The sequence below is a fragment of the Streptococcus sp. STR1/CE/0325 genome (assembly GCF_055386095.1).
This window is the reverse complement of the sequence record NZ_AP045018.1, coordinates 619,215-675,398: the sequence shown is the minus strand read 5'-3', so window position 1 is coordinate 675,398 and position 56,184 is coordinate 619,215. Positions and strand designations below refer to the sequence as shown.

General features: G+C 44.3%; 60 protein-coding genes and 2 pseudogenes (2 of these 62 running past the window's edge). 13 read left to right on the top strand and 49 right to left on the bottom strand.

The features are described 5' to 3' along the window. Both ACZ49W_RS03345 and ACZ49W_RS03340 read left to right on the top strand, forming a co-directional pair. On the top strand, nt 1-1,289 hold the 3' portion of the coding sequence (locus tag ACZ49W_RS03345) for an alanine/glycine:cation symporter family protein (protein WP_464813921.1). The gene continues 37 nt to the left of window position 1, outside the view; the window shows 1,289 of its 1,326 coding nt (coding positions 38-1,326); the start codon falls outside the window, past its left edge; the stop codon is at nt 1,287-1,289. Nucleotides 1,290-1,421: 132 nt separating this feature from the next. After that, nucleotides 1,422-2,618, top strand: coding sequence for a cation diffusion facilitator family transporter (locus tag ACZ49W_RS03340; RefSeq protein WP_464813920.1), 1,197 nt, complete (start codon nt 1,422-1,424; stop codon nt 2,616-2,618). Nucleotides 2,619-2,673: 55 nt separating this feature from the next. On the opposite strand, the gene ACZ49W_RS03335 is transcribed toward ACZ49W_RS03340, so the two are convergent. From ACZ49W_RS03335 to ACZ49W_RS03325, 3 genes are read right to left on the bottom strand one after another with little or no spacing between them, the layout of a single operon-like run. Further along, nucleotides 2,674-3,525 carry an amino acid ABC transporter substrate-binding protein gene (locus ACZ49W_RS03335; protein WP_464813919.1) on the bottom strand — a complete coding sequence of 284 codons (852 nt, stop codon included), beginning with the start codon at nt 3,523-3,525 and terminating at the stop codon, nt 2,674-2,676. An 8-nt stretch (nt 3,526-3,533) separates the two neighbouring features. Beyond that, nucleotides 3,534-4,163: an amino acid ABC transporter ATP-binding protein gene (locus ACZ49W_RS03330; protein ID WP_464813918.1), complete on the bottom strand. Its 630-nt coding sequence runs from the start codon at nt 4,161-4,163 to the stop codon at nt 3,534-3,536. Between the two features lie 14 nt (nt 4,164-4,177). After that, nucleotides 4,178-4,819, bottom strand: coding sequence for an amino acid ABC transporter permease (locus ACZ49W_RS03325; RefSeq protein WP_464813917.1), 642 nt, complete (start codon nt 4,817-4,819; stop codon nt 4,178-4,180). 435 nt (nt 4,820-5,254) lie between these two features. Here ACZ49W_RS03325 and ACZ49W_RS03320 point away from each other — a divergent pair, with 435 nt between their 5' ends. Together ACZ49W_RS03320 and ACZ49W_RS03315 are read left to right on the top strand one after the other, a co-directional pair. After that, nucleotides 5,255-6,373 carry a PTS sugar transporter subunit IIC gene (locus ACZ49W_RS03320; protein WP_464813916.1) on the top strand — a complete coding sequence of 373 codons (1,119 nt, stop codon included), beginning with the start codon at nt 5,255-5,257 and terminating at the stop codon, nt 6,371-6,373. Between the two features lie 15 nt (nt 6,374-6,388). Beyond that, nucleotides 6,389-7,429, top strand: a complete 1,041-nt coding sequence (locus tag ACZ49W_RS03315) for a branched-chain amino acid aminotransferase (RefSeq protein WP_464813915.1) — start codon at nt 6,389-6,391, stop codon at nt 7,427-7,429. A 40-nt stretch (nt 7,430-7,469) separates the two neighbouring features. On the opposite strand, the gene ACZ49W_RS03310 is transcribed toward ACZ49W_RS03315, so the two are convergent. From ACZ49W_RS03310 to ccpA, 7 genes are all read right to left on the bottom strand, one after another. After that, nucleotides 7,470-8,822 carry a DUF1266 domain-containing protein gene (locus tag ACZ49W_RS03310; protein ID WP_464813914.1) on the bottom strand — a complete coding sequence of 451 codons (1,353 nt, stop codon included), beginning with the start codon at nt 8,820-8,822 and terminating at the stop codon, nt 7,470-7,472. A 191-nt stretch (nt 8,823-9,013) separates the two neighbouring features. Continuing rightward, nucleotides 9,014-10,753, bottom strand: a complete 1,740-nt coding sequence (locus ACZ49W_RS03305; RefSeq protein ID WP_464813913.1) for an ABC transporter ATP-binding protein — start codon at nt 10,751-10,753, stop codon at nt 9,014-9,016. Further along, entirely contained in the window at nt 10,753-12,489 is a 1,737-nt protein-coding gene (locus ACZ49W_RS03300; RefSeq protein ID WP_464813912.1) for an ABC transporter ATP-binding protein, read from the bottom strand. Before ACZ49W_RS03300 ends, ACZ49W_RS03305 begins: the two co-directional genes overlap by 1 nt. A gap of 138 nt (nt 12,490-12,627) precedes the next feature. Then, on the bottom strand, nt 12,628-13,107 hold the full coding sequence (locus tag ACZ49W_RS03295) for a VanZ family protein (RefSeq protein WP_464813911.1): 480 nt from the start codon (nt 13,105-13,107) through the stop codon (nt 12,628-12,630). Then, the gene (locus ACZ49W_RS03290) at nt 13,104-13,610 is read right to left on the bottom strand and encodes a YutD family protein (RefSeq protein WP_464813910.1); all 507 of its coding nucleotides are present in this window, start codon (nt 13,608-13,610) and stop codon (nt 13,104-13,106) included. The genes ACZ49W_RS03295 and ACZ49W_RS03290 overlap by 4 nt, the downstream gene beginning before the upstream one ends. A gap of 8 nt (nt 13,611-13,618) precedes the next feature. Further along, nucleotides 13,619-14,632 carry an LTA glycolipid anchor biosynthesis glycosyltransferase, IagA/BgsA family gene (locus tag ACZ49W_RS03285; protein WP_464813909.1) on the bottom strand — a complete coding sequence of 338 codons (1,014 nt, stop codon included), beginning with the start codon at nt 14,630-14,632 and terminating at the stop codon, nt 13,619-13,621. A gap of 123 nt (nt 14,633-14,755) precedes the next feature. After that, nucleotides 14,756-15,760: a catabolite control protein A gene (gene ccpA / locus ACZ49W_RS03280; protein WP_464813908.1), complete on the bottom strand. Its 1,005-nt coding sequence runs from the start codon at nt 15,758-15,760 to the stop codon at nt 14,756-14,758. A 256-nt stretch (nt 15,761-16,016) separates the two neighbouring features. Between ccpA and ACZ49W_RS03275 the strand changes: the two genes are divergently transcribed. Beyond that, nucleotides 16,017-17,096: a M24 family metallopeptidase gene (locus ACZ49W_RS03275; RefSeq protein ID WP_464813907.1), complete on the top strand. Its 1,080-nt coding sequence runs from the start codon at nt 16,017-16,019 to the stop codon at nt 17,094-17,096. 63 nt (nt 17,097-17,159) lie between these two features. Here the strand turns inward: ACZ49W_RS03275 and smpB are convergent, their stop codons facing one another. The 20 genes from smpB to ACZ49W_RS03175 form a co-directional block, all read right to left on the bottom strand. After that, the gene (gene smpB, locus ACZ49W_RS03270; protein ID WP_464813906.1) at nt 17,160-17,627 is read right to left on the bottom strand and encodes an SsrA-binding protein SmpB; all 468 of its coding nucleotides are present in this window, start codon (nt 17,625-17,627) and stop codon (nt 17,160-17,162) included. Continuing rightward, complete coding sequence (gene rnr / locus ACZ49W_RS03265) at nt 17,590-19,851, bottom strand: ribonuclease R (RefSeq protein WP_464813905.1); 2,262 nt, start codon at nt 19,849-19,851, stop codon at nt 17,590-17,592. The genes smpB and rnr overlap by 38 nt, the downstream gene beginning before the upstream one ends. A gap of 89 nt (nt 19,852-19,940) precedes the next feature. After that, on the bottom strand, nt 19,941-20,177 hold the full coding sequence (gene secG / locus ACZ49W_RS03260; protein WP_464813904.1) for a preprotein translocase subunit SecG: 237 nt from the start codon (nt 20,175-20,177) through the stop codon (nt 19,941-19,943). 46 nt (nt 20,178-20,223) lie between these two features. After that, nucleotides 20,224-20,370 (bottom strand): 50S ribosomal protein L33, encoded by a 147-nt coding sequence (gene rpmG, locus ACZ49W_RS03255; RefSeq protein ID WP_464813903.1) that lies wholly within the window; start codon nt 20,368-20,370, stop codon nt 20,224-20,226. A gap of 27 nt (nt 20,371-20,397) precedes the next feature. Then, entirely contained in the window at nt 20,398-20,991 is a 594-nt protein-coding gene (coaE, locus tag ACZ49W_RS03250) for a dephospho-CoA kinase (RefSeq protein WP_464813902.1), read from the bottom strand. Then, nucleotides 20,991-21,815: a DNA-formamidopyrimidine glycosylase gene (mutM, locus tag ACZ49W_RS03245; RefSeq protein ID WP_464813901.1), complete on the bottom strand. Its 825-nt coding sequence runs from the start codon at nt 21,813-21,815 to the stop codon at nt 20,991-20,993. Before mutM ends, coaE begins: the two co-directional genes overlap by 1 nt. Further along, on the bottom strand, nt 21,815-22,714 hold the full coding sequence (gene era, locus ACZ49W_RS03240; RefSeq protein ID WP_464813900.1) for a GTPase Era: 900 nt from the start codon (nt 22,712-22,714) through the stop codon (nt 21,815-21,817). Before era ends, mutM begins: the two co-directional genes overlap by 1 nt. Nucleotides 22,715-22,744: 30 nt before the next feature. Continuing rightward, nucleotides 22,745-23,149: a diacylglycerol kinase family protein gene (locus ACZ49W_RS03235; protein WP_464813899.1), complete on the bottom strand. Its 405-nt coding sequence runs from the start codon at nt 23,147-23,149 to the stop codon at nt 22,745-22,747. After that, entirely contained in the window at nt 23,130-23,627 is a 498-nt protein-coding gene (gene ybeY / locus ACZ49W_RS03230) for an rRNA maturation RNase YbeY (protein WP_464813898.1), read from the bottom strand. Before ybeY ends, ACZ49W_RS03235 begins: the two co-directional genes overlap by 20 nt. A 122-nt stretch (nt 23,628-23,749) precedes the next feature. Beyond that, nucleotides 23,750-24,865, bottom strand: a complete 1,116-nt coding sequence (locus ACZ49W_RS03225; RefSeq protein WP_464813897.1) for a vitamin B12 independent methionine synthase — start codon at nt 24,863-24,865, stop codon at nt 23,750-23,752. 146 nt (nt 24,866-25,011) lie between these two features. Beyond that, on the bottom strand, nt 25,012-25,971 hold the full coding sequence (locus ACZ49W_RS03220; protein ID WP_464813896.1) for a PhoH family protein: 960 nt from the start codon (nt 25,969-25,971) through the stop codon (nt 25,012-25,014). 110 nt (nt 25,972-26,081) lie between these two features. After that, entirely contained in the window at nt 26,082-26,297 is a 216-nt protein-coding gene (locus tag ACZ49W_RS03215; RefSeq protein ID WP_464813895.1) for a YozE family protein, read from the bottom strand. Then, the gene (gene msrA / locus ACZ49W_RS03210; protein WP_464813894.1) at nt 26,294-26,803 is read right to left on the bottom strand and encodes a peptide-methionine (S)-S-oxide reductase MsrA; all 510 of its coding nucleotides are present in this window, start codon (nt 26,801-26,803) and stop codon (nt 26,294-26,296) included. The genes ACZ49W_RS03215 and msrA overlap by 4 nt, the downstream gene beginning before the upstream one ends. A 96-nt stretch (nt 26,804-26,899) precedes the next feature. Then, complete coding sequence (locus ACZ49W_RS03205) at nt 26,900-27,739, bottom strand: alpha/beta fold hydrolase (RefSeq protein WP_464813893.1); 840 nt, start codon at nt 27,737-27,739, stop codon at nt 26,900-26,902. A 17-nt stretch (nt 27,740-27,756) separates the two neighbouring features. Next, nucleotides 27,757-28,755, bottom strand: a complete 999-nt coding sequence (locus ACZ49W_RS03200; protein WP_464813892.1) for an NADP-dependent oxidoreductase — start codon at nt 28,753-28,755, stop codon at nt 27,757-27,759. A gap of 73 nt (nt 28,756-28,828) precedes the next feature. Next, nucleotides 28,829-29,260, bottom strand: coding sequence for an Rrf2 family transcriptional regulator (locus tag ACZ49W_RS03195; RefSeq protein ID WP_464813891.1), 432 nt, complete (start codon nt 29,258-29,260; stop codon nt 28,829-28,831). Between the two features lie 142 nt (nt 29,261-29,402). Beyond that, a complete protein-coding gene (locus ACZ49W_RS03190) occupies nt 29,403-30,398 on the bottom strand; it encodes an alpha/beta hydrolase (protein ID WP_464813890.1) in 996 nt (331 codons plus the stop codon). A 12-nt stretch (nt 30,399-30,410) separates the two neighbouring features. Then, the gene (locus ACZ49W_RS03185) at nt 30,411-31,262 is read right to left on the bottom strand and encodes an alpha/beta hydrolase family protein (RefSeq protein ID WP_464813889.1); all 852 of its coding nucleotides are present in this window, start codon (nt 31,260-31,262) and stop codon (nt 30,411-30,413) included. Next, nucleotides 31,259-31,849 (bottom strand): flavodoxin family protein, encoded by a 591-nt coding sequence (locus ACZ49W_RS03180; RefSeq protein ID WP_464813888.1) that lies wholly within the window; start codon nt 31,847-31,849, stop codon nt 31,259-31,261. Before ACZ49W_RS03180 ends, ACZ49W_RS03185 begins: the two co-directional genes overlap by 4 nt. A gap of 140 nt (nt 31,850-31,989) precedes the next feature. Beyond that, nucleotides 31,990-32,580 carry a recombinase family protein gene (locus ACZ49W_RS03175; RefSeq protein WP_464813887.1) on the bottom strand — a complete coding sequence of 197 codons (591 nt, stop codon included), beginning with the start codon at nt 32,578-32,580 and terminating at the stop codon, nt 31,990-31,992. Between the two features lie 208 nt (nt 32,581-32,788). On the opposite strand from ACZ49W_RS03175, the gene ACZ49W_RS03170 reads away from it, so the two are divergent. Further along, nucleotides 32,789-33,181 (top strand): MerR family transcriptional regulator, encoded by a 393-nt coding sequence (locus ACZ49W_RS03170; protein WP_464813886.1) that lies wholly within the window; start codon nt 32,789-32,791, stop codon nt 33,179-33,181. A 26-nt stretch (nt 33,182-33,207) separates the two neighbouring features. Here ACZ49W_RS03170 and ACZ49W_RS03165 read toward each other — a convergent pair whose 3' ends face one another. From ACZ49W_RS03165 to ACZ49W_RS03105, 13 genes are all read right to left on the bottom strand, one after another. After that, entirely contained in the window at nt 33,208-34,065 is an 858-nt protein-coding gene (locus ACZ49W_RS03165) for a hypothetical protein (protein ID WP_464813885.1), read from the bottom strand. 79 nt (nt 34,066-34,144) lie between these two features. Continuing rightward, nucleotides 34,145-35,260 (bottom strand): low temperature requirement protein A, encoded by a 1,116-nt coding sequence (locus ACZ49W_RS03160; RefSeq protein ID WP_464813884.1) that lies wholly within the window; start codon nt 35,258-35,260, stop codon nt 34,145-34,147. A 419-nt stretch (nt 35,261-35,679) separates the two neighbouring features. Next, a complete protein-coding gene (locus tag ACZ49W_RS03155; RefSeq protein WP_464814946.1) occupies nt 35,680-36,675 on the bottom strand; it encodes a YdcF family protein in 996 nt (331 codons plus the stop codon). A gap of 19 nt (nt 36,676-36,694) precedes the next feature. Then, complete coding sequence (locus ACZ49W_RS03150; protein ID WP_464813883.1) at nt 36,695-37,558, bottom strand: CvfB family protein; 864 nt, start codon at nt 37,556-37,558, stop codon at nt 36,695-36,697. Nucleotides 37,559-37,624: 66 nt separating this feature from the next. Continuing rightward, nucleotides 37,625-38,179: a ribosome recycling factor gene (gene frr, locus ACZ49W_RS03145; protein ID WP_464813882.1), complete on the bottom strand. Its 555-nt coding sequence runs from the start codon at nt 38,177-38,179 to the stop codon at nt 37,625-37,627. A 14-nt stretch (nt 38,180-38,193) separates the two neighbouring features. Continuing rightward, nucleotides 38,194-38,922 carry a UMP kinase gene (gene pyrH / locus ACZ49W_RS03140; RefSeq protein WP_464813881.1) on the bottom strand — a complete coding sequence of 243 codons (729 nt, stop codon included), beginning with the start codon at nt 38,920-38,922 and terminating at the stop codon, nt 38,194-38,196. 201 nt (nt 38,923-39,123) lie between these two features. Beyond that, nucleotides 39,124-39,591 carry a DUF1643 domain-containing protein gene (locus ACZ49W_RS03135; protein WP_464813880.1) on the bottom strand — a complete coding sequence of 156 codons (468 nt, stop codon included), beginning with the start codon at nt 39,589-39,591 and terminating at the stop codon, nt 39,124-39,126. Nucleotides 39,592-39,784: 193 nt separating this feature from the next. After that, nucleotides 39,785-40,645 carry an aldo/keto reductase gene (locus tag ACZ49W_RS03130; protein ID WP_464813879.1) on the bottom strand — a complete coding sequence of 287 codons (861 nt, stop codon included), beginning with the start codon at nt 40,643-40,645 and terminating at the stop codon, nt 39,785-39,787. 172 nt (nt 40,646-40,817) lie between these two features. Beyond that, nucleotides 40,818-41,867, bottom strand: coding sequence for a zinc-dependent alcohol dehydrogenase family protein (locus ACZ49W_RS03125; RefSeq protein ID WP_464813878.1), 1,050 nt, complete (start codon nt 41,865-41,867; stop codon nt 40,818-40,820). Nucleotides 41,868-41,884: 17 nt separating this feature from the next. Beyond that, nucleotides 41,885-42,508 (bottom strand): endonuclease III, encoded by a 624-nt coding sequence (gene nth, locus ACZ49W_RS03120; protein ID WP_464813877.1) that lies wholly within the window; start codon nt 42,506-42,508, stop codon nt 41,885-41,887. Then, nucleotides 42,495-42,674 carry a hypothetical protein gene (locus ACZ49W_RS03115; RefSeq protein WP_464813876.1) on the bottom strand — a complete coding sequence of 60 codons (180 nt, stop codon included), beginning with the start codon at nt 42,672-42,674 and terminating at the stop codon, nt 42,495-42,497. The genes nth and ACZ49W_RS03115 overlap by 14 nt, the downstream gene beginning before the upstream one ends. A 9-nt stretch (nt 42,675-42,683) precedes the next feature. After that, a complete protein-coding gene (gene obgE / locus ACZ49W_RS03110) occupies nt 42,684-43,994 on the bottom strand; it encodes a GTPase ObgE (RefSeq protein WP_464813875.1) in 1,311 nt (436 codons plus the stop codon). 75 nt (nt 43,995-44,069) lie between these two features. Further along, a complete protein-coding gene (locus tag ACZ49W_RS03105) occupies nt 44,070-44,201 on the bottom strand; it encodes a DUF4044 domain-containing protein (protein ID WP_464813874.1) in 132 nt (43 codons plus the stop codon). 158 nt (nt 44,202-44,359) lie between these two features. Between ACZ49W_RS03105 and ACZ49W_RS03100 the strand changes: the two genes are divergently transcribed. Continuing rightward, nucleotides 44,360-45,601 carry an aminopeptidase gene (locus ACZ49W_RS03100; RefSeq protein ID WP_464813873.1) on the top strand — a complete coding sequence of 414 codons (1,242 nt, stop codon included), beginning with the start codon at nt 44,360-44,362 and terminating at the stop codon, nt 45,599-45,601. Nucleotides 45,602-45,615: 14 nt separating this feature from the next. Further along, complete coding sequence (locus tag ACZ49W_RS03095; protein ID WP_464813872.1) at nt 45,616-45,846, top strand: GlsB/YeaQ/YmgE family stress response membrane protein; 231 nt, start codon at nt 45,616-45,618, stop codon at nt 45,844-45,846. A 44-nt stretch (nt 45,847-45,890) separates the two neighbouring features. Here the strand turns inward: ACZ49W_RS03095 and ACZ49W_RS03090 are convergent. Together ACZ49W_RS03090 and ACZ49W_RS03085 are read right to left on the bottom strand one after the other, a co-directional pair. After that, a pseudogene (locus tag ACZ49W_RS03090) lies at nt 45,891-46,762 on the bottom strand (LysR family transcriptional regulator). A gap of 101 nt (nt 46,763-46,863) precedes the next feature. Then, nucleotides 46,864-47,214, bottom strand: a complete 351-nt coding sequence (locus ACZ49W_RS03085; RefSeq protein WP_464813871.1) for a helix-turn-helix domain-containing protein — start codon at nt 47,212-47,214, stop codon at nt 46,864-46,866. A 117-nt stretch (nt 47,215-47,331) separates the two neighbouring features. Here ACZ49W_RS03085 and ACZ49W_RS03080 point away from each other — a divergent pair, with 117 nt between their 5' ends. Continuing rightward, nucleotides 47,332-48,954, top strand: coding sequence for a malolactic enzyme (locus tag ACZ49W_RS03080; RefSeq protein WP_464813870.1), 1,623 nt, complete (start codon nt 47,332-47,334; stop codon nt 48,952-48,954). Between the two features lie 10 nt (nt 48,955-48,964). Continuing rightward, a complete protein-coding gene (locus ACZ49W_RS03075) occupies nt 48,965-49,903 on the top strand; it encodes an AEC family transporter (RefSeq protein ID WP_464813869.1) in 939 nt (312 codons plus the stop codon). Between the two features lie 18 nt (nt 49,904-49,921). Here ACZ49W_RS03075 and ACZ49W_RS03070 read toward each other — a convergent pair whose 3' ends face one another. The 4 genes from ACZ49W_RS03070 to ACZ49W_RS03055 all read right to left on the bottom strand — a co-directional run bounded on the left by ACZ49W_RS03070 (nt 49,922) and on the right by ACZ49W_RS03055 (nt 52,258). Beyond that, on the bottom strand, nt 49,922-50,809 hold the full coding sequence (locus ACZ49W_RS03070; protein WP_464813868.1) for an IS3 family transposase: 888 nt from the start codon (nt 50,807-50,809) through the stop codon (nt 49,922-49,924). Then, nucleotides 50,806-51,126 (bottom strand): transposase, encoded by a 321-nt coding sequence (locus tag ACZ49W_RS03065; protein WP_464813867.1) that lies wholly within the window; start codon nt 51,124-51,126, stop codon nt 50,806-50,808. Before ACZ49W_RS03065 ends, ACZ49W_RS03070 begins: the two co-directional genes overlap by 4 nt. Before the next feature lie 126 nt (nt 51,127-51,252). Continuing rightward, nucleotides 51,253-51,939, bottom strand: coding sequence for a type 1 glutamine amidotransferase domain-containing protein (locus tag ACZ49W_RS03060; protein ID WP_464813866.1), 687 nt, complete (start codon nt 51,937-51,939; stop codon nt 51,253-51,255). Beyond that, nucleotides 51,914-52,258, bottom strand: a complete 345-nt coding sequence (locus tag ACZ49W_RS03055; RefSeq protein WP_464813865.1) for an ArsR/SmtB family transcription factor — start codon at nt 52,256-52,258, stop codon at nt 51,914-51,916. The genes ACZ49W_RS03060 and ACZ49W_RS03055 overlap by 26 nt, the downstream gene beginning before the upstream one ends. A gap of 330 nt (nt 52,259-52,588) precedes the next feature. Between ACZ49W_RS03055 and ACZ49W_RS03050 the strand changes: the two genes are divergently transcribed. From ACZ49W_RS03050 to ACZ49W_RS03040, 3 genes and pseudogenes are all read left to right on the top strand, one after another. After that, nucleotides 52,589-54,958, top strand: coding sequence for a bifunctional 2',3'-cyclic-nucleotide 2'-phosphodiesterase/3'-nucleotidase (locus ACZ49W_RS03050; protein WP_464813864.1), 2,370 nt, complete (start codon nt 52,589-52,591; stop codon nt 54,956-54,958). Between the two features lie 80 nt (nt 54,959-55,038). Further along, nucleotides 55,039-56,007 (top strand): S66 family peptidase, encoded by a 969-nt coding sequence (locus ACZ49W_RS03045; RefSeq protein ID WP_464813863.1) that lies wholly within the window; start codon nt 55,039-55,041, stop codon nt 56,005-56,007. 44 nt (nt 56,008-56,051) lie between these two features. Then, nucleotides 56,052-56,184 (top strand): annotated as a pseudogene (locus ACZ49W_RS03040) (SDR family NAD(P)-dependent oxidoreductase) (it continues 352 nt past the right edge of the window).

Genomic DNA, 56,184 nt, shown 5'->3' with positions numbered 1-56,184 from the left:
GGGGAGCTCCCCTCTTAATCTTACTGGTCGGCACAGGCATCTACCTGACCTGTCGCTTAGGCGCTTTGCAAATCACCAAGCTCCCCAAGGCTTTTCGCCTTATCTTTAGCGAAGATCAAGGCGAGGGCGATATTTCTAGCTTTGGCGCTCTTGCGACTGCCCTTGCTGCGACTGTCGGGACAGGTAATATCGTCGGAGTTGCTACTGCCATCACCTCTGGGGGACCGGGTGCTCTCTTTTGGATGTGGATGGCTGCCTTTTTTGGGATGGCGACCAAGTACGCCGAAGGGCTCCTCGCCATCAAGTACCGCACCAAGGATGAAAACGGCGAGGTGTCTGGCGGTCCTATGTACTACATCCTGCACGGGATGGGGAAAAAATGGAAGCCGCTAGCACAATTTTTCGCCCTAGCTGGGGTCTTGGTGGCGCTACTTGGGATTGGAACCTTTACGCAGGTCAATGCCATCACTTCCTCACTTGAAAATAGCTTTGGTTTTGCGCCTTCGCTCACCAGTATCGTTTTAGCTATTCTCACAACGCTCATCATCTTCGGGGGAATTCAATCTATCTCAAAGGTGTCAGAAAAAGTCGTGCCGTTCATGGCGTTGCTCTATATCGGGGCATCTTGTTGGATCCTTTTCGTCCACCGAGAGGCGCTGTTACCAACACTTGGCTTGGTCTTTCAGTCTGCTTTTACCAAAACAGCAGCAGTCGGAGGTTTTCTAGGAGCGACTCTCAAAGAAACCATTCAAAGAGGGATTGCTAGAGGAGTCTTTTCAAATGAATCAGGGCTTGGCTCTGCTCCTATTGCCGCAGCTGCAGCAAAGACTAAGGAGCCAGTCGAGCAGGGCTTGATTTCGATGACGGGGACCTTTATTGACACCATCATTATCTGCACCATGACGGGGCTAACCATTCTCGTGACAGGCGAGTGGACGACAACACTCAGCGGTGCTCCGCTCACGCAGGCGGCTTTTTCATCCATTTTTGGACCTATGGGAAGTTTCTTGCTCACATTTTGCTTAATGCTCTTTGCCTTTACCACCATTTTAGGCTGGAGTTATTACGGAGAGCGCTGCTTTGAGTTTTTGTTTGGCACCAAGGGGATTAAGGCCTATCGCATGATCTTTGTCCTGATGGTAGCCTTGGGGGGCTTTTTACAACTGGATTTGGTCTGGATTTTAGCAGACATTGTCAATGGACTGATGGCTCTGCCAAATCTCATCGCCCTACTGGCTCTTTCTCCTGTCATTATCCAAGAAACCAAGAGGTATTTTTCAAATAAATAAGAGAGCTGGGAAACATCGAAGTCTGTGAAATGACTGATTTTTCCCACTCTCTTTTTATCTGTGTGCTTGAGCGCTATTTTCTAAAAAAAGCAATTATGGTATAATAAGGTTTACTGTTAAAAAGGAGACAACATGACACAAGAAACGTCACAAGACCGTCTAAAGTTAGCACAAAGAGGACCAATCATCAGTATCAGCGTCTATCTCATCCTAGCCTTGATAAAGTTACTCGCTGGACATGCCTTTCACTCAGCTGCCTTGGTCGCAGACGGGGTTAATAATGTCTCAGATATTATCGGCAATGCCACGATTTTAATCGGTATTTATCTGGCTAAAAAACCAGCTGATGCCGACCATAAGTTTGGGCATTGGAAGATTGAGGATTTGGCGAGTCTCATCACCTCCTTTATCATGTTTACCGTGGGTTTTCAGCTCTTGATTGATACCACAAGGCAGCTCTTTGAGAGTAAAACCAGTCCGATCGATCCTCTTGCCATGTGGGTGGGGCTGGGATCCGCTCTTGCTATGTTTTTACTCTACCTCTACAATCGCCATCTGGCAAGGCGCACCCGCTCTTTTGCCCTAGTCGCTGCCTCAAAGGACAATCTCTCTGACGCTTTGACCTCTCTTGGAACAGTGATGGCGGTTTTGGCTAGCTGGTTGCATTTCCCCATTATTGACCGTTTGACGGCATTTGTCATTACTGCTTTTATCCTCAAGGCTGCCTATGATGTCTTTATCACCAGTAGCTTTAGCTTATCAGATGGTTTTGATGACAAGGCGTTGCGTACCTATGAGGAAGCTATCTTGACCATTCCAAAGGTCATAGCCGTCAAATCCCAGCGCGGGCGCTCTTATGGGAGCAATGTTTTCTTGGACGTGGTGCTTGAGATGCACCCAGACCTATCCGTCTATGAAAGCCACGCCATCACCGAACAGGTCGAACAGTTGCTTCGAGATGATTTTGGCGTTTATGACATCGATATTCACGTCGAGCCTGCCCAAATCCCAGAAGATGAAATCCTCGCCAATATCGAGAAAAAACTCTATGCCTATGAGCTAGACTTTCTCACCAAGGAAGGTGACTATGAAAAGCGTCTCAGCGATAGCTTTTATCTGGTCAACGAAACCGGTCAGCTCGTCAAAACGAAACGTATGCTGGAAAATCCCACTATCTATCCCAAAAAACTATCCCACTTTAGGCTGACGAGCATCAGCCAAAAAACCAAGATGCTGACCTATCAAGTGGACGGCAGGGAGCACATCAGTCTATGGCGACGTCACGAAAATTGGCGCATGCTCTACCATCAGATCACCCCTAAAATGTAACACAAAACCTCTAGGACAAAATCCTAGAGGCTTTTTTCGATGGTCGAGATAAGCGCTACTCTCCCTTGACTTGGGGTGTTGCCACATCTTCACCAAACCATTTTTGAGAAATCCTTTGAAACTCTCCCTTGGCGTAGAGCTCTTTTAGGGCTTGGTTAATCTTTTGGACCAAGGTCTGGTCGGTTTTTCTAGCCCCAACAGCAAAACTTTCCATACCGTACGGGCTAGACAGCAAGCGGTATTGTGAGAGGACGCCTTCTTGATTGAGGTAATAGTCGGCATAGACCTTATCCATCAAAAGGGCATCAATCCTACCATATTTGACATCGATCAAGCCTTCTGTAAAGGTGCCATACTGGATGGCATCCTTGTCCTTGACCTTGTCTTTTAGACGCTTTGGCTGACTGAGAAAATCACCGTAACCAGATGAGCCACTCTGCACGCCTAGGGTCTTTCCGGTCATGTCGGCTAGGGTCTTAATCCCAGCGGATTTTTTGGTGACCAAGACCTGCTCATTTTTCATATAAGGCAGGGTAAAGCGTACCTTTTGGGCACGTTCTGGTGTTTCTGAATAGCCGTTCCAGATGAGGTCAATCTTGCCTTGCTCAAGCTCAGTTTCCTTTAAATCCCAGTTAATGGGCTGCCAGTCCACGGTGATGCCATAAGTGGCAAAGACACGATTGGCAAGGTCAATATCAAAGCCTGTATTCTTACCCTTGTCATCCTCAAATCCCATGGGAACAAAGGTATTGTCAAATCCAATCACGATGCGCTTTTCCTTGACATAAGTCTGCCACAAATCTTGATTGAGATGGCTTCTTTTCGGCAGGCTTTGCTCTTTTTTGCCACAAGCCGCTAAAATAAAACAGACCAAACAAAGTGTAAAACAGGTGACGAGTTTTTTCATAGGTCACCTCATTTCGGTTGGATTTCGATGAGTTCATCTGCCACACGTTCTGCAAAATCAAGGTCGTGGGTGATGATCAGCTGGGTCATGCCTGAGGCTTTGTTTTGCAGGATAAGCTTTTCGACTTCTTGGCGCAATTCTGGATCAAGCGCTGAGGTCGGCTCATCATAGCCGATGATTTCTGGATCAATCATCATGGCACGCGCTAGAGCAACCCGTTGTTTTTGCCCACCAGACAGGGCATAAGGATAGAGATGACTGTGCTCTCCTAAGCCAAGACGGCTAAGGAGCTGCAATGCTTTTTCCTTTGCCTCCTGCTCTTTCATGCTTTTTGTTTTGATAGGAGAAAGCGTTAAATTCTCTAAGACACTCAAGTGTGGAAAGAGCTGAAAGTCTTGAAAAACAAAGCCAAGGAGCTGCTCTTTTGCCAGATAGTCCAGTCCCACTTCCTTGCCCTTATAGAAAATCTGCCCCGAATCAATGCTCTCAAGACCAGCTAGCATCCTAAGCAGAGTGGTCTTTCCCCCACCAGACTGCCCGACAATAGCTAGGGTCTTTCCTTCTTGAATGTTTAGATGAAAATCCTCAAAAATTTGCTTGTCAAAAAAGCGTTTGGATAAATGCCTGATTTCTAACATCTCTTTTCACCTCCTTACCTGTAATTTGAAAAACGTTTTTCCACCTGTTTGGATAAGAGGGTCAAGCCTCCAATCATCAAAAGGTAAAACCCGCCTGCAATAAACATGGGAAGAAGACTAGCATCACGATTAGCAGCCGTGCGACTGGCTAGAAGCAAATCCCCAATTCCCAAAGTGTAAACCAAGGACGAATCCTTGACCAAGGTCATGATTTCGTTAAAGACACTAGGCAGGACAATCTTTACCACCTGAGGTAAAATGATATAGCGAATGGTCTGAAACGGGGTAAAGTTGAGCACCTTGGCTGCTTCGTACTGCCCTTTTGGAATGGTCTCAATTCCCCCACGGAAAATCTCAGCAAAATAAGCCGCATAATTGAGCGTAAAAGCGACAATAGCAGCTGGAAAACGCTCCAAGACGATTCCGACATTGGGCAAGATATAGTAAATAAAAATCAACTGGAGCAATAAAGGTGTCCCCCTCATCACCCAGATATAAAGCGTCAAAAACCATTTGAGAGGCTTAAACGGCAGGCGCATCAGAAACGCCAAGGCTGCTCCCAAGGGAATGGACAAGACCAAGACCCAAGCAAAGACCTCCAAAGTCACCCAGGCTCCTTTTAAAAGATTGGGTAAAATATCGAGTAAGTAGGTCATACTTTCCTCCTTTATGAAAGATTAATCCCTTTCATTGTACCATATTTCACGCATTTTCAGGAAAAAAAGATAGATTTTGACGCAAAGCGTAAGATTTCAAAAAGAAAAAAATATCTTTTTTTTCAAAAAAGTATTGCCATATCGACAAAGCTGTGTTACACTAGGAGCAAGTATTTGATAACACACAAGATTAAGAAAGGAGCTGCTCTCATGATGAATGTGGTTTTAGCTGTCATTATTTTGCTCATCGTAACATCCGTTCATATCGAGAGTAGATCATGACGCTTTTTTCTTTACCTTCGTTTAGAAAACTCGCCATCTACCCTCGAATAAAGGGTGGGGCGAGTTTTTTGTTTTACCAGATACCAAATTTATTTCCTGCGCAGTCTTTGCTCTTATGGCACAAGGCTATGCGACCATAGAAAGGGTGTTTTCATGACAAAAAAACCTGCATCACTCACATTAGGGACGTTCTGCAGTCGGGTTCTAAATGGAACGGCGATTGCTGTTTTGGTGGGGCTCTTGCCAAATGCCATTTTATCTGTGATCCTCACTGCTCCTTTTTTGAGTCATCTTCCCTTCATTGCCACTTGGCAGTCCGCAAATGTCCTCTTTCAATCCTTGGTTCCTGCTCTTATGGGAGCCTTGATTGCAACAGAGTTTGGCTTTAAGGGGATCAAGCTAGGATTTGTAGCTGCTGCAACGGCCGTCGGATCTGGCGTCACGGCAAAATCTTTGGTGGCTAGCAACCTTTTGACCCAGCTAAAGGCAGCAAATAGTAGTCCCGACATCTTAAAAGCAGCTACAACACTGTCCACCAGCTATGTTACAGCTGGGACAGGCGACATCATCAACGCCATGTTGGTAGCAAGTCTCTCAGTAGCTGTCCTACTTCTCTTAGGAGATCGCTTAGGATCACTGAGCATCATCTTGCTTCCCATCATGGGAGCTTTGGTGGCTGCCGTTGGACTCTTGATCCTGCCTTATACCAAGTCCATTACGACGGAAATTGGGGTGATGATCCAGCACTTTACCGACCTGCAACCCTATGTCATGAGCCTACTCATCTGCATTTCCTTTGCCATTTTGATTGTCTCACCGATTTCAACAGTGGCTATCGGGCTTGCCATTGGTCTTAATGGTCTAGCAGCTGGGGCTTCTGCCATGGGAGTGGCTGCAACCACCATGGTGCTCGTCGTTCACTCCTTTAGTGTCAATAAACCAGGTGTCACTTTGGCACTCGCCCTTGGTTCGATGAAGATGATGATGCCAAATGTCTTTAGACACCCAATTGTTTATATCAATATCGTCACCACTGCTGCCCTTTGTTCCCTCTTGGTGCCACTCTTTCACATCACAGGAACACCAGCTAGTGCCGGTTTTGGCTTAGTGGGACTGACTGGACTCTTTGCTTCTATCACAGGTGGTTTGTCGCCCCTCTTAGCTCTTGTGGCTTGGATTGCCCTTCCACTTGTGGTGGCTTGTCTCACGCGCTTTGTCTATGTCAGCGTGTTAAAACTTTATAAATCTGACGTCTTTCGCTTCACTGCTTAGTGCAGTCTTTGTTACATGAAAAGGAGATCTCACATGACTGTTCAATTAGATTGGAATAACCTTGGATTTGCTTATCGTAAATTGCCTTATCGCTATATCGCTCGTTACAAGGACGGAGCTTGGCAGACGGGTGGCTTGAGTGAAGAGTCAACCCTTGATATCGGCGAATGCTCGCCTTGTCTGCACTATGGTCAACAGGCCTTTGAAGGACTCAAGGCTTACCGAACCAAGGATGGGCATATCCAACTCTTTCGCCCAGATCAAAATGCAGCTCGCTTGCAACGTTCAGCAGAACGCCTTCTCATGCCAGCTGTTCCGACAGACCTCTTCCTTCATGCGGTCAAGTCCGTTGTTAGGGCTAACAGCGATTACGTCCCACCTTACGGGACAGGGGCTACCCTTTATCTACGTCCTTTGTTGATTGGAGTTGGAGACATCATCGGTGTTAAACCGGCTGAAGAATACCTCTTTGTCGTTTTTGCCATGCCAGTTGGTAACTACTTCAAAGGAGGATTGACCCCAACTAACTTCCTCGTTTCTGAACATTATGACCGCGCTGCCCCTTATGGAACAGGAGCAGCAAAAGTCGGCGGAAACTACGCTGCCAGCTACCTGCCTGGTAAGCTCGCCAAGGAACGCGAATTTTCAGACGTTATCTACCTTGATCCAGCTACCCATACTAAGATTGAAGAAGTGGGCGCCGCTAACTTCTTTGGGATTACCAAGGACAATACCTTTGTCACCCCTCTTAGTCCTTCTATTCTACCGTCTATCACCAAATACTCCCTCCTTTATCTAGCGAAACACCGCCTCGGTATGGAAGCTATCGAAGGGGAGGTGCCTATCGCAGAGCTGGACCGTTTTGCAGAGGCAGGAGCTTGTGGCACGGCTGCTGTCATCTCTCCGATTGGTGGGATTCAGTACAAGGACAAGTTTCACGTCTTTTATAGCGAAACCGAAGTCGGACCAGTCACCAGACGACTCTATGACGAACTCACCGGTATTCAGTTTGGCGATGTGGAAGCGCCAGAGGGCTGGATTTATCCCGTGGATTGAGATACAGAAAAAGAGAAAATCCTGTGATTTTCTCTTTTTATTATCGTCCATTCTTTTCCATGAAGACTTGAATACGCTCTGGTATGCCTAAAAGAAAGGCAAGCATTTTGTCTGACCATTCCTTTTCAATGGCTTGACGTTGGGATGGCTCTAGTGACTTAATGATGTGTTTATCCAAATGAATGTCATCAAGGGCTGGATTGGTGTTCATCATGGTTTTGCCATTGACTTTAATTTGACAGATATTGTAGGTTAAATTGAAATCGATGTGAAACTCAACGTCCTCCCAAGCAATCTCCGTAAAGCTGACTTTCCCAAACAAATTGCGCTTGACCAGATAAACGCCGTCTTCGCCAAATAGCATGCCCACCTTGAGCAATTTAACAAACATGGCAAAGATATTTTTAGAGTGGAGGGCGCTGAATTTGGGGTATTGTTTCCAAAAGGAAAGGGCGGATACAAAGCCGAGGCATTCTTTTGGAAGGAGAACATCAGATTGTTCTTCGTTTGCCGTTTGTGAAATCAGCCACTCCAAATTGTTTTCTGAGAGTGGTTTCCAAAAGACCTCTTCTGCTAAATCGCATAAATAGCGGTATTTAGCTAGATCAATGGTTTTAACATCAAAGGCTTCTGCTTCCATTAAGGCTAGCAAATCAGCAGATGGATAGTGATATCCTGGAATGTTCTCGCTAGATGTCATGTTCTCCTGCTCTTCCTTGACAGAAGAGCGGGTTTCTCCATCTAAGAATTGGTCAAATAAAGCCGTTAGCTCATGAAGCGAATGCGGCCAAAAATCACCATAAGCATACACATTGACAGGCGCGATGCAAAAGCCATAGATATTGGCTAAAAAATCATTTGCCGTCACGATGGTTGGCGCTTCTGAGACATTTTGCAGTAATTTTCCCAAGGCACATGAGGCTAGATACTGTTCCCAAGACGCATAACTCTTTTGAATACGTTGTGTCTCTTGGTTAAACATCTGGGTAAACTCTTCCTCGCTAATCAGTCGTCCGGAGTGGGCCTTCACTAAAATATCAATAATGCGACAATCATCAAAGCCTTGAAGATCCTTTCCTGCACTTAACTGCTGCAAGGAACGTAAGAAAATTTGCATGTCTTGATCTGAAACAAAATCAATCGCTGCATCCACGTCCTCTATGCTATGGTAGTAGCCATTTTTTAAGTCTGAAAGCTCTGTTAATAGGCTTTCTTCATCAAAAATACCATAATTTTCAGATAGTCCATAACGGAGCAAGCCACGCATCATGCGGTTCATGCCAGAGATGGTGGTGTCTAGTAAGTCCTTTTCGATAAACTGCTCGCTCATCCTGCTTGCGATATAGGGCTGATAACTGTAAGGGCTGCGTAATAGGGCGTATTTTGATTTCATAGGCTTTCTTGTATGGTCATCGTGACGTCCGACCATACCTTCCTTTTTCTTTCTTGTCACCTCTTATACTACTACATGAGCGTCCTATTTGCAAGTTATTTTGCGAAATTTCCGAACGATTTTGATGTGATGACCTAGAGAGGTTTAGATAAGGAAAATCCCGACCGGATAGCTATCTGGTCGGGGATTTTCTAGGCTTCTAACTGTTCACGTTGCAACTCGTACAAACGATAGTAAGCGCCTTTTTGGGCAATCAATTCTTCGTGACTGCCACTTTCGATGATTTTGCCCTTATCCAAAACATAGATGCGGTCAGCATCTTGAATGGTAGAAAGGCGGTGGGCAACGGCAATGGTTGTGCGATTTTGCCGCATCTTTTTAAGAGAAGCCTGCACCACTTCTTCTGTCTTGGTGTCAATGCTAGCTGTTGCCTCATCTAAGATCAAAATCTTAGGTTTTCTGGCAATGGTTCTGGCAAAGGTGATCAACTGACGCTCGCCGCTGGACAAACGAGCCCCTTTTTCTCCAATCGACTCTTCATAACCCTTGGGCAATTTTTCAATGAAATCAGCTGCATCGACAAACTCTGCTGCTACTTTTATTTCCTCAAGCGAAAGGTCTTGATGCAGGCTAATATTTTGGGCAATGGTCCCGTGATAGAGAAAGGGTTCTTGCAAAATCAAGCCCATGGCCCGTCTCAAAGCCTTCTCGCTGTACATTCGGATGTCCTTGCCATCAATCAAAACCTGACCCGACGAAAATTCATAAAAGCGCATGAGCACATTGATAATCGAGGATTTTCCAGAACCCGTCGCACCAACAAAGGCAATGGTTTCGCCTTGGTTGACCTCGAAAGACACCTTGTCTAAAATCAGGTGCTTGCCATCATAAGAAAAGGAAACGTCCTTAAAGGTAATCTTGCCTTCTTCAACGCTCGTGTACGCACCTGTTTGCTTGATTGTTGCATCTGCTTCATCCATCATATCAAAGACCCGCTTGGCTGAAACCATAGAGGTTTGCAAGGTGGAAAAATTTTGTGTCACTTCAATCAAAGGGTCAAACAAACGATTGACATACTGGATGAAGGCGTACATGAGACCAGTGCTCAACGCAAGACTAGGTGCTGTTAAGCCAAAGTAAGTCATCAAAACAGCATAAGCAAGGAGTTTTAAAAGAGACATAGCTGGCCTTAAAAAGAGACTATCCAGAGCCATAGAGCGATTAGCATAACGCACATGCTCTTGATTCAGAGCTTGAAAATCCGCTTCAAGACGCTTTTCTTGCCCAAAAATCTGAATAATCCGCATGCCGATAATGCCTTCTGACAGACGGCTATTGATGTCGGCTAAGAGGCTTCTCGTTTTTTCAACCACTCGCGTTGAGAGTCTGCGATAGCCATAGACCAAGAGAAAAATCAAGGGCAAAAACAAAGAAACCAGACCTGTCAAACGGCTATTGAGAGTCACCATAGTATAAAAAGTGACCAGAAAAATAAAAATAGCCGAAAATAAACTCGCTAATAAACCAGAGAACATCTCGCTGATGGTCTCGGTATCATTGGTCAAACGAGAGATAATCTCGCCTTGCGGTGTTTGGTCAAAATACCGCATGTTCTTTTTTGCCATACTTGTAAAAGCATCTCGTCTAATATCGCGTACCACGCTAAAAGATACCTTGGCAAAATAGAGATTACCAAAATAAGATAAAAAGGTCTGAAGTAGATAAGCGCTATAATAGCCTATTAAAATCCAGCCCATCATCTGCCCCTTACCATTTAGAAAATGATCGATAAAATAAGAAGCAATCAAGGGAATACCACTTTGAACCATTGTTGAAAGCAGCAGCAAGGTCAAAGCCAAGCAGGCTAGCCAGCCATAAGGTTTGAGATAAGTGAGTAAGCGGCGCAGAACCTTATTTTCTTTTTCTTTCATCAGCTTTCCTCTCCTTCCTTATTTAACTGCTGGGCTTCGTAGGCGGCGTGATACCAGCCATTTTGTGCAAGGAGCTCGTCATGTGTCCCTTTTTCTAGCACATGTCCTTCTTCTAAAACGACGATAATATCCGCATGCCTAATCGCACTCAAGCGGTGCGAAGCCATAATCGTGGTTTTGCCTTTTCTGATGTCTCTTAGATGAGTGATAATAGCATGCTCGGTTTTTGCATCCACAGCAGAAAGGGCATCATCCAATAACAAAATCTCTGGTTCGAGTAATAAAGCACGGCTAAGGGCGAGCCGTTGTTTCTGACCGCCTGATAAGGCAAGCCCTTTTTCACCGATGAGGGTGTCGTACCCATCTGGGAGATGGTTCACATCTTGGTCAAAGCTGGCTAGATGCGTGACTCTTTTTACCTCATCAAGAGAAGCATCTGGCTTACCAAAGCGGATATTATCCAAAAGAGAGCCGGCAAAGAGGACTTGTTCTTGCGGGACATAGCCCATCAAGTGCCGCAGACTCGCCAAATCATAGTCACACAGCGAATGATGCGACAGGCGAATTTCCCCTTGGGTCACGTCATATTCTCGCAACAAAAGCCGAAGCAACGTGGACTTCCCACTGCCTTTTGGTCCGACTAAGGCCAGGGTCTTTCCTTCCTCTAAGGTCAGAAACACATCTTCCAAAACCGTCTGCTCATCATAGGCAAAGCGGTCAATCGCCATCTCGATTGGACCATTTTTAGCCCTTAAAGCCCCTTTGGGGGAGGTGATTTCTGGCTGAATCTCTAACAGCTCGGTCAAGCGGTCATAAGAAACACTGCCGCGTTGCAAGAGATTAAACAAAAATCCCATGGCCATCAAGGGCCAGACCAACATATCCAGATAAGTCATGAAGGTCACAAGATTTCCCACACTCAGCTGACCTTGCCCAATCAAGTGACTGCCCACCAACAAGGACAAAAGATAAGATGCCCCCACAAATAAAAGGACCAGAGGGTTAAAGAGGACATCATAGCGCATCACTGCCATATTTTTCAAGAAGGCTTGGTTGTTGATGCCTACAAAATCGGCAATGAGAGCATCCTCTTCTCCGACAGACTTGGTAACCTTGATCCCTGCCACACTTTCTTGCACTTGATTGTTCAGATCTGAGAAAGCCTCATTCGCTGTTTTGACACGGTAGTGCAGTTGCTTTGACAAGCGATTGGTCGCAAACGTCATTAAGGGCAAGGGGAGAATCGCAACTAGCGTCATCTGCCAAGAAATATGAAAAAACATAGTCACAAGGGTCACCATGGCTGTGATGGAGGCATCAACCGCTGACATAACCCCTGGACCTGCCAAACGTGTCAGTGCATTGATATCATTGGTCGCATGTGCCATCAAATCCCCTGTCCGGTGCTTTTCATAAAAGCTCGGCGATAAACGCAAAAAATGCGCAAATAGACGCTCTCGCATAATCTGCCCCAGACGATACGAGGTCCCAATGATATACATGCGCCAAACGTAACGCAAACCGTACATCGCAAAGGCCGAAAGCAGCAGATAAAGCAGCTGCACCAGCAACTCCTGTCGGGTCAAGCTCTGGTTGGCAATCTGGTCAATCACCCTTCCCATGACAAAGGGAGGGATGAGATTGAGCACTGCTACCAAGGCAAGGGAAAAAATCCCAATCCCATACCGCCATTTTTCCAAGGTGAAAAACCACCATAATCGTTTAATAATCGACATCAGATTCCTTTCTATCGTCATTGCCCTTTGCTTTTAGAACGAAGAAACTTGCTCTAGGTATAACTACAGTTAAAAAAGACAAGTTAACAAAGTCACAAAAGATAAACGAAATGACTGTACAAAAGCGCAGGACTTGTCCTATTCCAACAAGTCCTTTTTGCTGTTTTTCTTCAAAAATTGATACGTTCCATAAGCCAAAAGCCCACCGATACTATTGGTCCACAAATCGTCAATCTCAAATACCCGATTGACATCAAACAAGATATCCAAAACCACCTGCATGCTCTCAATGAAAAAGCTAATGCCAAGCGCGAGAAGAAAAGCCTTACGATAAGACCGATACTGAGGATAGAGGACGAGGACACACAGCATCAAGGGATAAAGCAAGAGGCAATTAGCTAGATTTTGTCCGACAATCCACACCAACTCAAACCAAGTTTTAATCTCAGGCAAATGGACAAGACTATTAAAGGGAATGAGCAAAAACGCCACGCGCCCCACATAAAAAACGCCCGGCGTCTGGACATCCGTCAGATGGGGCTGGGGGGAAAAGCAAAGCAAGCTCACTCCTAAAATACAAGCCAAAAGCGCCAACTGAAAGCGTCTGCGCCTAATCATTTTCTCTTCTCCCGAATGACAAAATGCCCTGTTTTTTCCTTATATAAAATTTCTTGATGGTCATTTTCAATCACATCCTGCATGCGAGATGGCTTAGCAGAATGTTTTTTCTTGCGGCGTTTGTGCCCCTCTTTTTTCTCATGGTAACGAATTTCCTTTGGCTGTGGATTTTCCAAAACAAAATAAGCACAACCAAACTGGCAATACTCCGCCAGATAATCCTCGAGCTGATGAATAAGTAGCCCAGTGCGTTTTTTCTTCTTGTCCTTGTAAAAACCTCTCAGACGCAGCTGCTCCGCCCCCCAGTCGCCCACGATATAGTCATACTTGAGCAAGATTTCGCTAAAACGCTCACCAAAGCGATCGGGATGAAAAGCGTCTTTGTAATCCTTTCGCAAATAAAAGGTCAAATCGTCTGCGGTGATGACGTCTTGGTTTTGTTCAAACTGTGGTCCTGGAAATCGGTTATAATTGTATAATTCTGGTTCAATCTCTCTTTTCATCCTGTCTCCTATTGATCATTTCTAGATGCTTGCAAGACCTTGTGATAGACTGAAACCAACTCATGCCCAATCGCTTCAATCCGTTTTTTCCTTGCCACTTCATAGCCAGCCTCGGTCTTGTGACTTTCTCCAGCCAAAATCGCTCGCAAGCGCTCGACAAAACCATCCACAGAGGTCGCAAACTCAGCTGCATCCTTGTCTAGCCAACCCTCATAAACCGGAATATCACGAATCAGCAAGTGTTGCCTACTCGCTAGGGCTTCTAGGACCACGATGCCTTCTGTTTCTTCCTTACTAGGGAAAAAGAAAGCATCCGCAGCACTCATGGCGCCTTCAAAGACATCCCCCTTGATATAGCCAGCAAAGGTAACATTTTCAGGATGATTTTTCGTCACGAGGCGCCTCACAGAAGGCGGAATCACCCATTTATTGGTTTCACCAAACCAGATAAACCGTACCTCTGGCATGCGTTTTGCCACTTCGATAAAATCTTCAATCCCTTTTCGCTTAAAATAAAGACCCGCACACATGACCACGGCTTGTCCTTCTTTGATCCCAAAATAATCTCGAAAAGCCGCTTCTTTTTGCGCTGTCGAATGGTAACGCTCCAAATCAATTCCATTTGACACCACATAAATGGGACGACCAATCCCATAACCTTGTATCAGCCGCTTAGAATAAGGGGTCGGTGTGATGATGGCATCTGCTTTCTTGTAAAATTGGCATAAATACCAACGAAACAAAGGACTAATCCAATTTGACCCAATAAAAGAGTTTCTGAAATCCTCCTCGGTCGAGTGACCGTGCATGATGACCTTTTTTCCTTCTTTTTGGGCTTTGTTCATTAAGAGCCAAGACTTCACCCCATAAGTATTCATGTGAACCAAATCATACTCAGCCTTAGGGTCGGTTGTATAGGCTTGGTGCACCATTTTTAGCGCTTTTTCTTGGTGCTTAATCGCCCTTCCTATCCCTGATTTTCTAAGGTAATGTTCTGCTTCCAAATAGAGTAATACTTTCATGTCTCTATTATACCGTAAATTCGCTGAAAAACAAACTCTCACCCGCTTTCCCACTCTTTCCTAGACAAAAAGACTGAAGTCAGTTTTCATCACTGTCCTTCAGTCTTATTCCCTTATTCAGGCTTACTTTTCTGTCGTTCCTCTTTCTTTGATGCCATGATTGAGGATGATTTCTTTTTCTTCCAGCTCTTCTTTATTCATAATCTTGGTGAGCATGCGCATGCTGACCGCACCAAGGTCATAAATCGGTTGGCTGATAGAGCTCAAGTTTGGACGGGTGTAGTTGACCACTGGGGAGTCGTTGCTGGTGATGAGTTCAAAGTCTTCTGGAACAGAAACCCCTTCTGCAAAAAGACCGTTGAGCACACCTGCTGCCAACTCATCCTCTGTCACATAAGCTGCCGTTGCTCCTGATTTGACCAAGCGTTTGGCGAGGTTGTAGCCATCTTCGTAGGTGTATTTGACCTCAAAGACCAAACCTTCGGTGTAATTAATCTTACTGTCCTTGAGTCCTTCTTTGTAGCCTGCTAGACGTACCTTGCCATTGATGTCATTGATGAGTGGTCCTGAGACAAAAGCAATCTTTTTATGGCGTTTTGCAAGGACAGCAACCGCATCATGCACGGCTTGTTTGTAATCAATATTGACATTTGGCAACTGATGCTCCAAATCCACTGTTCCAGCTAGCACCACTGGCGTGCGTGAGCGAGAAAACTCAGAGCGCATCTTGTCCGTCAAGTGATAACTCATAAAGATGATGCCATCCACCTGTTTTGAGAAAAGAGAGTTGACCACTTCGACTTCCTTGTCCTCATCTTCATCACTTGAAGCCAGAACAATATTGTACTTATACATGGCTGCGATGTCATCAATTCCTTTTGCCAAAACAGAAAAATATGAATTGGCCAAGGTTGGAATCACCACACCAACCGTCGTCGTTTTCTTGCTAGCAAGACCCCTTGCCACAGCATTTGGGCGATAATCTAGGCGCTCAATAACCTCTAAAACGCGCTGTCTGGTATTTTCTTTAACATTTTTATTGCCATTTACAACACGGCTGACCGTTGCCATAGAAACACCAGCCTCGCGTGCCACATCATAAATAGTAATAGTATCATCATGATTCATTTGTATTACCAAGCCTTTCTGTCTAGTTTTCCATCCTATTCCTATTATACCACTTTGTGGAAACACTTTCAAACAATTTAATAAGAAATTTAAGCATATTTCACAAACTTTTTGGACGTTGCCCCAAAATTTGTCAAAAATTCTTCTCTTTAACGAACATTTTCACCACAAGAAAAGAAAATCTTCCTTTCTTGAGCTAAGACTTGCTTTTTGCTCACTTTTTTGAAAAAATAGAAGACAGAAAGAAGGTATGCTTATGAGTAAATTATCTACGATTCAAACATTCTTACAAGAAAAAGGGGCTGAAGTGGCCATTATTTCTAGCCCAACCACCATCAACTATCTAACCGGCTACTACGGTGACCCTCACGAGCGCCAACAGTTCCTCTTTGTCTTTTCTGACAAGGATCCTATTTTGTTTCTCCCTCAACTTGATCAAGTCAGAGCCAGTCAGATCCTTTCTTTCCCAGTCATTGGTTATCTGGATTCTGAAAATCCTTGGGAGAAAATCAAGGCTATCCTTCCTGTAAAGGGAACAGGACCTATCTATGCTGAGTTTGACAACCTCAACCTCACCAAGTTTAATGGGCTAAAAACTGTCTTTTCAGGGGATTTCAAGGATTTGACCCCAACTATCAACCACATGAAACTCATCAAGTCTGAGGACGAAATCAAGAAAATGCTAGTTGCAGGAGATTTTGCCGATAAGGCAGTCCAAGTGGGCTTTGATGCTATCTCTCTAGAAGCGACCGAACTTGATATCATCGCTAAGATTGAATACGAGATGAAAAAACAAGGCGTGGACAAGATGAGTTTTGAAACCATGGTCCTAACAGGTGATAATGCCGCTAATCCTCACGGTATTCCGGGTATGAATAGGATTGAAAATAACGCCCTTCTCCTCTTTGACCTTGGTGTGGAAACCCTCGGCTACACTAGTGATATGACCAGAACCGTTGCTGTCGGTCGTCCCGATGCTTTCAAAAAAGACATCTACGCCATCTGTCTGGAAGCCCAACTCACTGCCCAAGACTTTGTGAAACCGGGTGTTACGGCTGCTGAGGTCGATCAGGCTGCTCGTCACGTCATCGAAAAAGCAGGCTACGGCAACTACTTCAACCACCGCTTGGGACATGGTCTTGGAATGGAAGTCCATGAATTTCCATCCATCGCAGCTGGCAATGATCTGGTTATTGAAGAAGGCATGTGCTTCTCGATTGAACCAGGTATCTACATCCCAGGAAAAGTGGGGGTGCGTATCGAAGACTGCGGCTATGTAACCAAGGAAGGTTTTCAACCTTTCACCAAAACCAGCAAGGAATTGCTTTATTACTAAAGCTAAAAGCAAACGAAACGACTATAAAAAAACGAGATGGAATGATTTTTCCGTCTCGTTTTTTTATCTGGTGTTAAAAGCCTTCATCTGCCTTGCGATATCACGTTTTTGCTCTCTTTGCTTGATACTATCGCGTTTGTCATAGTCGTGTTTTCCCTTAGCAAGACCGATCAAAACCTTGGCAAAACCATTTTTAAGATAGACCTTCAAGGGCACAAGGGTCATACCTGTTCCCTTTAATTCCTGCGTAAGTTTTGCGATTTCTTTTTTCTTGAGCAGGAGCTTTCGTGTTCTGGTTGGATCTTGATTCCAGATATTGCCTTGTTCATAAGGGGTGATATGGACATTGACCAACCAAGCTTCCCCGTTTTTAATCTGGGCATAGCCATCTTTTAGTGCCATCCTCGCTGCACGCACACTCTTAATCTCTGTTCCTGTCAGCACTAGACCGGCTTCAACAGTATCAACAATGGTGTAGTCATGTCTGACTTTTTTATTTTGCGCGATGAGATTTCCTTCGCCTTTTGGCATGTTCGTCTCCTTTCTTTCCTCGTGGTCCCTTTTTATCCTGCGGTTTGCGTCTTGGTTTTTGCTTTTGGGATGTTGTCTTTTTTTCCACGACATCAAAGTCACTTGGCACATAGGCAAAATCGATTTCGCCTGTTTCCTTATCAGCTCTCATGACCTTGATGCGAATGGGTTGCCCTGCTCTAAAGACCTTGCCTGATCGTTCGCCTTGTAGGGTTAGGGTTCGTTCATTATAGACGTAAAATTCTGGGAAGTTGGTCACATGAATCAAGCCCTCAACCGTATTTGGCAAGGCCACAAACAGACCAAATTTGACCACCGTACTCACAATAGCGTCAAACTCTTGACCCACGTATTTTTCCAGATACTCAGCTTTTTTCATGCCTTCAACCATGCGCTCGGCATCAATAGCCCTACGCTCTAGCTGAGAAGAAGAGGTTGCAAGAGCTGGGATTCGTTCTTCAAAATGCGCAATCATCTCTGGCGTTTTCATCTGATAATCCCTAATCAAACGGTGCACTAAAAGGTCAGGGTAGCGCCTGATTGGACTGGTAAAATGCGTGTAAAAGGGAGCTGCTAGACCATAATGACCGTGATTGTGTTCAGAATATCTAGCCTGTTGCATGGAGCGCAATAACATCATGGCCATAGCTTCGCTGCCTTGCTTGCCTTTCATCTTTTCCATGACCTCTTGCAGGGCAGACTGGCTCATCTTGTTAGCAGTACCACGCGCTGCAATGCCAAAGACACTGGCATAGTCTAAGAATTGTTGCAATTTCTCCGCCTTTGGCTCCTCGTGGACTCGATAGATAAAAGGTAGCTCTTGCTTTGAAAAATGCTCTGCCACACATTCATTGGCAGCCAACATAAAGGACTCAATCATGCGCTCGGCAACACCACGTTCTCTGACCACGATGTCAACAGGAACACCCTTATCATCCACCAAAATCTTGGCTTCTGCCGTATCAAAATCCAGCGCCCCACGTTTTCTGCGCATGTTTTCTAAAGTCTGGTGGAGTTCAGCCATAAGCGTGATACTAGGAACGATGTCTTGGTAGGTCTTTGTGAGTTCTTGATCTCCTGCCAAAATCTGGTTGACATCATGATAGGTCATGCGATGCTTGGTCTTGATGACGGATTGTGTAATCTGATAAGCCACCACCTGACCTCTAGGATTGATCTCCATAATAGCCGATTGGGTCAAGCGGTTGACCCGTGGATTGAGGGAACAAATCCCATTGGACAAACGTTCTGGCAACATTGGAACCACACGGTCCGTCACATAGACCGAAGTCCCACGTCGAACCGCCTCCTTATCCAGCGCCGAGCCTTCTCTAACATAGTAGGACACATCTGCAATATGCACCCCCAACTCAATATTGCCATTTGGCAACTTTTTGACATGGACCGCATCGTCCAAATCCTTGGCATCTGCTCCGTCAATGGTAAAGGTGATTTCAGAACGTAAATCAACACGCCCCATCAAATCCTCTTCGCTCGGCTCATCTGGCACTTGCTCGGCTTCTTTTAAGACCTCTTCTGGAAATTCTGAGACAATGTCCATGGACTCTAGCACTTCTAGTACATCGATACCAGTATCATTCTCATGACCGATAATATCCAGCACATGGCCGACAAAATAGTCATGATGACGGCTCGGGTACTTGTCAATAGCGACCTTAATCACTTCCGTCCCATCAAGAACCACAGGCTCTTTTTTGATATAAATCCGCTGTTTAATTTTAGGATTTTTGCTCAACATATAGCCGATATACTTGGGTTTTTGCTCATCTAGGATGAACTTACCGACACTGGTCTTGAGGCTATGCTCGACAATGCCTACTACCTTGGCTTCTGCCCCCATCCCCTTGAGGCGATTGGCCACCTTGATGATTTCCACCTCAACGGTATCACCGTCTATGGCATGCCCCACGCTATCACGCCCGACAAAAAGGTCCTCTTCAGCCTCATCAATCGTAACAAAGCCAAAGCCTGCCTTGTTGGCATGAAAGACACCTTTTAACCGCATGCCTTTTTCTTCTTTTTTAGGTCTTAGGGACAAGTTGCCATCTGGATGAAAGCGCAAGAGACCTTGGCTCTCCATCTGGGATAGGGTTTTAATCAGACTAGGAAAACGCTTAGAGCCTGTCATCTGCAAATGACTGGCCAGCTGATCCACGCTTGTTTTCCCAGCCTCTTCTAAATAGGTTGTAATCTGTGTTTTCATATTTCTCTTTCTTTCTTGATTTGGTTAAAATCTTGGGAGATGTTCTCCCATAAACTGAAAAAATGAGCTAGACCAAGCTAAGCTCATTTTTAATGACTTGATAAAATAGCTAAAGCTAAAGCTACTGCTAACCAGAAAAAGACTAAGATCCCCGTAAAACGTTGCATGAAAGCTTCAAAACCACGCGCCTTGGTGCGTTCAAAAAGCGCCTCAGAACCGCTACTGTCAAATACGTTACTACTTGGATTTTTCTGGGGTTGCATAAAAATAGCAATCACTAAAATGGCTGATAATACCAACAAAATTGTCAGTAATAAATTATACATGCTGTTTTCCTCCGATATGGTCTTTTCTATTTTACCATATTTTTCTTTATCTTTCAAGATGAAGCGTTACTTTTCGTTCTTTCGGGCAATATTTTAAGGCTTCAATCTTTTCTGGATGCTGTGCTTTGTTCTTACTGGTTAGGTAGTTGACCTGTCCACATGACTGACAGGCCAGATTAATCTTAATGCGCACCCCTCATCCTCTCTCCTTTTCTAATGCTTACTGCGGCAAGTGCCTAAGCGCCTCATCAAGGGCTTGTTTGGTCTCAACGAGTGTCCCTTGATTGTCAATAACCACCTGACTCCAAGCCCTCTTATCCCGCAAGGGCAACTGATGAGACAAACGAAGCAGGGCTTCTTTTCTGCTGTATTTGTTTCGGTCCATCAGACGTTGGATTTGTGTCTCTTCATCCACATAAACCAGCCAAATCTCATCAAACCAAGACTGGTAGTTTTTTTCAAACAAGAGGGGAATATCCATAAAGACCACCCGCTCTTTCTCAAGTGCTTGGAGAGCTTCTTCTTTTAAGCCCTGTCTGATAATGGCGTCTTGCAGATCAGCTGAGCGCTCAAGCAAAGACGGTGTTGAAAAAAGCAACTGTGATAGGGCTTTTCTATCCAACTCACCGGATTTGTCCAAGATACCGCTTCCAAATTCAGCCACCAACGCTTCATAAAGCGGCCCACCCTTTTTTTGTTTGGCATGAACCCAAGCATCTGCGTCAATGACACAGTAGCTTTTTTCTTTTAACCATTGGCTAACAGTTGACTTTCCAGAAGCAATACCGCCGGTTAATCCAATCAATGTTCCCATCAGCTTCTCCCTTTCTGACACTGCGGGCAGATATGGGTCCCTCTACCGCCTAATTTAAACTTCTCAATAGGATGACCACAGCGCCTGCAAGGCTGACCCTCACGGCCATAGACTTGAAGGTAATCCTGCATGCTTCCTTTTTGACCTAGATTTTCATAAGTCCTAATCGTTGACCCGCCCTTTTCAATAGCTAACGCTAAAACAGTGATAATTGCTTGGTGCAAGGCCTTTGCTTCCTTTTGTGAAAGAGACTGAGCCGGTCTTTCTGGATGGATACGAGACTGATACAGCACCTCATCAACATAAATGTTGCCAAGACCTGCTACGGCTTTTTGGTCCAGTAAATAAGGTTTGATGGCCCGACTCGAACGCTTTAATCCTTCTATAAAAGGCTGGTAGAAAAAGGCTTCCTGTACAGGCTCTGGTCCTAGTTTTTTGGACTTGAAATAAGCGGCTTCCTCGTCTTTGTTGAGATAGTCCATGGTGCCAAACTTACGCACATCTTGATAAACCAAGTGACTGCCATCTGAAAAATCAAACTGCACTCTGGCATGCTTATCTAGAGGCACTTCCCCTTCATGGTAAAAATACTTCCCCGACATGCGCAAGTGAGACACAATCAAACCACCGCTCAGCTCAAGAATTAGGTACTTGCCCCTACGACGAAGAGCGCTCACGTGTTGCCCCAAAAGGGCTGAGGCAAACTCATCTGCGTGTGGTCTCATCATCCGTGGATAAAAGACGCTGACATTTGCAATGGTCTTACCTAGGACGAGCTGCTCTAGGCTTGTTCTCACGCTTTCGACTTCTGGTAATTCTGGCATCAATATTCCTTCTTGTTGTAACCAAAGTCCGCCAAGTCTAACTTTTTATCCCGCCAGTTTTTCTTGACTTTGACCCAAGTTTCTAAATAGACCTTATCTCCTAGCATGAGTTCAATATCACGTCTGGCGAGACTGCCGATTTTCTTCAGCATGGCTCCGCCTTTTCCGATGATAATCCCTTTTTGGCTAGCACGTTCAACCATGATGGTGGCTTGGATATGAATCTTATCTGATTCTTGATCACGTTTCATGGAGTCAATGACTACTGCTACAGAATGCGGCACCTCTTGCTGGGTCAGATGCAAGACCTTCTCACGAATCATCTCAGAGACCAAAAAACGCTCAGGGTGATCCGTGATCTGATCGGCTGGGAAGTATTGGTGCCCTTCTTCCAGATTTTCGGTCAAAATCTCAAGCAAACGGGTCACGTTGTTGCCTTGTGTCGCTGATATTGGGACAATCTCTGCAAAATCCATCTGCTCCTTATAGTCCTCAATTTTCTCAAGCAGTTGATCAGGGTGCACCTTGTCAATCTTGTTGATGACAAGGATAACAGGAACCTTTGCCTGTTTGAGGCGCTCGATAATCATGTCATCTCCCTTGCCCCTTGTTTCATCAGCTGGCACCATGAACAGCACCATATCTACCTCTCTTAGGGTACTGTAAGCCGAATCCACCATGAAATCCCCAAGCGCTGTCTTTGGCTTATGGATACCTGGGGTATCAATAAAGACAATCTGCTCATTGTCTGTGGTATAGATTCCCATGATTTTATTGCGTGTGGTTTGAGCCTTGTCACTCATGATGGCGATTTTTTGTCCCATCACATAGTTCAAAAAGGTTGATTTCCCCACATTTGGTCGTCCCAAAATCGCTACAAATCCAGATTTAAATGTCATTTATTTTCTATTCTCCTTAATATCTTTTTCCTAACGCACCAATAATTGCCATAATTTGGGTAAAAAAATGATACAGCCTGTTAGCAAGGCATAAATCGAAACCACTAAGACCGCACCTGCTGCCATGTCTTTGGCATATTTAGCCAACATAGAAAAATGATAGTCACTCGCCAAATCCACCACATTTTCGATAGCAGAGTTGACAATCTCAAAAGCAATGACCAAGGTAATGCTCAAAAGCAAAAAGAGCCATTCTACAGCAGAAATCTTGAAAAACCAACCTGCCGCCAAAGCTAAAATAGCCGACAGGGCATGCTTTTTCATATTTCGCTCTTCCTTAAAGGCAGTCACAATACCAGTAATAGCAAACTCCATACTGGCAATTAACTCTCTATTTTTCCACTTTTTTTGTGGGTTATTGTCGTGTGAGTCCATAGGCAGTCAATATCTCTTCCTGTAAACCAAACATCTCTTTTTCTTCTTCAGGGGTGTAGTGGTCATAGCCATTGATATGTAAAAAACCATGCACGGCTAAAAAGCCCATTTCTCGCTCAAAACTATGCCCATAGCTTTCTGCCTGCTCTTTTGCCTTATCGATTGAGATAAACAACTCACCGATATAGCTATCAAACTCTGCCATCATCTCTGCCAAATCCGTATCTGCCATGAGGTCTGCTTCATCAAAAACGATGTCTACTTCTGGCTTGTACTCTAAGCTAATCACATCCGTGGGACGATCTGTATCACGGTAGAGGAGATTAAGCTCGTGGCTACGTTCATTGGTCACAAACGTTACTGCCATCTCCTTGTTTTCTTTGCCTAGCTTTTCTGCCGCAAATTGTAAAATCGCTTGAGTTTGCTCCTTGATTGCGTCTGAAACTTGCTTGGTTTCATCGACCATTTCGATATACATAGATCACCTACTTCATTTGATATTCTTATTTTACCATAAGTTTGCTCTTTTCTCTAGGATGGAACTGATTTTAGAACTGTAAGACTTAGAAAAAGAAGTGAAAAAGGTCACCTCTTCATGTCTTATTCATTTTCCCAAACCCTTTGGCTGATGTCTCGAATGAGTAGCAATTTTTGCCATTGGTCCTCTTCGCTCAAGACGTTACCCTCCTCGGTTGAGGCAAACCCACACTGGGTCGATAGAGCTAGGTTTTCTAAAGGAACATAAGAACTGGCTTCATCAATGCGCTCAATCACTTTATCTTGGTCTTCCAAATCTGGGTGTTTAGACGTGATCAAACCAAGCACAAGGGTTACATCTGGTCGCTGGTTCCAAATCTTAGCCAAGGGCTCAAAACCACCGCTGCGTGCATCATCGTATTCCAAATAGTAAACCTGATAAGGAAGTCGTCCCAAATAATCAGCAATGCCATCATAGGCTCCCTCAAACAAGTAAGTGGATTTGAAATTTCCACGACAAATATGGGTGGCTAGTAGCAAGTCTTCCGGTAAATGAGAAAGCGCCTTGTTAATAACATAGACATCATCTTCTGCCAATTGTTTGAGCTCAGCCAAACGCTCAGGGTTGTCTGCTTCTTGAATCAATTGGTGTAAAAGATAAGCCCAAGTCGTATCGTCCAGCTGCACAAACCGAGCCCCCAAGTCATAAAAATGCTGGATGGTATCATGATAGGCCTGAGCCAAATCGTCAAGAAAATCTTGCCAAGTGTCATAAAAATCCAAAGCTAAATCACTCCGGTGGTCTCGCCCCACAATCAAACTTGGGCTAGGAATGGTCACCTTTGGCACTACACCTTCAGGTGTAATCGATTTTAAATAGGCAAAATCCCGATAGAAGGGATGGTTCTTATTTTCTCTTACCTTGCCAGTTAGGCGCACATTAGTTTTTCTCGTTTTAGCGCCATGGAAATGGTAAGAGTCCTCCTGTTCATAAGACTCAAACCCTTCCAAGTGCCATAAAAAGTCCAAATGCCACCAAGACCGACCAAACTCCCCGTCAGACACTAGGGGTAAACCGACTTCAACCTCTTTAGCCACTAAGTCTTTGACCAAGTCATCCTGCAAATGTAGCAATTCTTCCTGCGAAATCTCGCCTTTTTCAACTTGCTGTCTAGCTGCTTTTAAAACTTGTGGTCGCAAATAAGACCCCACATGATGAAAATGATGCTGTTTTCCCATAATTCTTCCTCCTTGTCCTAAAGCTTACCCCTATTTTAACACCAAGGCTTATAGTTGTAAAATATAGAATAAATATATAAAGATATAGTTTTTATCGATAAGAAAAGATGAGCCAATAGCCCACCTTCAATCCTTAGCGGTATTCCTTAATCTTCGTCATGGTCTTCATAAGCCTTGATAATTTCTGCCACCACAGGGTGACGCACCACATCTTTAGCGGAGAAATGAACAAAGTCAATTTCTCTAATGCCCTCTAATTTGTCCATAGCATCTACTAAGCCTGACTTAACCTTTTTGGGCAAGTCAATTTGACTAGTATCCCCATTGACAATCATCTTAGACTGAAAACCCAGACGGGTCAAAAACATCTTCATCTGCATGATGGTGGTATTTTGCGCCTCATCCAAGATAACAAAGGCATCATCTAGGGTCCGACCCCGCATATAGGCAAGAGGGGCAATCTCAATAATCTCACGCTCCATCAGTCTAGTGGTCTGCTCTTTTCCTAAAATACGGTAAAGGGCATCATAAACAGGACGCAAATAAGGATCCACCTTTTCCTTCAAATCTCCAGGGAGAAAACCCAGATTTTCCCCCGCCTCCACGGCAGGACGCGTGAGAATGATGCGTTTGACCTGACCACGTTTTAAGGCCATGACCGCCAAAGTGACCGCCAAAAAAGTCTTTCCTGTCCCTGCTGGACCAATCCCAAAGACAATGTCATGTTTTTTAATACTATCCACATAAACCTTTTGCCCCAAAGTCTTGACTCTGATGGGTTTTCCAGAAAAGTCCTTGACAATCTCTTCCTCATAGAGGGCGACAAACTGATCAATCTTACCATCTCTGACCATCGAGATGGCGGTCACCATGTCTGCGGTATTGATAAGCATCCCTCGCTTCACCAAGACCAAGAGGGCTTCAATGACTTGTCTAGTCTCTTCGACCGCAACTTCATCTCCAATCACCTGCACCCTCTCAGTTCTCGCATGAATGGTCACACCTAGCGATTGTTCCAAGAGATGCAAGTGGCGCTCATTGCTCCCAAAAAGGGCCAGGAGGTCTTCTGGATGGCTGAGTTGAATATCTCGTTTGGTATCTTGCAAATTTGTTCTCCTTTTCTTCTCTCTTTATTATATCACGTTCATTTCTAGAACAGGACGAAAAACGACAAAAACACTAACGAAAACGCTAGTGCTAATCAAGAAATGGAGGTTTAGTGTTCCATATACTCTTCCCATAGACGGTCAAACTCCAGCAAGTTAAAGGAAAAATCAGCTGCCTCTTCTAGATAAGTGCTGACCTCATCAAAATCCTCACTCTGTTTTGGAAAATGAATGTCCAAAAAGACTGCCTCAGCCAAATCAGCTGCGATAAGATCCTCTTGGCTATGCCGCTTGGTCATGAGCCAATGGTAAAAAGACTGTTTCATTTCCACGTTCTCTCTAAGAAATCATGACGGAGCTTGCTTGAAAGCATGTACCGAAAGGGATCTTTTTTGTAAAAGTCTTGATGATACTCCTCAGCCTCATAAAAAGTACTGGCTGGCTCAATCGTGGTGACAATTGGGTCGCTAAAACGAGCAGACGCTGCTAACCTTGCTTTTGACGCTTCAGCCGTCGCTTTTTGTGTCTCATCAAAATAAAAGATCACTGGACGGTAGCTATCGCCACGGTCTTGAAATTGACCAAAAGCATCCGTTGGATCAGTCTGCTGCCAGTAGAGTTCTACTAAGTCTTCATAGGAAATCTTCTCAGGATCAAAGATAATCTCCACAGCCTCTGTATGGCCTGTTGTCTTTGAACACACTTGTTCATAAGTGGGATTTTCCACATGGCCTCCCGTATAGCCACTGCGTACCGAGAGAACTCCTTCCATTTCTTCAAAAGGTTGCACCATACACCAGAAACAACCTCCTGCAAATATCGCACGTTCCATAAGGGTCACCTTACCTTTCATTGGTCTATTATACCATAAAATTAGCACTCTATCTAGTCGTTTGCTTATTTTTTTGAAAAATGCGATAACCTTCTTTTACTCTTCTTCCAAAAAAGCTAGTAAAGTCTTAGAAAAAGAATCAGCCAATTGGAAAATAGAACCATGACCTGCATGAGGATAGAGGATGAGCTGACTATTTTTTATCTTCTCATGCAAAAGATAAGAGTTCTCTGTTGGGACCTGCCTATCCTCTTCTCCATTGACAATCAAGGTTGGCTGAGTAATATATCCCATATCTTCTTGGGGTTCTTTTCCCCAACGCTTAATCGCTATTAACTGCCTTAAAAATCCGATAAGACTCATGGCCTTATCAGTATGAGTCGCAGATCGCCCTTCCATTCGTCCTAGAACCTTCTTTGCCTCTCTTCTCCCTCTTTCATCATGGGTATAAAAAATATAACGCTTGGAATCTTCTCTTTCCACACTGGCTTTTAGCATGTAGCGAAAAGTTCTTTGTGGCACCTTCTCCACTTCAATACCACCACGAGGAGCTGTTCCGACTAAGATAAGACGATTCACCAAAAGAGGGTTCATCCTCACGATTTCTTGGGCAATCATGCCACCCATTGATAGCCCAAGAAGGTTGATCCTTTCGTATCCCATAGACTGGATGATCCTAGTCGCCTGCTTAGCCATTCCTGAAATAGTCGTTGCCACTTGACCTTGACTGGCTCCGACACCTGAAAGGTCTAACACGATAACATGCACGCTTTCAGCTAATAAATCAAGCAATCTAGGATCCCAATGATCTAAGGTGGCTGCTAAATGCGTCAGCATGATTAAGGGAAGTTTTGACTTCCCTTTACTCAGTTCACGGTAGGCAATTTTATCTCCAGAAACTGTGAGATATTGATTTTTAGTAGCTAGATAGGACATTGCTTACTCCTTATTGATTAGAAACGGATAACCGTTTTTCCACGTGAGCGACCATTAGCCACCTTGTCAAGGGCAAGGTTAATCTCTTCAAATGGATAGACGGTATCAATAGAGGGTTTAACTTGCGCTTGGCTAAGAAGATTAGCGGCTTCTTGTAGCTGTTTGCCATCACTTTTGACAAAGATAAAATGGTAATGCACCCCATATTTTTCAGCCATTTTATCCCACTTACGACCAGCTAATCCCAAAAGAATCTGTTTCCATTTAGGCAGTTTCATACGTCTTGCGAAATCCCCATTTGGCATCCCACGCAGAGAAACCAGATGGCCACCTTTTTTCATAATGGTCATTTGCTTCTGCGTTTCTGCCCCTCCTAGTGTATCTAGAACAAAATCAATCTCGCTCAGTAATGTTGTATAATCTTCCTTTTTAAAATCAATAAAACGGTCTGCCCCCAGAGCGATAACACGCTCAGCATTTTCCCCACTTCCGTTGGTGATAACTGTCAACCCCTTTGCCTTAGCAATCGGAATAGCCATAGCACCGACACCACCGGTACCGCCAGAGATAAAAATCGTCTGACCAGCCCGAACCTGCATCAAATCTAAAGCCTGCATAATGGTTAGGGCTGTCAAAGGGATTGCCGCCGCTTCAACATCGCTCAAATTCTCTGGCACTTTTGCTAGGGCTTGAGCGTCAACCGCTACATACTCAGCAAAAGCTCCGATACTCTCAAGTGGTAGGCGAGCAAAGACCCGTTCCCCCACCGCAAAGTTGCTCACCTCAGCTCCGACCTTCTCTATGCGACCGACTAGCTCATTGCCGGCTGTCTGAGGGATCTTGTAAGGCACAATCATCTTGACTTCTCCTCTAGAAATCATATTATCTAAGGGATTGACTCCTGCTGCGGTCACTTTAACGAGAACTTGATGGGGCTTGATATTGGGTTGGTCCACCTCTTTTAAGGCTAAGGCGATATTGTGTTTGTCATATTTGATGTGTTGGGCTACTTTCATGATGTCTCTTTTCTATTGTTTATTTGTTTTTGTATCTGTTTCAAGTATAAGTTTAGGCTTAAAAAATCTGATCTTATGTCCGATTTTTCTCCGCAGATTGGTACAGATTTCTAATCACATTGTCCAAGCTTTGCTGACGCAATTTATCCTCTAATTCTTGTTCTACACTTGAAAAAATAGGGATCATAGCAGTTTCAATATGCTGACCGACCGGACATTCTTGATTGGCATTTTGGTGAATCTGGAACAGTTTGATGTGATCCACTTCTTGTGTCGCAAAATAAATATCCAATAAGAAAATATCCTGAGGTGATTTAACCAACTGATAACCCGATTTCCCTTGATGGGAGGTGATGAGATTTGCTTTTTTCAAAAGGGCAATGATTTTTCGAATATAGCTAGCATTGGTTCCAACACTTTGAGCCAAATCTTGCGAACTCAAGACTTCTTTGCTCTCACTAATCATTGTCAAAATATGCAGTGCAACAGAGAATTTTGTATCCATATCTCTCTCCTGTTCTTGTATCAACTTCAACAACAAGTTTACCACAAAATGATTCCCTTGACAAGGGTTTAATTTAAAAATCTTTCACACTAGCCAAAAAAGACAAGCGATACTCAAATCTGCTTGTCTTTTGATGGGCTTATTATGTCAAGTATTTGCTGAAAAATTCGGTGAGTTTTTCACTTTCAAGGGTGACATAAGGTTCTTTCCAGTAGGTTTCAATGTGGCTAGCACCGTCCACCAGATAGCGTTCCTTATCCTTGCTGGAGGCTTTTTCAAAAATGGCATCCGTCATGTAGCGCGTGTCGGCATCCTTACCTGCAATCATGAGCAGAGGTTGATCGATGAGTTCAGCCTGATTTTGCGCATCAAAAGCCATGAGGTACATAAGACTTTCTGTGGTGTACCAACTTTGCGCATTGGGATGATAGTAGGTGTCCCCGTAGTAGATGGTTCCCTCACGGTAAAGCCCTGCTGGGATTGCCTCAATTTGTTCCTCGCTCAAGTGAATGCGACCAGGTAAGTATTGCCCTACATAGTCGATTTCGCCTGTTGCAAGGCGTTTGTCACGCGCCTTTTTAGCCTCCTCTAAGCGTTTAGCAATTCCTGCCACATCGCTATCCAAAAAGCCATTGCGTCTGACACGACCACTATTGAAAAGACTCACCGTTGCCACTGCCTTAAAGCGTTTGTCGGTCTTTGCTGCTTCAGCCGTGTAGCCACCGCCACCACAGATTCCTAGAGCACCGAGACGATCCTTATCCACCCCTGGAAAACCCTCCAAGAAGTCTGCCATAGCTCTGATGTCCTCCACACGATTGGTTGGATAGTCTGTGTTCCTTGGTTCACCGCCACTAGCACCTTGGTAGCTGGCATCTGCTGCGATGGTGATAAAGCCTGCTTCGGCTAATTTTTGAGCAAAGAAACCTGCTACTTGCTCTTTGACCCCACCATTAGGATGGGCAACCGTGATAGCTGGATAAGAGCCCTTTTCATCATAGTCAGCTGGTGTGTAAACATTGGCAGCAATCGTTACCCCACGGCTATCATAATTAACTGTTTGGATATTGACAGCTCCTTGTACATTTTGCGTCAAAGCTCCGTCATAAACTAAACCAAATGGATTTTCTTGTGTCATGATTGTCTCCTTTTATTTTTTTCTATTCTCATTTATTTTTTCTAAAAAATCAAGCGTTTGCTGGATGACCTTTGTCTGCGTCTTTCCACTAAAAGTATGCCCCACCCCCTCTAAAGTGATGAGCTGAGCATTTTTTAGCTCTGCCACCAACCTTTGCGAGTAAGAAAGAGGCACCACACTGTCTGAAGTCCCATGAAAAATAAGAACAGGTTTTTCATAAGTCCTAGCTTTTTGATACAAATCTTGAGACAGGGCTGCTTGGGCGTAAGCCCGCCCCAAGGTCATTCCCATAAGAGAAAAGGTTTCTGGAATAGCCTGAGTAGAGCCAAACCGTTTCTTCATCTCATCTTCAAGGACAAAGGCAGGATAAAAGAGGACCAAGCGCGAAATGTCACTGCGTTCACTCGCCACTAAGCTCGCCACCACACCTCCTTGACTGGCACCGATGAGAGAAATCTGCCCCCTATCCACAAAAGGCGCGCCTTTTAGGTTATCAATAACCTGCACTAAGTCCTCTTTTTCGCTCAAGATGGACATATCCGTCATCTTTCCACCACTTCGACTGGAGGGATTCCCACCATAAAAATCAAAGGTATAAACCGCAAATCCTCTCTCCGCCAAGGCTCTCGCATAAGGTTCACCATAAGCATAAGAAGAACCTAAACCATGCGCATAGATGACCAAAGGATGCTCGTTGCGATCACTAGGGCGGTGGAGCTCGCCAAAAATCATGCCACCGGGTCCTTCAATACTGCGTGTTTCCTTGATGATGGCCCTTTCCTGAGAGGGAGCTGTGGTTTCTTGCCTACACGCGCCTAGCCCTAAGGTCACCACCAAACATACGAGTACGCTTAGTCGTCTCATGGCTCAAATTTTTCTTTGAGTGTAGCCAGTTCGCTATTGTCTGTCGCTGTTCCAACCAGATCCATTTTGAGCTGGCTAGCAAAGCGGGTCATGGCATAGACCGTTGATTCCTTAGAGAGTTCTGTTGGGCTAGCGCCTTGCATGATAAAGTAGAGTTTTTTCCCTTCAAAAGGATTTTCCCCACCTTCTAATTCCGCTGTGCGGTCTAAGAGGGTCTTGAGACTGCCTGCCATGGCGTGCCAATAAACTGGTGTGCCGATGACGATGGTCTTAGCCGCCTTGACCTTAGAGAGGACCTCCTGCAACTGGTCGCCTTCTAATTTTTGCCCCAAAAAGCCAATCTTGTAATCAATGAGATCCAACTGCTCATAGGCTTGGTTGCCCATCAAATCCTTGGCCATTTTGACAGTATTGCCGTCCTTATTTTGACTCGCATTGATAAACAGCACGCTACTCTCCTTACTTTCTCCACTCACACGGGTATTGACTGACGACGTTGAAGCGCCGCTACTCTTTTGGGCGCTACTGCACCCTGCTAATACTAAGATTGCTCCTAGAAAAAGGGCTAGAATACTTGTCCATTTCATGATTATCATCCTTTCTTTTTATACTTGTCGCACAATGTACACCTTATGGTACAATGAAAAAAATGAAGAAAGAGGGTGTTTGATGGCAGATCGAATGGCGAAAAACCTGTGTATCATAAGGTTGTACCTTTTTGCAAATCCTATTTGTCTTCCTTTAACCAACGAGAAAAGGTCGAATGAGAGACCCCTAGAAGTTTGGCACCTTTTCGCAAACTAATCAAACGCTTTTGCCACAAAGCCTTAATCCTCTCAAAATGCACCGGACGCTCTAGTCTTGGTCTACCAAATCGAACACCTTTTTCCTTGGCGAGTGCAATGCCTTCTTGCTGCCGTTTTCTTATCTGCTCACGCTCCATCTGAGCCACATAGGATAAGACCTGTAAGACCAAGTCTGCCAAAAATTGACCCGTCAAACCACTAACCTGCTCTGTGGTATTGAGTAGGGGAAAATCCAAGACCTGTATCTCCACCCCACCTTGCTTGGTCAAGTAGTTCCACTCTCTTATGATTTCCTCATAATTACGACCTAGGCGGTCAATGGAGGTCACCGTTAGGCGATCCCCCTTTTTTAACCGTTTGAGCAGGGCTTGATAGGCTGGGCGCTGAAAGTCCTTGCCTGAGCGCTTATCCACATAAATGCTTTCCTCTTTGATGCCTTCCTTTTTTAAAGCGACCAGTTGCCGATTGATATTTTGATCTCGTGATGAGACCCTTGCATAACCATAGTTCACATCTTACCTCCCAAACCTTGATGTTTTGAAGACAGATATTGAGACGAATGACAGGTTTATTGTAGCATCATTCTGTGATCGGTTTGCAAAAATGAGAAAGAAAACACCTCTTTTCTTGTTTATCCCCTTATTTCTTGCTACAATAAAGAGTATAACAGTCGTGTCTAAGACCCGGTCAAGAAAAAATGTGTTTTAAGGAAAAAATCTTATGTATAGTATGAAAGAAACCAGAGAGATGACAGGGCTAACCTATGATGCCATCAAATTTTACTGCAATAAAGGCCTCATCCCTCAAGTCAAGCGGGATAAAAATAACTACCGCATCTTTGACCAAGCAGCCATTGACTGGCTCCTCAACCTCAACTGCCTCAAACAGTGTGGATTTTCCATCAAGGAGATGCAGGACTACCTCGTCCTTTGCCAAGAAGGCAAGGAAAGCATCCCAAAGCGCCAAGCCATGTTGGAACAAAAGCAAAAGGAATTGCTCCAAAAACAAAACACCATCCAAGAAGCCCTTTCTTATATCGACCAAAAACAAGACTATTACCAAGAGGTGCTAGAGGACAAAATTCCCTATACCAGTACCTTTCAAACCACATAAAAGATGGGGCAAATCCCCATCTTTTATCATCTAATCATGCGTTCTCGTAATAAAGCTGCCTTCTCCTGCGCCTTGATTTCCGCCAGTAAGCGCTCAAAAGCTGACTGGGCGAGCTGTCCTTTTGACCCCAAACGCTTAAAATCAATCCTCAAGCTATCCAGAAAAACCGGATCCGTTCCATTTTCCTGATAGACATCACCTTGAAAGAAATAGCGCCTTGTTTTACGGTCGATGGCTAAAAGAGACGAGCGCCAGCGCGCCTTTGGGCGATCTGGTTTCCAACTGATTTTCAACTGTGGACCATGATAATACCAGCCCATGACTTGGAGCTTGATCAAGCGCTGCCTCAAGGCATCGTGGTAGTCGGCAAAAAGTGCTTTTTCTTTCTGATTAACAGACAAAAAAGGGTGAAAATCTTGGATACCTTGGTAGTCTTCTTGGCTCATCCAGTCTGCCTTTTCCTCTTTTTCAAAACGGCTCGAATGGGCATCTCGAAAGGGAGTGTAGCCCGTAAGACTTTCAGTTGTCCCCAAGCCTGCTATCTCGTCTTGGCTATAATAGGTGAGATAATGCTTGTGATTTTTCCCTTTGGGCACTTGTAAAATCTGGATGCTCTCACGCGCCCGAATCGGTACAGACAAGAGCCCTTGGTAGAGATTAGAGCGGGTAAAGGTTTTGATGGCCCTTGGTTCTTTGGCGTAACCTTTTGGGGAACGATTGAGCGTATAAAAGCTGTCCTCCCCATCCAATCGAAACACGATCGCAAAGAGCAAATCAGTTCTCTTTTTATCCAGTCTAAAAATCGGCGTATGAAAGAGGGCATCGTGCTTAAATAATTCTAAAAATTTTCCTGCTAAAACAAGGCGATTATGTAAGGGCATCATATCAGTAGTCTAACATCTTTTCATGATCCTGACAAGATTTCCAAACAAAAAAAGACTGAGAGAACCAGTCTTTTTAAATCTAAACAATGGCTTCTTCCCTTTCTCTCGCCCTGCGCCGTTTGACGAAGTTGACATAATTGAGACTATAGGTCCAACCTGCAAAGACGATACCCATAAGAACCAGATTGTCTTTTAAAAGATAACATATAAAGATACCCGCAAGCGCCATTGCTAAAGTCTGGGCATGTTCCCACAGGCTAAAGCGATAGATGTCGCGATTATAAGGAGAGGTCAAAAGCAGACCGATGAAAAAAAGAGCGATGCCTGCACCAAAAAAGATGAGGCCCATGTGACGATGGTGGCTATTTGGCAGCATCTCAATGCCAACTGTAAAGAGATTGACCCCGATGATGATGACATTGTTGGCATAAGAGAGTAGCCTTGTCCCTGCTACCTGATGATGATTCATATTGAGGTAAGTCTGGGAAATATAAGCTGAAAACAGACAGCTCATGCCAAAAAAGAGACCAAAACCTGCCAGATAGTCATTTTGATAGGTCCTGATGATGGCAATGACCGACTCACCAAAGGTAATGATGGTAATCAACTGCAAGCGCTCAACAATATGAGGAAAATTGATCAAAGAAATATCAAATCCCCTTTCCCTTTGGAAAATCAAGGGTCGAAACGCTGGAATCAAGTAAAAAATCAAGCCCCATTCATTGAATGGCCAAAAGCCTAGCCAGACACATAGACTAAGAATCGCATAAAGAATGGTCAACTCCATCATAAAGCGCATGGACTGTACCAACTCCGTCTCAAAACCGATGAGACGGCCTCTGAGATAGTATTGCAAGGCAATAATGGCATAAGCCAAAGTGATGAGAATGGCAAATGGTAAAGCGTGGGTGCGATAGTCCAAACTCAAGTGATTGGCGAGATTTCCAATGATGAACATGGACGGAATGATGGTCAGTATATCAATACGATCCCTCTCCCCATAAACGTTAAGATAAAAGGTCTCATACATCCACAAGGACAAAATCACAAAAGATCCTGTGAAAAACGTTAACACTGAACGCAACGTCACATGATCCCCGTGCAGTAATCCTGTTAAAATGGAGGTTGCAAACACAAAAACCAAGTCGTAAAACAATTCATAATTCGATACCCGTTTGGCAATAATTTCTGGCATCCCTAATAATCACCTTTTCTAAAAATTAAGATACAAAGGGCGTTTAAAAATCCGTAAGAAAATAGGAAATCTAACGAAGAAGCGCTAGCTTCTAGGAAGATAAGGCTTTTTCTCTAGGATTTTAGCCCGTGTTCCACTCGCCAGCGATAAAGGTCATCATCACTCCTCTTTATCGCACGCTTCTTGCTACTAGGCAAGAAGCTAGGCGACTGACTTGCTTTTCCTCCAGTTTCGACAATAAACTGCAGGAAAAACTGCGCAGTTACATAAGATACAAAGGGCGTTAAAAAAGCAAGAAGAAAATAGACAGTTGGACGAAGGAACCCCAATGCCTAGGAAAACTGGGCTTTTTCTCGACACTTTTAGGGCGGGTTGCAGAGGTCTTAGAACATCTCTTTTATCACACATTGCAATAACTACTATGCAAACCAACTCAAGAGCCAAGACAAGAGGCTCATTCCCACAATCACTGCATGCCAAGGCCAAAACATGACCACCAGTCCAACGGTTTCACGCATTTGCGCACTGGGGAGATAGTAAAAAGCAGTCTTTGAGCCGATACTACGACCTTTTAAGCCTAGACGGCGCATATAAACGCCTGCTCTAAGGGCATGAAAACTATTGGTCACGACAGCTACACGGTAAGGTCCTTGATCCTTTTCTTCCATGATAGCCTTTGAAAAGGTCAAATTCTCCAAGGTCGTGGTGGATTGATTCTCGACGAGGAGGCTTTCTTCTGGGAAGCCCTTCTCTTTCAAATAAGCCGCCATGGCTTCTGCTTCTGAGACCAACTCGTCACTGCCTTGACCACCTGAGACGATGAGCTTGGACTTTTTGTTATAGCGTTCATAGAGGGCTTTTCCCTTTTCCAAACGCTGAGCGAGTAAAGGAGGAACCTTGTCACCGATCAAACCAGAACCCAGTACAATGATATAATCCGGCCGATAACCTAGGGGCAGACGATTGTAAACAAAACCGTAAAGCGTATAGGCGAGATACAAGAAACTCACATACAACAGTCCCTCATCCATCAGCCCTGAAAAACGCATCATAATCGGATGATGTGGCAGATAATGAAGCGTAATAGTCCCCGCAATACCAAGACCGTAAAAAAGGGACAAGAGATTGGCAAGACGCATGCCCTCAAAGGTCATCATCTGCCTGCCATTAAATAGCAAATACAAGCTAGAGGCCACCACGCTAATCGGGATCAAGGCTAAAAAGACATAAACGATTAAAATAGCCGTTTCCTTATCCCAGCGCTCAACGTTCACCACCAAGGCACCTGCTATAAAAAGTGCCAAGCATAGCACGGTTATCAGCAGCAAATAAGCATTGACCAAACGCCTAGCATCCCACAGATAAGACACCACAAAGAGAACCAAAGGTAAGAGGTAAAACAAATGAAGCCATATCACCATTTATTCTCTCACCCTAGTCCTTTCTAATCCGCTCTGTGCCCAAGCTATCTTGCTTGATTTTACCTGCTTTCATGAGACCGCCTAGAGCTTTTTTAAACTGCCCTTTTGAAATGCCAAAGGTTCTTTTAATCTCATCTGGTGAAGACTTGTCATTTAAGGTCATAAAACCACCCTGCTGATCCAAATAAGTCAAAATCATCTGAGCATCCTGTTCTAACATCTCAAATGACCGAGGTTTCAAGGACAAATTGAGGGTGCGATCAACCTCACGATAGCCGATGACCCGTACCTTTAAAACCTCTCCTAGACGGGGTTCTTGGTAACGTTCACTCGGATGAATAAAGCCCAGCATATTATTTTCTGGTAGATACACAAAGGTTCCAGAGAGCTTGAGGCGATAGACGATGGCAGGCCACTCTTGGTTTTGCATATTATCATAGGCCCGTCCTGCTAGATGCCTAAAGACCTCAGCATCAGCTGGATGCGCCCAGATCCTATCTTTGCTATCTACTGACAGGTGCACATAAAGGCGGTCGCCCTTTTTAGGCCAAAGCTGCTTCAACTCTGGGAGAATATCCAGTGAAACCACCACTTCCTTATCAGGAAGACCTACTGAAAGAAAGACTCCCAAGTCCTTTCTGACACTGGTCACTTCCCCCCAAGCATAGCGCGTCTTGGTCGGCCCTTGGTAGTTCGTCGTTAAACGTGCCTTTTGCTTCATATCAAGATAAGCAAAACCGCTCACCATCTCTCCTAACGCGTGTTCTCCTTCAGCCTTATCTAGGGCAAAGGTCTGCCCGTCTTTTTGAACAAAATAATACCGATCGTTTTCATCAATCACAAGAGCCGTGAGATCGGTTGCCAGTAATGTCTGCATGTTTTTTCCTTTCTTTTATAACGAAAAGGGCGAAAATGAATTCTCGTCCTTTTCTCGTTTTCCTTTTTAAACGTCCAACAACTCTTTTTCCTTGGCAGCCGTCATTTGATCAATGTGTTTCACGGCATCATCGGTTGCTTTTTGAATATCTTTTTCCAATTTTTTCAATTGGTCCTCGGTGATCTCCTTAGCCTTTTCTTGCTTTTTCGCAGCATCCATCGCATCTCTGCGGATGTTACGAATGGCAATCTTAGCGTTTTCACCAACTTTTTTCACTTCCTTAGCCAAATCACGGCGTGTCTCCTCTGTCAAAGCAGGGATCACCAAACGAATAACAGAACCATCATTAGCTGGATTAATACCAAGATCAGATTCGTTGATGGCACGCTCAATGTCTTTTAATACGGTTTTATCAAACGGTGTCACCAAAAGCACCCGCGCTTCTGGAATAGTGATGGAAGCCAACTGGTTAAGTGGCGTTGGCGCGCCGTAATATTCCACTTGAATGCGGTCTAAGAGACTCGCATTGGCACGACCAGCACGAATGCTTGCAAATTCACGGCTAAGCGATTGATGCGATTGTTGAAAACGTTCTTTTGCTGTTTCGATAATGTTACTCACAAGATAACTCCTTTTTAAGATAATTTATTAGAAACGGTTGTTCCAATTTGCTCACCAAAGATAACCCGCTTGATATTTCCTGGTTGGTTGAGGTTAAAGACCACCAGATCAATGTCATTGTCCATGGATAATGAGCTTGCGGTTGAATCCATGATTTTAAGACCACGTTTTAGGACTTCAATATGGGTCAATTCGTCAAACTTAATGGCATCGGCATTGGTTCTTGGATCAGCATTATAGACCCCGTCCACCCCATTTTTAGCCATGAGAATGGCATCAGCTTGGATCTCAGCTGCACGAAGGGCCGCAGTGGTATCCGTTGAAAAATAAGGCGAACCCGTTCCCGCTGCAAAGATGACGATCCGTCCTTTTTCTAAGTGACGAAGGGCCCGTCCTCTGACATAAGGTTCAGCAATTTGTTGCATAGCAATTGCTGTTTGCACCCGTGTATCAATGCCTTGTGCTTTTAAACTATCCGCCATCACAAGGGCGTTCATCACTGTTCCAAGCATCCCAGTATAGTCCGCCTGAACACGGTCCATCCCAGCTGCCTCAGCTGGTTCTCCGCGCCAAAGATTGCCACCACCGATAACCAAGGCGATCTCAACCCCTGACTCTGCCACTTCTTTGATCTCTTTTGCCATGGCTTGAACAGTTGGCAAATCAATCCCAACACCACGCTCACCTGCTAGGGCTTCTCCAGACAACTTAATCAAGACACGATGATATTTTGGTTTTCCCATTTTGTCACTCCTTCTTTTATCCCTACTATTTTACCATATTTTAAACTGTTTATATAGTCATTTTTAATGTTTTCGGTAAAATAAAAATAGCTCTCAAATCGAAAGCTATGACCATCCTTTAAAATGTAAAGATCTTTTCTCATAGTAAGAAGTGATTCATTTGAGCTTTCAAGACTCAAAATCAGTTCCAATTCTAAAACTTTATCTGATATATAATTTGGGTTCTGTATCACGCTTAATATAAAGTGGATGTTTTGGTTCACCACTCTTATTTGTATCCAAACAATGCAACGAATTAATTAGATCATAAACTTCCTGTGAACGATTTTTAAAATGACCATGATTTCCCCAGCAGGCAATCGTTAATTCTGCTTTGTTGGCATATTCTTTGATATAGGAATCATTATCATTCCCAATAGGATCTTTTTCTTCATATAATCCCTGTGGATTCGTTGTTCTAAACGCAAATAGATTAGCCATGAGGATACCCCCATAACCCCAGTTCTTCGCAAAATCAACACATCGTCTAATCGTCGGATCATCTTTGTTCTCATCAGCAGTTGATGGATTTAACCCGATAAATAAGACGGTAGGTTTGGTCTCATCCCAAATTCTTGATAAAATATACCGATATTTTCTATCCTCTGATAAAATGGCATCTTTTTTCATCGTCAATCTCCACTTCTTATCCAATAGCGCTGGTCATAGATGCATGTATCTTCATTTTACCATACTTTACGCATTTTATATAGTCAAATATGATTTTTAAAGCAAAAAACATAAAACCAGCCTCGTCACGACGCGGCTGGTTTCTCGTTTGGATAGGATTAAGAATGTCCCTAATCTTTTTTATCCCAATCTTTTAATCGTTGGCATGAATGTCATAGGCACTTAATAAGTACTCGCCTACACCTGGTGCATCTGGGTCATGTGTCCCTTTTCCCTTATCGAGAGCACGAAGGGCAGCTAATTCGTCAGCCGTCAACTCAAAATCAAAGATGTCTTTGTTAGAGGTCATCCGGCTTTTCTTGGTGGATTTTGGCAAGACCACGATGCCTTCTTGGTTTTCAAAACGCAAAATGATTTGACCAGCATCCTTGTCATATTTCTTAGCGAGACGAGTAATGATAGGCTCTTCAAAGAGGGTGCGATTGCCCTGTCCAAGTGGTGCCCATGCTTCTAGCACGACCTTGTCTTTAGCGAGAAGTTCACGTAATTCTCTTTGCTGGAAGTAAGGGTTAAACTCCACCTGATTGACAGCAGGAAGGGTGGCAAATTTGGGAACAAATTGTTTCCAAAAGTTTGGTGTAAAGTTCGAAACACCGATGGATTTGATTTTCCCAACAGCTTTGGCGTCTTCAAGAGCCTTCCAAGCCCGCTCAACTTCGCCATAGGGTTGGTGAAGGAGATAAAGGTCAAGATAATCTAGCCCCATTTTTTCAAGAGTAGCATCAATGGTGGCTTTGGCCGTTTCATAAGCAAAATCCTGAATCCAGAGCTTACTGGTGACAAAGATGTCTTCGCGTGGAATACCAGAATCCTTGATGGCTTGACCGACTTCTTTTTCATTGAAATAAGCCTGCGCGGTGTCGATATGGCGGTAGCCAACTTCCAAGGCTTCTCTTACAGCTGCATAAGTGGAGCCGTCTGCTGGGATTTGGAACACGCCAAAACCAATAGCTGGAATGTTGTTTCCGTCGTTTAGGGTAAACGTTTGTGTCATCTCTCGTCTCACTTTCTTGATTTGATGGTTCTAGTATAAAGCAAAATCGTCTCTTTGAAAAATATCAAAAAAGTATAATAGTATTCAAAAAACAAATAGTGAAACTCCATCGTCAAATACTATCAAAAAGAGAGAATGACTCTTATTCTCTCTTTGGATTGATCAATTTTTCCTAATCTTCCATCTTAATCATAGATTTGATGGTTTTCCTTTCATCCATATCCTCATAAGCAGCGGAAATGGCGTCAAGATCGTAAGACTTGGTAAAGACCTTGCCTGGGTTGATCTCTCCTTTTAGGACCGCATCTAAAAGCCCCCCCTTAACATAAGTGGTAACAGAGGCTGGTCCTCCTGCAAAGATAATATTGTTCATGAAGTATTGGTTAAAATTAATAGCATCTCCGTGTGGAACACCGACACGCCCCACCACTGCTCCTGGTCTTGCAATAGCGATAGCCGTCTCGGTAGAGAGTTCTGTTCCCACACATTCTAGTGCCGCATCAACACCGGCTCCATTGGTGAGTTCTAGGACTTTTTTAATCCCTTCTTCACCACGCTCTGCGACAATATCCGTTGCTCCAAACTCGAGAGCCAAATCTTGTCTGTCCTTGTGGCGGCTCATGACGATAATGCGCTTTGCCCCTCTCATCTTTGCCGCAATGACTGCACAAAGACCAACGGCGCCATCACCGACCACAGCAACCGTATCGCCTTTTGTGACATTGGCTACACGCGCTGCATGATAGCCTGTTGGCATGACATCAGCTAAGGACAAAAAGGAAGCCAGCATCCCTTGGCTATAATCGCTAGGTTTTCCAGGAATCTTAATCAAAGACCAGTCTGCATGGGTATAGCGGACATACTCGGCTTGATAACCTGAGCTAAAGTTGCTTGCCCTATCATGTGACTGACAGCCTCCCTCAAACCCAGCTAAACAAGCCGCACAGTGCCCACAGCCATGTGTGAAGGGCGCAATGACAAAATCTCCCGGAATCACAGTATTGATAGCTGATCCTGTCTCTTCGACAATACCGATAATCTCGTGGCCGCTATTGTGTGACCCTTCTTCTTTTGGGCTTAACCCACGATAAGCCCAGAGATCTGAACCACAGACACAAGAGCGAACGACACGGATGATCACATCATCATCTGCTTCAATTCTTGGTTTTTCGATGTCTTTGATGGCCACTTGGCCTGCTTTAACAAAAATAGCTGATTTCATAGTTTGTCCTTTCTGTATTAAGAAAAATCATAAAGTTGTGGATAAGTATGGCACTCAGGATGTTTAGGATGACAGATCGCTCGACCAAAATAAATCATAGCTTGATGAGCCTTTAGCCACAAGTCTGGTGGCAAGACCTCCATGACTCTTTTTTCCACTTCCAAAGGGGTAGCTGATTTTTTGACGATATCATGGTGCTTGCAGATGCGCTCCACATGGGTATCCACAGCAAAAGCAGGAATCCCAAAGCCCACACTCATGACCACATTGGCTGTCTTTCGCCCGACACCCGCTAGACTGGTCAGCTCTTCTCTAGTTTGTGGGACTTGCCCATCAAAGTCAGCAAGGAGCTGCTGGGCACATTTTTTGAGAAACTTTGCCTTGTTGCGATAAAGCCCTAGCCTTGAGATATAGGCAGCTATCTCCTCTTCGCTGGCTGCTGCCATCTTCTCAGGTGTTGGAAGGGCATTAAATAAAGCTGGGGTCGCCTTATTGACCGCTGCATCAGTGGTCTGGGCAGACAGCATGACGGCTACCAAGAGTTCAAAATGATTGGTAAAATCAAGGCTGGGCTTGGCATCGGGAAAGAGGGCGATAATTTCTTCGATGACTTTTCTGGCACGTTTTTTAGATAAGACCATCGATTTCTTCTCCTCTTTCTTTAGCGGCTTGTTCACGCTCTAAGCGGTATTTGCGGTTAGGATTTAAGGTGTTAAAGAGTTCTTCTAGCTTTTCCTTGGTCCAGATATCCGCCGCAGAAACAAAGTTGCCGTCCTTATCTTTAAACGATATTGGTTTATCTCCCATAATCCCATCCTAATCCACAAATTCAAATTCAAAATTGCCGATACGCACAGTATCTCCGTCTCTTGCTCCACGCTCACGTAGCGCCTCATCCACTCCCATAGCCCTAAGCTGTCTTGCAAATTTCATGAGTGACTCGTCACGCTCAAGATTGGTCATGCTAAAGAGTTTTTCCAGCTTCTCACCCGATAGTACCCAAGCCGCATCATCTGCCCGAGAAATTTCAAAGGCTTTTTCCTCCTCATGAAATCCATAATAAGCCGCTTCTTCCAGCTCATCAATCTCGTAAAGCGCAAACTCGTCTGTTACCTTAAGCAGATCTGCCGTCGCTTCAAGAAGGGCATCTAAGCCCTTATGGGCTACGCTTGAAATAGGGAAAATCTGTGGCAGCTCATCAAATTCATCATAGTTGGCTGCCAATTTTTCCTTGAAAATCTTGAGGTTTTCCTCAGATTCTGGCATATCCATTTTATTGGCAACGATGAGTTGCGGACGCTCCATAAGACGGAGATTATAAGTTTCCAGTTCCTTGTTAATCGCTAAGTAATCCTCATAAGGATCACGTCCCTCGCTTGCTGCCATATCAATGATATGAAGAATCACTCGAGTGCGCTCAATGTGACGCAAAAACTGTGTCCCAAGCCCTACACCTTGGCTGGCTCCTTCGATGAGACCGGGGAGATCTGCCACGACAAAGCTCTCACCAGACTTGGTTTGGACCATGCCGATATTAGGCACAATGGTGGTGAAGTGATAGGCACCAATCTTTGGCTTAGCTGCTGAGATGACACTCAAGAGAGTGGATTTCCCAACAGACGGAAAACCAACCAAACCCACATCAGCCAAGAGTTTCAACTCCAAGAGCAATTCTCTTTCTTCACCAGGTTCACCGTTTTCAGAAATCTCAGGAGCGGGATTTCGAGGGGTAGCAAAGCGGATATTGCCACGACCCCCACGACCGCCTTTTGCCACGACATATTCTTGTCCATTTTCAATCAAGTCAGCTAAAATTTTCCCTGTTTCTTGATCTTTGACCAGGGTTCCTGGTGGTACTTTGACCAAAAGATCCTCTGCCCCTCTACCGTGCATGCCTTTGGTCATGCCTTTTTCACCATCTTTTGCCTTAAATTTACGATTATAACGAAAATCCATGAGGGTGCGAAGTCCCTCATCAACGACAAAAATCACATTGCCACCACGGCCACCATCACCGCCCCAAGGACCGCCATTTGGCACATACTTTTCACGGCGAAAGGCCACCATGCCATCGCCACCACGACCTGCCTTGACGCTGATCTTGGCTGTGTCTAAAAACATACTCATTGTTTCTCCTTCATTCTAAAAAAGGCAGGCATGCGTCTTTTTTGTTGAACATGCCTACCACCATTTTTAATTGTCTTAGTTTGCTAGCGAGGTAATGGCTGTCAAAACCAACGCCCCAACTGTAATCACTAGCATGATGACCACAACAACTAGGGTCAAAATTTCAAACGGTGTTTTTTTTCTTGTTTCATTGTCACCAAAAGCCATGTTTCTACCTCTATTTTACAAAATCTGTTCTCCTCTATCCTATCATAAAATAAACTAAGACGCAACCAAGAGCTGTCTGGTGGAGAGATGATTTTTAAGTGTCTTTTGCGCTCAAATATGGTATCATGGAATCAATATATGAAAAGGAGAGTGGCCCTATGACCCTACCACAATTTGATCAATTATTAGACAAATACGCTGACCTTTTGATTAAAAAAGGCATCAATATCGAAAAAGGACAAACCCTCATCATCACCATTGATGTCAGACAGTACGCTTTTGCAAGACTCTTGACCAAAAAAGCCTATGACAGAGGGGCTAGCGAGGTCTTCGTTGACTATACCGACGAGGTGATCACAAAGGATAAACTCCTCTACGCTGATGAAGATCGTCTAGCAAACGTCCCACAATACCTGATTGACAAATCCGACTACCTCATCGGTAAGAAAGCCAAACGCTTGGTAGTGCGCTCGGCAGATCCCGGTGCATTTGCTGGAGTAGATGCCAAACGCCTTTCAACTTACAACCAAGCTATGGCTAAGGCTTTGGAAAATCAACGTATTGCCACCCAAGCCAACAAAGTCAGCTGGAACTTAGTGGCAGCGGCTGGACCAGAATGGGCTGCGATGGTCTTTCCAGAACTCACGAGCGAAGAAGAGCAGATGGATGCCCTTTGGGACGCTATCTTTAAGATGAACCGTGTCTATGACGAGGACCCTATCGCAGCTTGGGACAAGCACGAACAAACCTTGACCGAAAAAGCGAAAATCCTCAACGACTGGCAATTTGACGCCCTTCACTACACCGCACCTGGAACAGACCTCATCCTTGGGATGCCCGAAAATCACGTCTGGGAGGCAGCAGGAGCGCTCAATGCAGACGGTGAAGCCTTCATTGCCAACATGCCAACCGAAGAAGTCTTTACCGCTCCTGACTACCGCAGGGCTGATGGCTATGTGTCTAGCACCAAGCCCCTCAGCTATGCGGGTGTCGTGATTGAGGACATGACCTTTACCTTTAAGGACGGACAAATCGTGGATGTGACGGCAAAAAAAGGCGAAGAAACCCTCAAGCGCTTGATTGAGGATCATGATGGGGCTCGGTCCCTCGGTGAGGTGGCGCTAGTCCCTCACAAAACACCAATTTCCCTTTCTGGTCTGACTTTCTTTAACACTCTTTTTGATGAAAATGCTTCGAACCACTTGGCAATCGGCTCTGCCTATGCCCACAGCGTCAAAGGTGGCGTGGATATGACCCAAGAGGAACTAAAAGCAGCTGGACTCAACCGCTCAACGGCTCACGTGGACTTTATGATTGGTTCAGACAAGATGGATATTGACGGCATCACTAAGGACGGCAAGCGCGTGCCGATCTTCCGTGGTGGTGAGTGGGCTATCTAGGAAAGTAGGACGATATGATTGGCAGTTTATTTGTTGGTTTTCTCATCGCCTTGATCGCATCAAGCATCACGAATCGCGGAGAAAGCATGGGCTGTATCGGAAAAATCATCCTTGGTCTTTTAGGAGCTAGCCTTGGACAACTCCTCTTTGGTGATTGGGGACCAAAACTTCTTGGAACCGCTATTGTGCCTTCTATTTTAGGTGCTGTCATTCTTCTTACGATTTTTTGGAGAAGACATTCTTAATAAAAACAACGCATCCCCCATTTCATAAGAGATGGGGGATTGATTTATAGCTGATCCAGCTGTTCTTTGAAGGCTTGTAATTCTGGAGTTAAAGGCTGGTGCTTATGATAAGCATAACTGACATAAAAGGGGAGATATTCATCTTTGGCTTGAGGGATTTTTACCAAATCCTCAAAAGCAGGGGAAAAAGCAGCACTACTTAAAAAACTAATGCCTAAATTCTCACGAATCATCTGACTAATAAGGATAAAGTCATCCACCAACAAGACCGAATCCAATACCCGAGAACCAAGCACTTTTTGAAAAGCCTGCAAATGGATATAATGCTCATCCAAGACGATGAGGTGTTCTTTTTCAATATCTGCCACTCTCAAAAAGGACGCTGGGCAAGCGGGTGTTCCTTGGCTAAAACAAAATAAAAAGGGCATTCATAGAGGGAGTGACTAACCAAATCAGGATGTTTGATTGCTTCAAAGCTCCCAAGCAGGCTAAAATCCAACTCACCTTTGTCTAAAAGCGACAACAAGTCAGCCGAACCCTTTCTTACCAACTCCACCCTTTGAAAAAAGGACCAGTCTGGCATGTGATGATGAAGTTTAGAAAACAAATCCGTTGAAATAATGGGAGGAAAACCAAGTAATTGACGCTTTTGCTTGGAGCGTTCGATAGCCTTTTGAGCTTGATTGAGATTTCCCAAAATGCTAGATAGATGTCTGGCTAAGATTTCCCCTTGTGGGCTTAGTTGACTCACTCTATTTCCCACCGTTTTTTCAACCAAAGTCGCTCCAAAACGTTGTTCCAAACGTTTGATGGCGTAGGTCACTGTTGGTTGTGTGACACCAAAATACCGTGCTACTTCTGTGAAAGACTTGAGCTTGCTGAGTTGATAAAAATATTCCAAATCTTTGGTATTCATACCCCTTCTCCTTATAAAGAAATATTATCGTTTCTAGGCAAGTTGACTATATCCCTTCTCCTAGCGTACAATAAAACCGCTCAAGATAACGGACGTTCTATCTAATCCACCTGATCAAGGATGCTTTCAAAAATCGATAGAAATGTGAGTTGTTGCTCTTTGGGCAGCTGCTTGAGTTTCATAGCCAGTCGCCTCAAGGGAAGAGTCTCGGAATCTTTTGAAACACTTAGCTTAGAAAAATCAAAAAATTCCTCAATGGTCAAATCCAGTGCTGTGATGACCTTTTCAAGCGTCTGAAGGCTGGTATTGTGGGTTTGGTTTTCGAGTTGGTTGATAAATTTTAACCCTAGACCAGCTTTTTCAGATAAGGCTTCTTGACTCAACCCTTTGGCTTGTCTATGAATTTTGACTTGATTGGCCACATACTTTTGTAAATCATTTGCTTTATCCATACTTATAGGATACAAGTTTCCCAATCATTCAGTAACAAGTTATTTCGTACATTGTATTATTTTTAAAACTTTTGTGCTATAATCATATCTAATACCAAAATAAAAGGAGGATTTCCTATGAAAGGATACCAAATCTTAAACAACCCATTTCTCAATAAAGGGACAGCCTTTACCTTAGAAGAAAGAAAAGAGTACGGGCTTATCGGTCTGCTCCCACCGCAGGTGCAAACCTTAAAAGAGCAAGCCAAGCAAACCTACGCTCAATATCAGAAAAAAGGGAGCGACCTTGAAAAACGTCATTTTTTGATGGAGATTTTCAATACCAATCGCACGCTCTTTTACTATCTTTTTAAAGAGCATATCGTTGAGTTCAATCCCATCGTCTATGATCCAGTGATTGCAGAAAGCATCGAGCATTATAGTGAACTCTTCATCGATCCACAGTATGCTGCTTTTTTGGATATCAATCATCCTGAATTGATTCGAGAAAGCCTTGAAAATGCTGCTGAAGATCGTGACATTCGCTTGATTGTGGTAACAGACGCTGAAGGGATTCTAGGAATTGGTGACTGGGGCACGCAAGGGGTGGATATTTCTATCGGCAAACTCATGATTTATACCGCAGCTGCTGGTATTGATCCTAAAAGTGTCCTGCCTGTTGTGATTGACGCTGGAACCAATCGAGAGACCTTGTTAGAAGATCCGCTTTATTTAGGAAACCATCACAAACGCATTGACGCAGAGCCGTATCATGCTTTTATTGATCAGTTTGTTGAAACGGCAGAAGAGCTTTTCCCAAAACTGTATTTGCATTTTGAGGATTTTGGTAGAAGCAATGCTGCACCGATCCTTAATCGCTATAAGGACAAACTTCCTGTGTTTAACGATGACATCGAAGGCACTGGAATTGTGACCTTGGCAGGAATTTTTGGGGCACTTGCCATTTCAAAGGAAAAACTGACTGATCAAATCTATCTCTGCTATGGTGGGGGATCTGCTGGTGCTGGGATTGCTCATAGGGTCTTGCTTGAGATGATGGCTGAGGGATTGAGTGAAGAAGAGGCCTATAAGCATTTCTTTATGGTGGATAAAGAAGGGCTCTTATTTGATGACATGGAGGGCCTCACTCCAGCCCAACGTCCTTTTGCCAAAAAACGTGCGGATTTTCCTGCTGATGTGGACTATACCAATCTACTTGACGTCGTTAAGACCGTAAAACCAACCATTCTGGTCGGCACCTCTACTCAACCTAAGACCTTCACCAAAGAAATCGTAGAGAGCATGTGTCAATTCACGCAGCGTCCGATCATCTTCCCTCTTAGCAATCCAACCAAGCTGGCTGAGGCTTCTGCAAAAGACCTCATCACTTGGTCAGATGGTAAAGCCTTGGTGGCAACTGGAATTCCATCTGATGCCGTGGAGTATAAAGGGGTGAGCTATACGATTGGTCAAGCCAACAATTCCCTCATTTACCCAGGAATAGGGCTTGGAATGCTGGCTTCTGAGGCAAAACTTTTGACCGATGAGATGATTTCAGCTGCCGCTCACTCCCTCACAGGAATTGTCGATTTCGATCAAAAAGGCGCAGCTGTCTTGCCTCCTGTTGAAAAGTTACATGACTTTTCACTTAATGTTGCGCTTGCTGTGGCAAACAAAGCCAAGGAACAGGGGCTTTCTCGTACGTCTGAAAAGGATATGACCAAAGCTGTTCAAAATCTCAGATGGGAACCGAAATACTAGAGGAGGTTTTATGCTCTTGTTATCCTCTTTAGCCAGTATTTTTCCTATTTTTGCCTTGATTGCCTTAGGTTATGTATTGGCTCAAAAGGGTTGGTTTCAAGGTGATTTTGCCCAAGAGATTTCCAATCTCATCATGAAAATCGCACTTCCTGCCTCGGTTTTTAGCGCTGTTTTAACCTATCTAGACAGGAGTAAGCTCCTTTCTTTGGCAAGTGGTCTCTTCTACACCCTAGCGATTTTCACTCTTTGCTATCTTCTTGCCTTTCTCATGATCAAGCTCTTTAGGATTCCCAAAGGCCGTCGTGGGACTTTTGTCAATACGGTAGTGAACGCCAATACCATCTTCATCGGATTGCCTTTAAATATCGCTCTTTTTGGCAATCAAGCTCTGCCTTATTTTTTGTTGTATTATGTGGCAAATACCGTTTCCACATGGACCTTGGGGAGTTATCTGATGGCAACAGATGCCCAATCAGGTGAGCGTAACTCGAGCCATTTTGACTGGAAAAAGCTCTTTTCTCCGCCTTTAATCGGATTTCTCCTTGCTTTGCTCCTGCTTTTAGCTGGGCTTTCACTACCAAGTTTTGTCAACCAAAGTCTCACTTATCTCGGCAATCTTGTGACACCTTTAGCGCTTCTTTACATCGGAATTAGCTTGGCTAAATCTGGATTTTCTTCCCTGCATTTAGATAAGGATACCCTTTTAGCCCTTGTGGGACGCTTTATTCTAGCGCCCGCGGTGACCATTTTCATCTTACTCTTTTTTGGAAATGATTTGCCAGAACTAGAAAGCAAAATCTTTATCATCCAGTCAGCAGCTCCCGCTCTTGCCATTTTACCTATCTTAGCCCAGCAAGGAAAAGGGGATGTGGACTATGCGACGAATCTAGTGACGTGGAGCACTCTTTTGTTCTTGCTTGTTGTGCCCATCATGTCAAGCCCCAGATAAAATGGACAGTTAAAAAAGTTAGTTTTTTAGAAGGTATGCTTCCCTAAATTCTAAGGGAGTCATACCTTTTAATTTTTCTTGTGGTCTGTGGCAATTATACCAGTCGATGTATTCCCTGATTTGTTGGACGAGGGCTTCCCTATCCTCAGGTGGAAATAGTCTCAAGGATTCACTCTTCAAGTGGGAAAAGAAATTCTCGCATGCCGCATTATCATAACAATTTCCCTTGCCAGAATGAGAAATGGTCACACCGTATTGATCTAATTTTCGGAGATACTGTTGATTGGTATATTGAAAACCTTGGTCAGAATGAAGAACACAGACTTTGGTTGAATCCCAAGAATCGTGAAAGACCTGATCTATATTGTCAAAAACTAACTTGTTATCATTGAAATCTGATAGCGTATAGGCTAAAATGGAATTGTCATAACAATCTTTTATGACACTTAAGAACATCCTCCCTTGTTTGTGGTAAACGTAGCTAACATCTGTCGTCAGTTTTTGGAGAGGGCGTTCTGCTTTAAAGTTTCGGGCAAGCATGTTGTAGTGGACGTGTCTTGCCTTTTCATTTATCTCTCGTTGCGTGCAGGATTGGTACCGCTTCTTCCGAATCGGAGACCGATGACCAAGAATACGCATATAGCGCAAGACAGTTTTAGGGTTAGGATAAAGTTGATAGTGTCTTCTCAGTTGATAAGAGATGAAGCGATAGCCTTTTTGAGTGTCATGGAAGATAGCTGTAATCTTTTGGGCTAAGTTCGCATCAAACTGCTTATAGATTGGTCTCCCCTTGCTCAACCAAAGGTAGTAGGAAGACCTAGGAAAGCCCAAATAGGCACATAAAGAGGAGACTGAGTAACGATCTTTCAACTGCTCCACGACTTGATAGAGGTGGACTCTTCTCACGGATTGAGGAGAGTCCTTAAGGTCTTTAAAATTGCATTCTCCATTCGTAGATAAGCATTCTGTTCCTCTAGGGTCATCTCCTCTATATTCCTTGTCTTGGGACGACCAGTGGACTTCCTACCTCGTAAATCTTGGGAGAGTAAAGTAGGGTCTTCTCGGTATTTTCTTGTCCAAGTCAAAACTTGGTTGTCTGATTTTAACCCATATTTTTTGACAATAGAAGGCATCCCTCCGCTCTTTCCACTGAGGTAGTCTTCCACTACCTGTAATTTGAACTCGGGTGGATATTTGGTGAACTTGCTTCCTTTTTTAGCCATAAAAAAAGAACCTCCTTATATGAACAGTATATAACTTTTTTATACTGTCCATTATAAGCGGTTCTTTTCATCATTCAACTCTTTTTCTAAAACAAAACTGCGAAAATTTTCTTTTCGCAGTTTTTCTTATTTTTCAGACAAGGCTTGAACCAAAAGCTGTCCCATTAATTTGGGAGACCAAGGGTTTTGCCCTGTGATAATTCTACCGTCTCTGACAGCATAGGGGCTGTAAAAACGTTTCTTGCTGTAAAGAGCCCCCTGTGCCTTGAGGGCATTTTCCGTTGAAAAGGGAACTTTTTTCATAGTGCCGTTTAATATTTCTTCTGTATTGGTAAAGCCAGTTACCTTTTTACCCTCGATAAAGGGGGTGCCATCAGGCTTTTTCATGGGAAGTAAACCCACCACACCGTGGCAGACAGCAGTGACATAGCCCCCTTTTGCATAGATGCTTTCAGCGATATGTGCCAAGTCTTGGTTGTCTGGAAAATCCCACATGACACCGTGTCCGCCAGTGTAGTAGATGGCGATGTAGTCATCTGGATTGATGTGACTAGGGGCTAGGGTGTTTCCTAAAAACTGCTCCCTAAAGTCCGCTTGGTGATAGACCTTGCGGTCCACAGCGCTCATGAGGCGCATGCTATGGGGATCAAGAGGGACATAGCCGCCTTTAGGACTGACCACATCTACCTCATAACCTGCTTGTCTAACGACCTCATAAAATTCAGCCGCCTCACCTAGCCAAAGCCCAGTGAGACGCTTATTCTCTCCATATTTATCTGTATTGGTTTCAACGATTAGAATTTTCTTTTTCATCTGTCCTCTTTTCTTGTGTTGCGAATTCTTTTTCGAGAATTTCGGTCAGTTTTTTTAAATCCCCAATCATCCGCTCTAGATTGACTCGGTAATATCTGTTTCTCCCTTCTTTGCGATAACTCAAGACACCTGCTTGGGTCAAGAGTTTGAGATGATGGGAGATCGTGGGAGCAGATAAGGACGAGCCCTCTACTATCTCAGACACGCTCAGCTCCCCTTGCTTGGTCAGCTGCGTGACAATCTCTTGCCTATGGCAATCACGTAGCATATCAAATACAGGCGCACATTGGTTAAATACCGATAAACAATATTCTTGCATCTTCTTCTCCTTCGTCTTTGGCGGCTTGTGGGATGAGGCTGTCACTCCTTAATGGTAGCGGTATGAGAGGGGGATAACTCCCTTTCCTACTATGTTCATGCGAGCCTTCGTCGCTTGATGGAGAATCCTCTTTCTTTTTATCATTTGAAAAATTTAAAACCATTTTACCTTGATTTCATTTCCCTGTCAAGCTGCTTTCTTGGAAAAGAATGAGAACCACTTTCTCCAATTTCAATAATGTTCGTTTATTTCACGTTTTCATTTGCTTTATTCTATCCAATCATTTATACTATTAAAGGAAACCTTAACCAAAACTTAAAGGAGAAGAACATGTCTAAACATCGCTTGTTAAAATGCTCAGCTATCCTCGGTGCAGCTATGACGCTATCCTTTGCCCAGCAGGCAAAAGCACAAGAAAATAGCACACCAAGCACGCCAGAAACCAAACTCAATACAGAAACTTTATCCAATCAAGCTGAGTCAAACACCCTTCAAACACCTGCAGAAAACGAACAACCAAGTGCTATCGCACCAGTTGAAGGGCAAGAGGTCAATGTTCGGATTTTAGCAACAACGGATTTACACACTAACTTGGTCAACTACGACTACTATCAGGATAAACCCGTCGAAACCCTAGGTCTAGCTAAGACCGCACTTTTGATTGAAGAAGCCAAAAAAGAAAATCCAAATGTGGTCATCGTAGATAACGGCGACACTATCCAAGGCACCCCACTTGGTACCTATGAAGCCGTGGTCAACCCTCTCAAAAAAGGGGAAGAACACCCTATGTATAAGGCGCTTAACGCCCTTGGCTATGATGTCGGCACTCTTGGTAACCACGAGTTTAACTACGGTCTTGACTTCCTTGATAACGTCATCAAGACAGCCAATATGCCCATCGTCAATGCTAACGTTCTTGATGCTAAAACCCAAGATTTCTTCTACCAACCTTATCAGATCCTAACCAAGACCTTTAAGGATGAAACAGGTCAGCCAGTCACCCTTAAAATCGGGGTCACAGGGATTGTCCCACCACAGATTCTCCAATGGGATAAGGCAAATCTTGAAGGCAAGGTCATCGTCAGGGATTCCGTTGATGCCATCAAGGATATGATTCCTGTCTTGCGTTCAAAAGGCGCTGACATCGTTTTGGTGCTATCTCACTCTGGTATCGGAGATGATATTTATGAACACGGCGAAGAAAATGTCGGCTACCAAATCGCTAGCTTACCTGGGGTGGATGCCGTTGTGACCGGCCACTCTCACTCTGAGTTCCCAAGCGGAAATGGCACTGGCTTTTATGAAAAACTAAAAGGTGTGGACGGCATCAATGGTAAAATCAATGGCATTCCTGTGACCATGGCTGGTAAATACGGTGATCATCTAGGAGTTATTGACCTTGATTTGACCTATCAAGATGGCAAATGGCAGGTCAAAAACAGCAAGGGCAGCATCCGAAAAATCGATACCAAATCCGACAAGGCAGATCAAACCATCATCGCTATCGCTAAACCCGCCCATGACAGCACCGTCACTTATGTGCGTGAAGAAGTGGGACAAACAACGGCTCCTATCACTAGCTATTTTGCCCTCGTCAAGGATGACCCATCCGTCCAAATCGTCAATAATGCTCAAATCTGGTACGCCAAAAAAGAACTCGCTGGCACACCAGAAGGCAAATTGCCACTACTTTCTGCGGCGGCACCTTTCAAGGCAGGAACTCGTAACGACCCAACTGCCTATACCAGCATCCCTGCTGGCCCTATCGCCATCAAAAACGTAGCTGACCTCTACCTCTACGACAATGTGACGGCTATCCTCAAGGTAACGGGCGCTCAACTCAAGGAATGGTTGGAAATGTCTGCTGGGCAATTTAACACCATTGATCCAAGCAAACAAGAACCTCAAAACTTGATTGACACCAACTTTAGAACCTACAACTTTGATGTCATTGACGGTGTGACCTATCAGATTGATGTCACCCAACCAAACAAGTATGACCGTGACGGTAAAGTGGTCAATCCAGATGCCAATCGCATCAAAGATTTGTCTTATCAAGGTAAGGCGATTGACCCTGAGCAAGAATTTATCGTGGTCAGCAACAACTACCGTGCTAATGGTAAATTCCCAGGTGTGAGAGATGCGAGCCTTAAAAAGCTCCTCAATCTAGAAAATCGCCAAGCCATCATCAACTACATCGTATCTGAAAAAACCATCAATCCAAGTGCCGATAACAACTGGACTTTTGCAGATACCATCAAAGGGTTGGATTTGCGTTTCCTTACCGCTGAAACTGCCAAAGACTTGATTGCTCATAGCCCTGACATCACTTATCTAGGCGCTTCAGACAAGGAAGGTTTTGGTAGCTATCGCTATACTTATACTGAACTTGCCCAAGCACCAACGCTTGGCAAAGACCCAGATAACGGTGTCTTGCTCCCTCAAGAAAATCACCCAAGCACAACAGCACCAAAGAAAACTCTTCACCTCTCTGATGGCAGCCGCATCACGCTACCTCACCCTCAAGAAGTAGCTAACCATCACATGACTCCAACGCATCACCAAGCAGCCAACCAAACATCTAAAACAAGTCACCAGCAACTCCCTCAAACAGGAGATAAAAACCAAGCTCTAAGTCTCCTTGGTCTAGCTAGCCTTGTCTTAGCAGGACTTGGATTCAAGAAAGTCAAACACGATTAAACAGTCCTAAAATCAGTCAGAGCAAAATCTGACTGATTTTATGCTATAATGAGGGCAAAGACTATACAAAGGAGATTGATATGATTGTTAAGAAAGAACACCCACATATCCGTGTGATTGCACCGTCCAATTCTCTCACCGCTATCGGGGGTTTTACAGCCAATCAAGCCGCTTATGATCACCTCACTGCTTTGGGATTTCATGTGAGTTTTGCCCCTCACGTTGAGGAAGTCGATGCTTTGGGTTCTTCCTCTATCGAAAGCCGTATCCATGATCTCCATCAAGCCTTCCTTGATTCTGATGTAGATATTGTCCTAAGTGTCATTGGAGGGAGTAACTGCAATGAACTCCTCCCTTATCTGGACTACGATTTGATTAAAAAACACCCTAAGATTTTCTGTGGCTATTCGGACACCACAGCTCTGCTCAATGCTATCTACACCAAAACAGGTCTTAAAACCTACATGGGACCGAGTTATTCAAGCTTTAAGATGGCAGACCTCCAAGACTATCAAACCAAAAGCTGGCTCAATGCCATCCGAGAAGAAACCTTCACCTTAATGCCTAGTACCACTTGGGGCAGCAACGCTTGGTATTTGGAGGATCCAGAGCTAACCTTTTACCCCACCCAGTGGAAGGTCTATCAAGGTGGCAGCGCTCAAGGTAGAGCTATCGGAGGCAATCTCTCCACCTTTTCTCTGTTGCGCGGCACTTCTTATGCGCCAAAACCTCGTGACTATGTCCTCTTTGTCGAAAATGCCGAAGAATATGACTACCTTGAATTTAACCGTAACTTAGCCAGCCTCTTGCAAGCCTATCCAAGTCCTAAAGCCCTTCTCATCGGGCGCTTTCCCAAAGAATGCCAAATGACTGAGGATATTCTTCGACATATCCTAGACAAGCACCCTATTCTAAAAACCATTCCTGTCCTCTATGATTTGGATTTTGCCCATACCCAACCACTTTTTACCATTCGAATTGGCGAAAATGTGCGTGTTGATAGCAAGCAGATGACCATCCAGTTTGGAAAATTGACAAATGAAGATTAAGCCCTTACCATAAAAAAGCAAGGTCTTTTGAAAGGAGAAACACTATGACTAACATGGCATGCGTCACAGGTGCCACCTCAGGATTTGGCACCGCCATTTGCCGAACCTTGGTAACTGCTGGCTACCGCGTCATCGGAACTGGACGACGAAAAAAGCGTCTAGAAACACTCAAGGCAG

What these genes read in the sequence shown, in the direction of transcription:
- ACZ49W_RS03340 (WP_464813920.1), top strand. Translation starts at nt 1,422, where the DNA reads ATGACACAAGAAACGTCACAAGACCGTCTAAAGTTAGCACAAAGAGGA.
- ACZ49W_RS03335 (WP_464813919.1), bottom strand. Translation starts at nt 3,525, where the DNA reads ATGAAAAAACTCGTCACCTGTTTTACACTTTGTTTGGTCTGTTTTATT.
- ACZ49W_RS03330 (WP_464813918.1), bottom strand. Translation starts at nt 4,163, where the DNA reads ATGTTAGAAATCAGGCATTTATCCAAACGCTTTTTTGACAAGCAAATT.
- ACZ49W_RS03325 (WP_464813917.1), bottom strand. Translation starts at nt 4,819, where the DNA reads ATGACCTACTTACTCGATATTTTACCCAATCTTTTAAAAGGAGCCTGG.
- ACZ49W_RS03320 (WP_464813916.1), top strand. Translation starts at nt 5,255, where the DNA reads ATGACAAAAAAACCTGCATCACTCACATTAGGGACGTTCTGCAGTCGG.
- ACZ49W_RS03315 (WP_464813915.1), top strand. Translation starts at nt 6,389, where the DNA reads ATGAAAAGGAGATCTCACATGACTGTTCAATTAGATTGGAATAACCTT.
- ACZ49W_RS03310 (WP_464813914.1), bottom strand. Translation starts at nt 8,822, where the DNA reads ATGAAATCAAAATACGCCCTATTACGCAGCCCTTACAGTTATCAGCCC.
- ACZ49W_RS03305 (WP_464813913.1), bottom strand. Translation starts at nt 10,753, where the DNA reads ATGAAAGAAAAAGAAAATAAGGTTCTGCGCCGCTTACTCACTTATCTC.
- ACZ49W_RS03300 (WP_464813912.1), bottom strand. Translation starts at nt 12,489, where the DNA reads ATGTCGATTATTAAACGATTATGGTGGTTTTTCACCTTGGAAAAATGG.
- ACZ49W_RS03295 (WP_464813911.1), bottom strand. Translation starts at nt 13,107, where the DNA reads ATGATTAGGCGCAGACGCTTTCAGTTGGCGCTTTTGGCTTGTATTTTA.
- ACZ49W_RS03290 (WP_464813910.1), bottom strand. Translation starts at nt 13,610, where the DNA reads ATGAAAAGAGAGATTGAACCAGAATTATACAATTATAACCGATTTCCA.
- ACZ49W_RS03285 (WP_464813909.1), bottom strand. Translation starts at nt 14,632, where the DNA reads ATGAAAGTATTACTCTATTTGGAAGCAGAACATTACCTTAGAAAATCA.
- ccpA (WP_464813908.1), bottom strand. Translation starts at nt 15,760, where the DNA reads ATGAATCATGATGATACTATTACTATTTATGATGTGGCACGCGAGGCT.
- ACZ49W_RS03275 (WP_464813907.1), top strand. Translation starts at nt 16,017, where the DNA reads ATGAGTAAATTATCTACGATTCAAACATTCTTACAAGAAAAAGGGGCT.
- smpB (WP_464813906.1), bottom strand. Translation starts at nt 17,627, where the DNA reads ATGCCAAAAGGCGAAGGAAATCTCATCGCGCAAAATAAAAAAGTCAGA.
- rnr (WP_464813905.1), bottom strand. Translation starts at nt 19,851, where the DNA reads ATGAAAACACAGATTACAACCTATTTAGAAGAGGCTGGGAAAACAAGC.
- secG (WP_464813904.1), bottom strand. Translation starts at nt 20,177, where the DNA reads ATGTATAATTTATTACTGACAATTTTGTTGGTATTATCAGCCATTTTA.
- coaE (WP_464813902.1), bottom strand. Translation starts at nt 20,991, where the DNA reads ATGGGAACATTGATTGGATTAACCGGCGGTATTGCTTCTGGAAAGTCA.
- mutM (WP_464813901.1), bottom strand. Translation starts at nt 21,815, where the DNA reads ATGCCAGAATTACCAGAAGTCGAAAGCGTGAGAACAAGCCTAGAGCAG.
- era (WP_464813900.1), bottom strand. Translation starts at nt 22,714, where the DNA reads ATGACATTTAAATCTGGATTTGTAGCGATTTTGGGACGACCAAATGTG.
- ACZ49W_RS03235 (WP_464813899.1), bottom strand. Translation starts at nt 23,149, where the DNA reads ATGGACTCACACGACAATAACCCACAAAAAAAGTGGAAAAATAGAGAG.
- ybeY (WP_464813898.1), bottom strand. Translation starts at nt 23,627, where the DNA reads ATGTATATCGAAATGGTCGATGAAACCAAGCAAGTTTCAGACGCAATC.
- ACZ49W_RS03225 (WP_464813897.1), bottom strand. Translation starts at nt 24,865, where the DNA reads ATGGGAAAACAGCATCATTTTCATCATGTGGGGTCTTATTTGCGACCA.
- ACZ49W_RS03215 (WP_464813895.1), bottom strand. Translation starts at nt 26,297, where the DNA reads ATGAAACAGTCTTTTTACCATTGGCTCATGACCAAGCGGCATAGCCAA.
- msrA (WP_464813894.1), bottom strand. Translation starts at nt 26,803, where the DNA reads ATGGAACGTGCGATATTTGCAGGAGGTTGTTTCTGGTGTATGGTGCAA.
- ACZ49W_RS03205 (WP_464813893.1), bottom strand. Translation starts at nt 27,739, where the DNA reads ATGTCCTATCTAGCTACTAAAAATCAATATCTCACAGTTTCTGGAGAT.
- ACZ49W_RS03200 (WP_464813892.1), bottom strand. Translation starts at nt 28,755, where the DNA reads ATGAAAGTAGCCCAACACATCAAATATGACAAACACAATATCGCCTTA.
- ACZ49W_RS03195 (WP_464813891.1), bottom strand. Translation starts at nt 29,260, where the DNA reads ATGGATACAAAATTCTCTGTTGCACTGCATATTTTGACAATGATTAGT.
- ACZ49W_RS03190 (WP_464813890.1), bottom strand. Translation starts at nt 30,398, where the DNA reads ATGACACAAGAAAATCCATTTGGTTTAGTTTATGACGGAGCTTTGACG.
- ACZ49W_RS03185 (WP_464813889.1), bottom strand. Translation starts at nt 31,262, where the DNA reads ATGAGACGACTAAGCGTACTCGTATGTTTGGTGGTGACCTTAGGGCTA.
- ACZ49W_RS03180 (WP_464813888.1), bottom strand. Translation starts at nt 31,849, where the DNA reads ATGAAATGGACAAGTATTCTAGCCCTTTTTCTAGGAGCAATCTTAGTA.
- ACZ49W_RS03170 (WP_464813886.1), top strand. Translation starts at nt 32,789, where the DNA reads ATGTATAGTATGAAAGAAACCAGAGAGATGACAGGGCTAACCTATGAT.
- ACZ49W_RS03165 (WP_464813885.1), bottom strand. Translation starts at nt 34,065, where the DNA reads ATGATGCCCTTACATAATCGCCTTGTTTTAGCAGGAAAATTTTTAGAA.
- ACZ49W_RS03160 (WP_464813884.1), bottom strand. Translation starts at nt 35,260, where the DNA reads ATGCCAGAAATTATTGCCAAACGGGTATCGAATTATGAATTGTTTTAC.
- ACZ49W_RS03150 (WP_464813883.1), bottom strand. Translation starts at nt 37,558, where the DNA reads ATGCAGACATTACTGGCAACCGATCTCACGGCTCTTGTGATTGATGAA.
- pyrH (WP_464813881.1), bottom strand. Translation starts at nt 38,922, where the DNA reads ATGGGAAAACCAAAATATCATCGTGTCTTGATTAAGTTGTCTGGAGAA.
- ACZ49W_RS03135 (WP_464813880.1), bottom strand. Translation starts at nt 39,591, where the DNA reads ATGAAAAAAGATGCCATTTTATCAGAGGATAGAAAATATCGGTATATT.
- ACZ49W_RS03130 (WP_464813879.1), bottom strand. Translation starts at nt 40,645, where the DNA reads ATGACACAAACGTTTACCCTAAACGACGGAAACAACATTCCAGCTATT.
- ACZ49W_RS03125 (WP_464813878.1), bottom strand. Translation starts at nt 41,867, where the DNA reads ATGAAATCAGCTATTTTTGTTAAAGCAGGCCAAGTGGCCATCAAAGAC.
- nth (WP_464813877.1), bottom strand. Translation starts at nt 42,508, where the DNA reads ATGGTCTTATCTAAAAAACGTGCCAGAAAAGTCATCGAAGAAATTATC.
- ACZ49W_RS03115 (WP_464813876.1), bottom strand. Translation starts at nt 42,674, where the DNA reads ATGGGAGATAAACCAATATCGTTTAAAGATAAGGACGGCAACTTTGTT.
- obgE (WP_464813875.1), bottom strand. Translation starts at nt 43,994, where the DNA reads ATGAGTATGTTTTTAGACACAGCCAAGATCAGCGTCAAGGCAGGTCGT.
- ACZ49W_RS03105 (WP_464813874.1), bottom strand. Translation starts at nt 44,201, where the DNA reads ATGGCTTTTGGTGACAATGAAACAAGAAAAAAAACACCGTTTGAAATT.
- ACZ49W_RS03100 (WP_464813873.1), top strand. Translation starts at nt 44,360, where the DNA reads ATGACCCTACCACAATTTGATCAATTATTAGACAAATACGCTGACCTT.
- ACZ49W_RS03095 (WP_464813872.1), top strand. Translation starts at nt 45,616, where the DNA reads ATGATTGGCAGTTTATTTGTTGGTTTTCTCATCGCCTTGATCGCATCA.
- ACZ49W_RS03085 (WP_464813871.1), bottom strand. Translation starts at nt 47,214, where the DNA reads ATGGATAAAGCAAATGATTTACAAAAGTATGTGGCCAATCAAGTCAAA.
- ACZ49W_RS03080 (WP_464813870.1), top strand. Translation starts at nt 47,332, where the DNA reads ATGAAAGGATACCAAATCTTAAACAACCCATTTCTCAATAAAGGGACA.
- ACZ49W_RS03075 (WP_464813869.1), top strand. Translation starts at nt 48,965, where the DNA reads ATGCTCTTGTTATCCTCTTTAGCCAGTATTTTTCCTATTTTTGCCTTG.
- ACZ49W_RS03065 (WP_464813867.1), bottom strand. Translation starts at nt 51,126, where the DNA reads ATGGCTAAAAAAGGAAGCAAGTTCACCAAATATCCACCCGAGTTCAAA.
- ACZ49W_RS03060 (WP_464813866.1), bottom strand. Translation starts at nt 51,939, where the DNA reads ATGAAAAAGAAAATTCTAATCGTTGAAACCAATACAGATAAATATGGA.
- ACZ49W_RS03055 (WP_464813865.1), bottom strand. Translation starts at nt 52,258, where the DNA reads ATGCAAGAATATTGTTTATCGGTATTTAACCAATGTGCGCCTGTATTT.
- ACZ49W_RS03050 (WP_464813864.1), top strand. Translation starts at nt 52,589, where the DNA reads ATGTCTAAACATCGCTTGTTAAAATGCTCAGCTATCCTCGGTGCAGCT.
- ACZ49W_RS03045 (WP_464813863.1), top strand. Translation starts at nt 55,039, where the DNA reads ATGATTGTTAAGAAAGAACACCCACATATCCGTGTGATTGCACCGTCC.